Annotated in this window: 55 protein-coding genes; 24 read left to right on the top strand and 31 right to left on the bottom strand. The window is 57.2% G+C overall.

Features of this window, described 5'->3' with window-relative positions:
* Positions 1-76 precede the first annotated feature (76 nt).
* Complete coding sequence (locus tag ACZCED_RS10160) at positions 77-1201, top strand: GGDEF domain-containing protein (protein WP_464860736.1); 1125 nt, start codon at positions 77-79, stop codon at positions 1199-1201.
* Positions 1202-1569: 368 nt separating this feature from the next.
* Here the strand turns inward: ACZCED_RS10160 and ACZCED_RS10165 are convergent, their stop codons facing one another.
* The 8 genes from ACZCED_RS10165 to ACZCED_RS10200 form a co-directional block, all read right to left on the bottom strand.
* On the bottom strand, positions 1570-2226 hold the full coding sequence (locus ACZCED_RS10165) for a hypothetical protein (protein ID WP_462971825.1): 657 nt from the start codon (positions 2224-2226) through the stop codon (positions 1570-1572).
* 733 nt (positions 2227-2959) lie between these two features.
* Entirely contained in the window at positions 2960-3682 is a 723-nt protein-coding gene (locus tag ACZCED_RS10170; RefSeq protein ID WP_462971824.1) for a protein-L-isoaspartate(D-aspartate) O-methyltransferase, read from the bottom strand.
* A gap of 25 nt (positions 3683-3707) precedes the next feature.
* On the bottom strand, positions 3708-4022 hold the full coding sequence (locus ACZCED_RS10175) for an NIPSNAP family protein (protein ID WP_464860737.1): 315 nt from the start codon (positions 4020-4022) through the stop codon (positions 3708-3710).
* A 98-nt stretch (positions 4023-4120) separates the two neighbouring features.
* A complete protein-coding gene (locus ACZCED_RS10180; protein ID WP_464860738.1) occupies positions 4121-4789 on the bottom strand; it encodes a lactate utilization protein in 669 nt (222 codons plus the stop codon).
* A 113-nt stretch (positions 4790-4902) separates the two neighbouring features.
* The gene (locus ACZCED_RS10185; RefSeq protein WP_462971821.1) at positions 4903-5304 is read right to left on the bottom strand and encodes a RidA family protein; all 402 of its coding nucleotides are present in this window, start codon (positions 5302-5304) and stop codon (positions 4903-4905) included.
* Positions 5305-5345: 41 nt separating this feature from the next.
* A complete protein-coding gene (gene truD, locus ACZCED_RS10190) occupies positions 5346-6419 on the bottom strand; it encodes a tRNA pseudouridine(13) synthase TruD (RefSeq protein ID WP_462971820.1) in 1074 nt (357 codons plus the stop codon).
* A gap of 58 nt (positions 6420-6477) precedes the next feature.
* Positions 6478-7239: a zinc ribbon domain-containing protein gene (locus ACZCED_RS10195; protein ID WP_464860739.1), complete on the bottom strand. Its 762-nt coding sequence runs from the start codon at positions 7237-7239 to the stop codon at positions 6478-6480.
* An 86-nt stretch (positions 7240-7325) separates the two neighbouring features.
* Positions 7326-8672, bottom strand: a complete 1347-nt coding sequence (locus tag ACZCED_RS10200) for a PhoH family protein (protein ID WP_464860740.1) — start codon at positions 8670-8672, stop codon at positions 7326-7328.
* 667 nt (positions 8673-9339) lie between these two features.
* Between ACZCED_RS10200 and ACZCED_RS10205 the strand changes: the two genes are divergently transcribed.
* Positions 9340-9726: a NifB/NifX family molybdenum-iron cluster-binding protein gene (locus ACZCED_RS10205; protein ID WP_462971817.1), complete on the top strand. Its 387-nt coding sequence runs from the start codon at positions 9340-9342 to the stop codon at positions 9724-9726.
* A gap of 41 nt (positions 9727-9767) precedes the next feature.
* The gene (locus ACZCED_RS10210) at positions 9768-10016 is read left to right on the top strand and encodes an FmdB family zinc ribbon protein (protein ID WP_462971816.1); all 249 of its coding nucleotides are present in this window, start codon (positions 9768-9770) and stop codon (positions 10014-10016) included.
* A 369-nt stretch (positions 10017-10385) separates the two neighbouring features.
* Here the strand turns inward: ACZCED_RS10210 and ACZCED_RS10215 are convergent, their stop codons facing one another.
* The 4 genes from ACZCED_RS10215 to ACZCED_RS10230 all read right to left on the bottom strand — a co-directional run bounded on the left by ACZCED_RS10215 (position 10386) and on the right by ACZCED_RS10230 (position 14381).
* A complete protein-coding gene (locus tag ACZCED_RS10215; RefSeq protein WP_464860741.1) occupies positions 10386-11114 on the bottom strand; it encodes a hypothetical protein in 729 nt (242 codons plus the stop codon).
* 598 nt (positions 11115-11712) lie between these two features.
* On the bottom strand, positions 11713-13446 hold the full coding sequence (locus ACZCED_RS10220) for a B12-binding domain-containing radical SAM protein (protein WP_464860742.1): 1734 nt from the start codon (positions 13444-13446) through the stop codon (positions 11713-11715).
* Between the two features lie 13 nt (positions 13447-13459).
* Entirely contained in the window at positions 13460-13906 is a 447-nt protein-coding gene (locus tag ACZCED_RS10225) for a universal stress protein (protein WP_462971813.1), read from the bottom strand.
* 16 nt (positions 13907-13922) lie between these two features.
* Positions 13923-14381: a CBS domain-containing protein gene (locus tag ACZCED_RS10230; protein WP_462971812.1), complete on the bottom strand. Its 459-nt coding sequence runs from the start codon at positions 14379-14381 to the stop codon at positions 13923-13925.
* A 408-nt stretch (positions 14382-14789) separates the two neighbouring features.
* Here ACZCED_RS10230 and ACZCED_RS10235 point away from each other — a divergent pair, with 408 nt between their 5' ends.
* Both ACZCED_RS10235 and ACZCED_RS10240 read left to right on the top strand, forming a co-directional pair.
* The gene (locus ACZCED_RS10235; RefSeq protein ID WP_464860743.1) at positions 14790-15746 is read left to right on the top strand and encodes a hypothetical protein; all 957 of its coding nucleotides are present in this window, start codon (positions 14790-14792) and stop codon (positions 15744-15746) included.
* 26 nt (positions 15747-15772) lie between these two features.
* Positions 15773-16495 carry an aspartate/glutamate racemase family protein gene (locus ACZCED_RS10240; RefSeq protein ID WP_464860744.1) on the top strand — a complete coding sequence of 241 codons (723 nt, stop codon included), beginning with the start codon at positions 15773-15775 and terminating at the stop codon, positions 16493-16495.
* A gap of 176 nt (positions 16496-16671) precedes the next feature.
* On the opposite strand, the gene ACZCED_RS10245 is transcribed toward ACZCED_RS10240, so the two are convergent.
* Positions 16672-17955 (bottom strand): citrate synthase, encoded by a 1284-nt coding sequence (locus ACZCED_RS10245; protein ID WP_462971809.1) that lies wholly within the window; start codon positions 17953-17955, stop codon positions 16672-16674.
* A gap of 387 nt (positions 17956-18342) precedes the next feature.
* Between ACZCED_RS10245 and ACZCED_RS10250 the strand changes: the two genes are divergently transcribed.
* Positions 18343-19131, top strand: coding sequence for a hypothetical protein (locus tag ACZCED_RS10250; protein WP_464860745.1), 789 nt, complete (start codon positions 18343-18345; stop codon positions 19129-19131).
* Positions 19132-19240: 109 nt separating this feature from the next.
* Here the strand turns inward: ACZCED_RS10250 and ACZCED_RS10255 are convergent, their stop codons facing one another.
* The 6 genes from ACZCED_RS10255 to ACZCED_RS10280 are packed head-to-tail and all read right to left on the bottom strand — an operon-like array spanning position 19241 to position 26197.
* The gene (locus tag ACZCED_RS10255; protein ID WP_462971807.1) at positions 19241-19669 is read right to left on the bottom strand and encodes a response regulator; all 429 of its coding nucleotides are present in this window, start codon (positions 19667-19669) and stop codon (positions 19241-19243) included.
* A gap of 38 nt (positions 19670-19707) precedes the next feature.
* Complete coding sequence (locus ACZCED_RS10260) at positions 19708-20358, bottom strand: histidine kinase dimerization/phospho-acceptor domain-containing protein (RefSeq protein WP_462971806.1); 651 nt, start codon at positions 20356-20358, stop codon at positions 19708-19710.
* On the bottom strand, positions 20355-22157 hold the full coding sequence (locus tag ACZCED_RS10265) for a sensor histidine kinase (RefSeq protein WP_462971805.1): 1803 nt from the start codon (positions 22155-22157) through the stop codon (positions 20355-20357). The genes ACZCED_RS10260 and ACZCED_RS10265 overlap by 4 nt, the downstream gene beginning before the upstream one ends.
* 42 nt (positions 22158-22199) lie before the next feature.
* Positions 22200-23417 carry a cytidylate kinase-like family protein gene (locus ACZCED_RS10270; RefSeq protein ID WP_464860746.1) on the bottom strand — a complete coding sequence of 406 codons (1218 nt, stop codon included), beginning with the start codon at positions 23415-23417 and terminating at the stop codon, positions 22200-22202.
* Between the two features lie 2 nt (positions 23418-23419).
* The gene (locus ACZCED_RS10275) at positions 23420-25606 is read right to left on the bottom strand and encodes a SulP family inorganic anion transporter (protein WP_462970872.1); all 2187 of its coding nucleotides are present in this window, start codon (positions 25604-25606) and stop codon (positions 23420-23422) included.
* Between the two features lie 6 nt (positions 25607-25612).
* Positions 25613-26197 (bottom strand): TetR/AcrR family transcriptional regulator, encoded by a 585-nt coding sequence (locus ACZCED_RS10280; RefSeq protein WP_462970871.1) that lies wholly within the window; start codon positions 26195-26197, stop codon positions 25613-25615.
* An 88-nt stretch (positions 26198-26285) separates the two neighbouring features.
* On the opposite strand from ACZCED_RS10280, the gene ACZCED_RS10285 reads away from it, so the two are divergent.
* Positions 26286-27527: a hypothetical protein gene (locus ACZCED_RS10285; RefSeq protein WP_462970870.1), complete on the top strand. Its 1242-nt coding sequence runs from the start codon at positions 26286-26288 to the stop codon at positions 27525-27527.
* Between the two features lie 3 nt (positions 27528-27530).
* Here ACZCED_RS10285 and ACZCED_RS10290 read toward each other — a convergent pair whose 3' ends face one another.
* Together ACZCED_RS10290 and ACZCED_RS10295 are read right to left on the bottom strand one after the other, a co-directional pair.
* Positions 27531-28403, bottom strand: coding sequence for a PAC2 family protein (locus tag ACZCED_RS10290; RefSeq protein ID WP_464860747.1), 873 nt, complete (start codon positions 28401-28403; stop codon positions 27531-27533).
* Between the two features lie 104 nt (positions 28404-28507).
* Positions 28508-29119 carry a response regulator gene (locus ACZCED_RS10295; protein ID WP_462970868.1) on the bottom strand — a complete coding sequence of 204 codons (612 nt, stop codon included), beginning with the start codon at positions 29117-29119 and terminating at the stop codon, positions 28508-28510.
* 546 nt (positions 29120-29665) lie between these two features.
* Here ACZCED_RS10295 and ACZCED_RS10300 point away from each other — a divergent pair.
* From ACZCED_RS10300 to nfo, 7 genes are read left to right on the top strand one after another with little or no spacing between them, the layout of a single operon-like run.
* Positions 29666-31180 (top strand): anthranilate synthase component I family protein, encoded by a 1515-nt coding sequence (locus ACZCED_RS10300; protein WP_462970867.1) that lies wholly within the window; start codon positions 29666-29668, stop codon positions 31178-31180.
* The gene (locus ACZCED_RS10305; RefSeq protein WP_462970866.1) at positions 31177-31767 is read left to right on the top strand and encodes an anthranilate synthase component II; all 591 of its coding nucleotides are present in this window, start codon (positions 31177-31179) and stop codon (positions 31765-31767) included. The genes ACZCED_RS10300 and ACZCED_RS10305 overlap by 4 nt, the downstream gene beginning before the upstream one ends.
* A 42-nt stretch (positions 31768-31809) precedes the next feature.
* On the top strand, positions 31810-32826 hold the full coding sequence (trpD, locus tag ACZCED_RS10310) for an anthranilate phosphoribosyltransferase (protein ID WP_462970865.1): 1017 nt from the start codon (positions 31810-31812) through the stop codon (positions 32824-32826).
* A gap of 11 nt (positions 32827-32837) precedes the next feature.
* Positions 32838-33665 carry an indole-3-glycerol phosphate synthase TrpC gene (trpC, locus tag ACZCED_RS10315; protein WP_462970864.1) on the top strand — a complete coding sequence of 276 codons (828 nt, stop codon included), beginning with the start codon at positions 32838-32840 and terminating at the stop codon, positions 33663-33665.
* A complete protein-coding gene (locus ACZCED_RS10320) occupies positions 33662-34378 on the top strand; it encodes a phosphoribosylanthranilate isomerase (protein ID WP_462970863.1) in 717 nt (238 codons plus the stop codon). Before trpC ends, ACZCED_RS10320 begins: the two co-directional genes overlap by 4 nt.
* Positions 34371-34625 carry a YheU family protein gene (locus ACZCED_RS10325; RefSeq protein ID WP_462970862.1) on the top strand — a complete coding sequence of 85 codons (255 nt, stop codon included), beginning with the start codon at positions 34371-34373 and terminating at the stop codon, positions 34623-34625. Before ACZCED_RS10320 ends, ACZCED_RS10325 begins: the two co-directional genes overlap by 8 nt.
* 29 nt (positions 34626-34654) lie before the next feature.
* Positions 34655-35497: a deoxyribonuclease IV gene (gene nfo / locus ACZCED_RS10330; RefSeq protein WP_462970861.1), complete on the top strand. Its 843-nt coding sequence runs from the start codon at positions 34655-34657 to the stop codon at positions 35495-35497.
* A 216-nt stretch (positions 35498-35713) separates the two neighbouring features.
* Here the strand turns inward: nfo and ACZCED_RS10335 are convergent, their stop codons facing one another.
* Complete coding sequence (locus ACZCED_RS10335) at positions 35714-35983, bottom strand: hypothetical protein (RefSeq protein ID WP_464860748.1); 270 nt, start codon at positions 35981-35983, stop codon at positions 35714-35716.
* Between the two features lie 98 nt (positions 35984-36081).
* Between ACZCED_RS10335 and ACZCED_RS10340 the strand changes: the two genes are divergently transcribed.
* The 6 genes from ACZCED_RS10340 to ACZCED_RS10365 all read left to right on the top strand — a co-directional run bounded on the left by ACZCED_RS10340 (position 36082) and on the right by ACZCED_RS10365 (position 41544).
* On the top strand, positions 36082-36432 hold the full coding sequence (locus tag ACZCED_RS10340; protein ID WP_464860760.1) for a helix-turn-helix domain-containing protein: 351 nt from the start codon (positions 36082-36084) through the stop codon (positions 36430-36432).
* A gap of 105 nt (positions 36433-36537) precedes the next feature.
* Positions 36538-36966, top strand: a complete 429-nt coding sequence (parS, locus tag ACZCED_RS10345) for a type II RES/Xre toxin-antitoxin system antitoxin (protein ID WP_462970858.1) — start codon at positions 36538-36540, stop codon at positions 36964-36966.
* Positions 36963-37427, top strand: a complete 465-nt coding sequence (locus tag ACZCED_RS10350) for an RES family NAD+ phosphorylase (RefSeq protein WP_464860749.1) — start codon at positions 36963-36965, stop codon at positions 37425-37427. The genes parS and ACZCED_RS10350 overlap by 4 nt, the downstream gene beginning before the upstream one ends.
* A gap of 236 nt (positions 37428-37663) precedes the next feature.
* Entirely contained in the window at positions 37664-38623 is a 960-nt protein-coding gene (locus ACZCED_RS10355) for an AAA family ATPase (protein ID WP_464860750.1), read from the top strand.
* The gene (locus tag ACZCED_RS10360) at positions 38620-39564 is read left to right on the top strand and encodes a DUF58 domain-containing protein (RefSeq protein ID WP_464860751.1); all 945 of its coding nucleotides are present in this window, start codon (positions 38620-38622) and stop codon (positions 39562-39564) included. The genes ACZCED_RS10355 and ACZCED_RS10360 overlap by 4 nt, the downstream gene beginning before the upstream one ends.
* A 3-nt stretch (positions 39565-39567) precedes the next feature.
* A complete protein-coding gene (locus ACZCED_RS10365) occupies positions 39568-41544 on the top strand; it encodes a transglutaminase TgpA family protein (RefSeq protein WP_462970854.1) in 1977 nt (658 codons plus the stop codon).
* 52 nt (positions 41545-41596) lie between these two features.
* Here the strand turns inward: ACZCED_RS10365 and dinB are convergent, their stop codons facing one another.
* Positions 41597-42772, bottom strand: coding sequence for a DNA polymerase IV (dinB, locus tag ACZCED_RS10370; RefSeq protein ID WP_462970853.1), 1176 nt, complete (start codon positions 42770-42772; stop codon positions 41597-41599).
* A 197-nt stretch (positions 42773-42969) separates the two neighbouring features.
* Here dinB and nifA point away from each other — a divergent pair, with 197 nt between their 5' ends.
* Positions 42970-44493 carry a nif-specific transcriptional activator NifA gene (nifA, locus tag ACZCED_RS10375; RefSeq protein ID WP_464860752.1) on the top strand — a complete coding sequence of 508 codons (1524 nt, stop codon included), beginning with the start codon at positions 42970-42972 and terminating at the stop codon, positions 44491-44493.
* 8 nt (positions 44494-44501) lie between these two features.
* On the opposite strand, the gene ACZCED_RS10380 is transcribed toward nifA, so the two are convergent.
* On the bottom strand, positions 44502-45062 hold the full coding sequence (locus ACZCED_RS10380) for a hypothetical protein (RefSeq protein ID WP_462970080.1): 561 nt from the start codon (positions 45060-45062) through the stop codon (positions 44502-44504).
* Between the two features lie 293 nt (positions 45063-45355).
* Between ACZCED_RS10380 and thiD the strand changes: the two genes are divergently transcribed.
* The gene (thiD, locus tag ACZCED_RS10385; RefSeq protein ID WP_462970081.1) at positions 45356-46168 is read left to right on the top strand and encodes a bifunctional hydroxymethylpyrimidine kinase/phosphomethylpyrimidine kinase; all 813 of its coding nucleotides are present in this window, start codon (positions 45356-45358) and stop codon (positions 46166-46168) included.
* 56 nt (positions 46169-46224) lie between these two features.
* Here thiD and ACZCED_RS10390 read toward each other — a convergent pair whose 3' ends face one another.
* From ACZCED_RS10390 to ACZCED_RS10405, 4 genes are all read right to left on the bottom strand, one after another.
* Complete coding sequence (locus tag ACZCED_RS10390; RefSeq protein WP_462970082.1) at positions 46225-46419, bottom strand: hypothetical protein; 195 nt, start codon at positions 46417-46419, stop codon at positions 46225-46227.
* A 369-nt stretch (positions 46420-46788) separates the two neighbouring features.
* Positions 46789-48255 carry a fibronectin type III domain-containing protein gene (locus ACZCED_RS10395; protein ID WP_462970083.1) on the bottom strand — a complete coding sequence of 489 codons (1467 nt, stop codon included), beginning with the start codon at positions 48253-48255 and terminating at the stop codon, positions 46789-46791.
* A 288-nt stretch (positions 48256-48543) separates the two neighbouring features.
* Positions 48544-49239 (bottom strand): anaerobic ribonucleoside-triphosphate reductase activating protein, encoded by a 696-nt coding sequence (locus tag ACZCED_RS10400; protein WP_462970084.1) that lies wholly within the window; start codon positions 49237-49239, stop codon positions 48544-48546.
* Between the two features lie 7 nt (positions 49240-49246).
* Positions 49247-51469, bottom strand: a complete 2223-nt coding sequence (locus ACZCED_RS10405) for a ribonucleoside triphosphate reductase (protein ID WP_462970085.1) — start codon at positions 51467-51469, stop codon at positions 49247-49249.
* A 679-nt stretch (positions 51470-52148) separates the two neighbouring features.
* Between ACZCED_RS10405 and ACZCED_RS10410 the strand changes: the two genes are divergently transcribed.
* Complete coding sequence (locus ACZCED_RS10410; RefSeq protein WP_462970086.1) at positions 52149-54629, top strand: vitamin B12-dependent ribonucleotide reductase; 2481 nt, start codon at positions 52149-52151, stop codon at positions 54627-54629.
* 274 nt (positions 54630-54903) lie between these two features.
* Here the strand turns inward: ACZCED_RS10410 and ACZCED_RS10415 are convergent, their stop codons facing one another.
* Positions 54904-55761, bottom strand: coding sequence for a ChaN family lipoprotein (locus tag ACZCED_RS10415; RefSeq protein ID WP_462970087.1), 858 nt, complete (start codon positions 55759-55761; stop codon positions 54904-54906).
* A 136-nt stretch (positions 55762-55897) separates the two neighbouring features.
* Between ACZCED_RS10415 and ACZCED_RS10420 the strand changes: the two genes are divergently transcribed.
* Complete coding sequence (locus ACZCED_RS10420; RefSeq protein WP_462970088.1) at positions 55898-56143, top strand: hypothetical protein; 246 nt, start codon at positions 55898-55900, stop codon at positions 56141-56143.
* Positions 56144-56193: 50 nt separating this feature from the next.
* Here the strand turns inward: ACZCED_RS10420 and ACZCED_RS10425 are convergent, their stop codons facing one another.
* The gene (locus ACZCED_RS10425) at positions 56194-56673 is read right to left on the bottom strand and encodes a thioredoxin family protein (protein ID WP_464860753.1); all 480 of its coding nucleotides are present in this window, start codon (positions 56671-56673) and stop codon (positions 56194-56196) included.
* Between the two features lie 13 nt (positions 56674-56686).
* A complete protein-coding gene (locus tag ACZCED_RS10430) occupies positions 56687-57385 on the bottom strand; it encodes a cytochrome c biogenesis CcdA family protein (RefSeq protein WP_462970090.1) in 699 nt (232 codons plus the stop codon).
* Between the last annotated feature and the right edge of the window lie 95 nt (positions 57386-57480).

The raw sequence follows: 57480 nt of genomic DNA on the forward strand, positions 1-57480 counted from the left end.
TAAATGGTATGCGTCGAGGCTGGAATTCGAATAGGGACAGAAGAAACTATGGCACAGTTCATTTGGAGAAATACTTTTGCCTGTCAAGTTGATTCAAAAAGATGACGTGAAACAAAAGATCCGCATTAAACGAGCGCTCCAGGCCATGGGAGGGGGGGCGAGTCAGTCGCTGGTATCTTTTATTTTATTTTATTCGGGTGGATTCAGGCTTGAACTCCAAGGCTTCATCCTCTTGATGATTTTTCTTTGGACTGGCCACTTATCGCTTACATTGGTGATTCGCCTTGGGATAAACCACCATTTCTCTGATCCTAGCATGACCCGAGAGATGGTGATTTGGTCAATTCTTACGCTGTTGATAACTGTTTTCTTTATGGATCAGTTCCGTCCCCTTATGATGATGTATTTTCCAATCATCCTTTTATACGGCGCCTTCAGCATGACTCCCAACCAGTACAGAGCTACAGCAGCGCTGATGATATTTGGATATATCGCCGTCGTTTTAACACTTTTTAAACTATATCCAAGTAGGTTGAAGATCGAATATGAATTCATTGTGGCTCTCGTTTTTGCATTGGTCATAGTTGCCTTCTCTTTTGTATGTAATCAGATAAGTCTGCTTAGAAAACGATTGCATCTACGCAATGCAGAGCTTGCAACTGCACTAGATAAAATAGAACACATGGCGATAACTGATGAGCTTACCGGTTTAATCAACAGACGGCATATGATGTATTTGCTTGAACAACATAAGGCAATTGCCGATCGTGGGGGTATCGGTTTTTGTGTTTGTTTTTTCGATATAGACCGTTTCAAAAGCATAAATGACAATATGGGGCACCACGTAGGTGATATCGTACTGAAACGTTTTTCCTCCGTGATTCAGTCACAACTCAGAGCTTCAGATCTGTTTGCTCGTTTTGGAGGAGAGGAATTTGTTTTTGTGTCAGTTGGTGTAGACCTTAAAGGCGCAAACATAGCAGCCAATCGAATACGCAAGGCCATTGAAGTACTTAGCTTCAAGGATTTGGCGCAAAACTTGACTGTAACTGTATCCGGTGGTTTGGCACAATTCCGGTGTAATGAAAAAATAGAATCTGTACTATCTCGTGCTGACCAAGCTTTGTATTTAGCTAAAAATAGAGGACGAAATTGTATTAAAATTGAAACCGACATCAAATCGACTTTAGCGTTAAATTGATTTCAATGGATGATTTGAAGCCACATGTATGTGCTGTCTACAACAGGCTTGAATAAATTTTTGCCTATACATTTACCTCCAACGAATCACCAGTCAGCCCCAATTACAGATAGCCCCAATTCGTTTGTCTGAAATCGTTTCAGCCCCCGTTACAGACACCAATACCTTATCGCAACTTGGGCCTGACTACAGATAGATTGAGATCATCTTCGCCGCGTGGACCTCGCCATATCCGGTGATTCGTTGGAGACATCAGCAGGTTTTAGATGAACATTTTACCCATGATATTTTGATGTAGATTAAGGAATGATTCTCAAAAATATGGGCACATTATCTTATGAAGTGGTGCTATTTTTTGGTATAGTTGATCATAGTTTCATAACCGCGCCCGTATAGTTGTTAACCCAAGTACGATCAGTCCAATTATCCATGTAAAGTTTATACCCAGAAGACTTGGCCTCCCTCACCATTTTTTCGGTTAGCACATTTCTATAATTTTCCTTATCGGAAGCAGAAAGTTTTATCGAGGCTGAATAACCTAATGTGATTCCTATATTGTAAGCTTTTTCAGCGACTCCTCTCATGTAGAATGGGGCAAAACCACCCTTGACTGTTCGTTTGAAAAAATCATGGAACATGGGTTTCCCGTAATTTAAAACACCGATCGCCACCCCTGTCGCGAATCCGTGCTTAATATTCCGCTCTCCTACTATTTGCTTTGCTTCCACTACCGGGAGTGCTAACGCAACTATAGCGTAAATTGCGGTTCCAATAGTGCAGAAAATTGACAATAGAAACATTCCGGAAGTGCCTAATGCAGTTGTAACGTTCGTGTAAATAAGTCCCATCTCGGTTCCCATAGCTCCCCCCGTAAGAGCAACGGTTTTAACACCTCGAATGACGTAATATGTCCGCAGTGTAGTTGCTGCGAGTAAAATGACGCGGCCGGTCTTGGCTACGTCCAACCCAGATATCCCAGTGTATTTTTCTATCTCTTTGTGTGTCAATGCCACTTGATTTGCCATGGGCTCTCCTCTCATTCAAGGTAGCGAAAATATTTTTCCAAAAGTAATAATATACTGCACCCCTTTTTATCGCAGATAGACCCATCATAGGATTGATGTTCGATGTCACGAAATATTGGGCTTGCAGTTAATTTGGGGTATATAGGGTTCAAAATCAGAAGAAGACTTGAAAGTGTGCGTGGTGGGTAAGACCCCAACAATAGAATGCTACAAAGTGGCAGTTTGTCAAGGCTCAAGAGGCGAAAGCATCCCCGTTTGTGGGATCCTAACGAATGTCATTGTTCAAAACCTATAATCTACAATGTACAGATATATTGAGATTATCCCAAGAAATTCATGGCTGTCAAATCGTGTGATTACATACCAGTATCCCAGAACGAGTCAGAGTGCAGATGCATTGAGATCTAATCGGATTGATCAGCTATCAGGCAGATTATCGTTTGTTGCCGACTTCAATATATTTTGGCCGCACTTGCTGGTGCCATTGATATTGGTCGGGGCAGATTGACAAGCAAACGCAATGATCCCTTGAGATAATGGTGTTTTCGACCCAATTAGCTTGTGCACGTCTTTCTTGGCTGCCTGGCCAGGATAATCTATCTATAGAATATTGTCAGGAGACCCCAGTCTACTGAAAGCACGATACTCGCCCTCGCTGTAAATAGTCGTTCCATGTTTCGTTCGAATGCGCTTATGCACGGTGGCATACAATCGAATGATTGCAGAGCAATGCTCAATAGGTTTTTCCGCGTTCGTCCACCATCGGCACGAAGCGGACATCCACGATTTTCTCCTGCTTGATTTTACCTTTCTGCTTGGTCAGTAAAAATAACTGCTGGTCGTATTTTTCACCTGAAGGGATCACCATGCGTCCCCCTTCGGCGAGCTGTTCCGTCAGCGGCTTTGGGATGCGGGTTGGCGCACAGGTGACGATGATGGCGTCAAAGGGGGCATGTTCGGGCCATCCTTTGTAGCCGTCGCCGATTTTCACCCGGACATTGTCGTAACCCAGTGCATCCAGTACGCCGACGGCCTGGCGTCCCAGTTCGGGAACGATCTCGATGGTGAAGACCAAAACACCCATTTCGGCCAGCACCGCGGCCTGATACCCGGAACCGGTGCCGATTTCCAGCACCCGTTGGCCGGGCTGCACGGCGAGCAGTTGCGACATCAGGGCCACGATATACGGCTGTGAAATGGTCTGGCCGTGGCCGATGGGCAAGGGGGAGTCGCGGTAGGCCAGGTGTTCCATATCCTCGGGTACGAACCGGTGGCGGGGCACGGTTGCCATGGCCTTCAACACGGACGCGTCTGAAATGCCGCGAGCGCCGATCTGCCAGGCCACCATTTTTTGGCGCTGGTCGGCAAAATCGTCGGCCGATGATCCTGCTGGGGCCATGCAAAGGCTGGCAGCAACCGTCAGGAGCACCAGACCGGCTGTATGCAGGTTTGTCATGGTGCCAGTCTCCTCCCGGGTCCCATCAATGGCGGCTTTGCGCGAATAACGGGACCGGATCGATGAAATAATTTTCCATGCGGGCGATGTGCCGGGCCGGGTTGGGATTCATGGCCCTTCGCTCCGGGTGCTGGTGAAAGGCCTGGTCGAGCGATTCCCACGAATCGGGGCCGCTGTAATGCATCAGCCAGATGAACTGGTTGGTTTCGGCCACCGTCCAGGCGGCGGGGATGTCGAAGCCGATTTTCTCACGCAGCGGTTTGATCGTCCGGCCCCATTCCTTCGCAAAATCATGAAGTGCGCCGCGGTTGATGGTGTAGATGCGCATTTGAAGGGGCATGAGGCCTCCTTTTTGAATACGGGGTTGCCACTGAAGAATGACAATGAAAAGATCTGACGAAGGGTTGCAGGTGCAGTTTAACAGAACCCGGGCCTGTTTTACAATCCCAGGTCCTGATTGATCAGGATGATCTTGATGCGTCCCTTGGGAAAGGATTTTTCCGTGATGCACCAGGTGTTGCAGATCCGGTCCGGGCTGCTGCAGTCTGCGCAGACGGCGGTTTTCATGCAGGGGGTTTTCAGGCCGGGGTGCCGGATGGCATTGGCCGGCGCGGCGTAGCGCCTGACGCGCTGCATGGCGTCGTCCAGGGTGGGAACCATCTTGTTGCGGCCAATGAACAGCACCACGTGCCGGGGGCCGAAGGTGATGCCGGCCACCCGGTTGCCCACCATGTCCAGGTTGACCAGTACACCGGTTTCCGTGACGGCGTTGGATCCGCTGAAAAACAGATCGGCCAGCAGGGCCTGCCGGCGGCGCTCCAAGCGTTCCTGCTGGGATATTTGCGGGTCAAAGGCCTCGACTACCCGAATGCCGGGATCGGCCCTGATGGTGTCCAGCACACCGGTGGCCAGCATGGTCATGGAGTCGCCCCAGGATGCGACGTTCACTTTCAGCGAGGGAAGGATTCGATTTAAGAAAACAGCGCCGGCGGATTGGATGTCGGCGGCCACAAACACCTCGAACCGGTTTTTTTCCAGGGCCTTTTTGCACTGCTCGAGGCGCAATTGCCAGTAGGTGTCGACGGGGTCGGTCATGATGGGTTTCATGTCCCAGGCTTCCAAGGTTATTGGGCTCAGCTTTGAGCCATCAGCTTATCAGCTTACCAGATATTTTTCCGGGTTCGGGTGAGTCCTTTTGGCTTTCCCCGATTCACTGAACGCTACGCAATCGTTCCTTGATCCACCACACAATCGGCTTCGATCTCCACCAGCCAGTCCTCATCGATGAACCGGCTCACCTCCACGAAGGTGCTGGCCGGCCGGATGTCGGCGAAGAATTTGCCATGGGCGCTGGCCGCCTCCTGCCAGCGGCTGATGTCGACCAGCATGATGCGGGTGCGGATGACATCCTCCAGGCGGCCGCCGGCATTTTCGACGGCCGCTTTGATGATCTCGAGGCAGGTTCGGGTCTGGCGGTAGAGATCTCCCGGATAGGCAGTCCCGCCGCCGGGGGCGATGGGGGCGGTCCCCGAGACGGCAATGATATTTCCCACTCTTACGGCACGGGAAAAACCGATGGGTTTTTCAAATGGCGACCCTGAACTGACCAGCTGTCTTTCCATGGCGTCCTCCTGCGGGCGTTGCGATGGTCGTTCGCCGGCCGTCAAGACGGTCGGGTGAATTCGCGCAGAACGGTCGTAGCATAAGCGCCTGACGGCAGCGTAAACGTGAGGCGCAGCCCGTCGTCCACCTCCGCGAGAGCCAGATCCGTAAGGCTCAAGATGGCTTCCCGCCGCGACCCCGGCGAACGGAACCGCCGGAAATCTTCCGGTGCGAGGGTGAACTGCCTGAACAGCGCCGCTTCCTTTTCCCCGGCCGCATGCATGGCCGGTTTCATCTTGAACCCGCAAATGGGGCCGGTGTAGACAATTTCTCCGGCAGCGAAACGCGGGCCGTCGACGGCCAGGTCGTCGACGGTGAACATGCCGCCGGTATCCGTCTTTTTTACCACGTCGCCGGACAGCAGCCGGCGGTAGTCGCCGGCCTGCATGCGCTGCTTGAGCCATATGTTGAACAGGGCCGATTGGACCACCGAGACCATGAAGGCGTCCTTGCGACCCTTTTTCCCCGCCGAGAAAAGGGCGAATCCCCGGTGGATGTTCTGCAGCCCGTAGCCGAATCGCTGGGGGCCGTAAAAGTTGGGCACGCCGGTATGTTTGAGCCGGTCGGCGATGGCAAGCCCCCGGGGCAGTGCATCGGGTCCCGGATCGCTGACGATGACGGTGAACCGGTTGGCGGCCACGTGGCCGGTTTTGATCTTGTTGCGATGGCGGTCGATGGCCAGTATCTCGATAGGCAGATCGGCCAATCGCCTCTCCACATCGGCCAGCGGATGATTGACGCCACAGCGAAAAGACAGGGTCTGCACGACCACCGCCGTTTTGTCCTTGCGACCGCCCCAGCCCACATCCGACGGGGCCAGGCCCAAGTGCTTCTGCATGATCCGGGCGACGTCGGCGGTGTTCCATCCGGCGCGCCGGAAAGTGACATAGGCGTGCTCTCCTTCGCCGCAGGCGGCATAGGGAAGGATCTCTTCGACCACAAAATGCCCCGGAGTGGCCTTGATGGCGCCGCCGATGCCGGGCAGCGGGTCGGCAACAAAAGGCAGGGGGGACAGCATGGCGATGGCGGTTTCCGCCCGATCGGCGGATTCGACCGGGCTGACATCCACATTCATTGGCCCTCTCATGATTTTATCGATGGTTTACAGGTATTGCCATGGCTCATGGCGCGCGTCAACCTGTTGATTGGTTTCGCATCAGCCGATACTGCTTGACCAACAAAAAACCGCCCCAGACCACGGCCGCTGCGATCAAACAGATGCCCGCACCGTGGGAAAGCCGGGCGATGGTCTGGTCGAAGCGGATCAGGCCGGTCTCCTTTAGGATAAATTCCCAATCGTGAAACCCATATGGGGAGCTTCTGCCGACATTTCCCCCCAAAAGGGGCATGCTCAGTGAGCGGGCATCGTTGATATACGGTGCCAGGTCGATGAAGTTCTGGCCCATCCACCATAATGAGAAGGATCCGGCAAAGGGGTCGCGGGTTTTCAGCAGGAAAACCACCAGGCAGATAGCGGGCATCAGCATCTGCATCAGGCTGCCGCCAAGTGACGTCATCAACCGCCCGAAGGGGCGGAAGAAGAGGTGACCGGCCTCGTGAAAGGGGAGATTTACCAAGTGCCAGAAACTGCTTAAGGTGGCGTCGGAAGAAATGGGGGTGAAGATGAACTTGACCCCCCATAGCGTGAGAATTGCCAGCAGCAGTGAGCGGGCGCCCCACGAGATGGGATTCACCTCGGCAGGCATATGGAAAAGCAGGGCGCTCAGGATGCCGGGTTCCGTCTCTTCCGTTTCTTTGAGATCCTCTGCCGGTGCAGCGGATTGCCCCGGCCCCGGTACCGTCTTGCGTTGGCGCCACTTGGCAAAGACGATGCCGCAACTCAGGCACTCACCGTTTTCGTCCGTCTGTTCGTAGCCGCATTGTGGGCATTGCATATGGCGTTAATCGTGTGTGTTGGTTAACGATCGACGACGTTCGCTCTTCCCTGAGACCCTTCGGCTTCAGCCTGAAAACCCTTTTTTCAGAGCAGGCTGATGGCCAGGTCCGAAAGTTCGCTGCGCTCTCCCTTTTCCAGGTTGATGTGGGTATAGAGGCTCTGGCCCTTCATTTTTTCGATGAGGTAGCTCAACCCATTGCTCTGGCTGTCCAGGTAAGGGTGATCGATCTGGTAGATGTCTCCGGTGAAAACGATTTTGGTGCCCTCGCCGGCCCGGGTGATAATGGTCTTTACTTCGTGGGGGGTGAGATTCTGGGCCTCGTCCACGATGAAAAAGACTTTTACGATGCTTCTGCCGCGAATATAGGACAAGGGGGTGATGACGATCTTCTCCTCATCCAGCAGTTCCTTCACCCGGCGTCCCTGCCGGCTGCCGTTTTTTCCGTTCTGGTTGCTTTCGATGACCGACAGGTTGTCGTAAAGAGGCTGCATGTAGGGGTCCAGCTTGGACTGGATGTCTCCGGGCAGAAAGCCGATGTCCTTGTTGCTCAGCGGAACCGATGGCCGGGAGATGAAAATCTGCCGGTAATAGCGCCGCTTCTCCAGGGCGGCGGCCAGAGCGAGAAGCGTCTTGCCGGTGCCGGCTTTGCCGGTGATCGTTACCAGGGGCACGTCCGCGTTCATCAGGGCGTCCATGGCAAAGCACTGCTCGGCATTGCGGGGCCGGATGCCGTAACAGACCTGGGTGTCGATGCGGCGGATGGAGCGGGTCTGGGGAAGAAAAACGCCCAGCGCGGACTTGCTGCCGTTTTTCATGATCAGGTATTCGTTGGCGAGCAGGGGGGCGGTCACCTCCAGGGCGGCGGCGTCCATTTCGAATGGCTTGGCGTAGAGCTGGTCGATCACGGCGGCAGGAATGTCTTCCACCACGCGGGTGCCCTTATAGATGTCCGCCGGGGCCTGGACCCGGTCGGTGCTGTAGTCCTGGGCCATCAGACCGATGGACTTGGCTTTCATGCGCAGGTTGACATCCTTGGTGACCAGAAAAACCCGATCAAAGGCCTGTTCACAGGCGATGTGGTAGGCGGCGTTGAGAATATGGTGATCCGGCTTGTCAGGGGAGAAGTTCGCCTTGAGCTTGTCGTGGAACTCCCGGTCCAGGCAGACGGTGATTTTTCCTTTTCCGGGACCAATGGTGACCCCGCCGTTGAATATGCGGTCCCCGGTCAATGCGTCCAGGGCCCTGGCGAATTCCCGGGCGTTGCAGTTTAAAATCTCCTTGCCCTTTTTAAACCGGTCCAGTTCCTCGATAACGGCAATGGGGATGACAACGTCATGTTCGTCGAACTGGTTGATGCAGGAGCTGTCATGAAGGATAATGTTGGTGTCGAGCACAAAGGTCTTCCGTTTGCTTGTGGAAAACGAAATCATCGCACCTCCTGAAGATCATGGATTGTTCCCGGCGACCGGCCTGCCCGCTGGATGGACAAATGCGCATCCGCAGCGGACAGGTCACCGTGTCTCAGGGCCGTTGCATCGCGCCCGTCCGCAAATGGGCATTGCGTTTCGAGATCAAGGCCTGCGTAAAGCGATACCACCGGTGTCCTGAAGGCAGTGCCCTCGGGGTGCAGATCGTTCGTCTTGCGGGGATCATCGGTTGGGCATATCCCAGATATCGGGGGGGAAAATCCTGTCCGGGCGGGCGCCAAACAGCGTGACGGGGGTGAAACCGCGAGTGGGAAAAATAAGTTGGCGGATAACAAGGATAGAGGCATTCGGTCTTGTTCAACTTTAGTTTCCAGCATCATCAACGTGCTCTACATATAGCATAGGGCAGGTGCCGAGGCAACAATATCTTCGATATTGACCCTGCCTTGTCAGCGGGCTGCATTGAATTCAGACCAAACTCGTCATCCCTGGACAGGGACGATATAAACCTTGAAACGGCAGCTGTTTTGAGCTATATGCCAAAATACGTCGACAATGGGGTGGCGGCCGGCAGATCGATGGTCGATCCGACCCGCACCCTGTTCTTTATCCATGAGCCTTACCCGTATGCCGGGCAATGGTCAGCATTGTGTGAGGGAGATCCATAAATATGAAAATTGCTTTTCCGGTGGTTGAAAATAAAGGAACAGACAGCATCGTTCACGGCCATTTCGGGTCCGCGCCTTTCTTTGTCTTCGTGGAACTGGATACGGATTCGGTGGAGACATTCGAAAACCCGGACCAGGATCATCAGCACGGGGCCTGCAACCCCATGGATGCCTTGGGTGGCCGTAAGGTGGATGGCGTCGTGGTGGGCGGCATCGGCGGCGGCGCCTTGAAAAAACTCAATAACGACGGCATCACCGTATACCGGGCCGTTGAAGGAACCGTTGGGGAGAATGCCCGCCTGGTCAAGGCCGGCAACCTGCCGGTATTCGATCCGGGACAGACCTGCGGCCACCATCACGGCGTTCAGATCGGTGATTGCGCCCACTGACGGGCAGTCATTTGGAACATTGATGGAAAAAGGAGGGAGGTATGCCGCTATTCGACTTTTTATGTGCCGACTGCGGCCAAGTGGCTGAGATTCTCGTTTCTACTGAGAAAATGACTGTCTGTTGCCCGAGCTGCGGCAGCGGCAATCTCAAAAAGCTCATGTCCGCCCATTCATCCCTGTCCGGCACCGCTTCATCGGCCATGCCCGGCCCCGGGGATACGGCCTGCTGCGGATCGTCGCCGGGCCATGCCGGTTGTGCCGGACCGGGCAGCTGCTGCGGCAAAGCCTGACGCCGGAGGTCGGAGGGCGAAAAAGGCTACCGGTTCATCTGTCCTGGCTTATGATTGGTCCACGATAGAGAGTTCATTACCTGTCGCTTGTGACGGGTGTCAGCAAGCGAACTGAAGATCGACTTTCATCCCTGCGATGCTGCGAAGCACTGCGGTCACGGGCAGGACTTTTCCCGTAGTTTGCCTCAGGATGGATTCAATTGCCGGAATCGAAAGGTAAGGTATTCTATCAGTTGGCAATAAGGTATCATCGGTCTTTGGAAGCCACTTTAAGTCTGACTATGTTGGAGGCATCACCGGTTTGCTAACGCCTCGCATCAGGGGCAAAGTGCGCGCGTAGCGGGTCCTTTATCCGAATGCATGCGTTTGTTATGTGCCATAGGTAATTTTCGCCCACATGTATCCACTTGATAACCATTCTTCAACTTTTAATATTTTAGCTTTGCTGCCTGGATTTAGTGCTCCAATAATAGATTTAAAGCTACCCGTGAAAGTGGGCATTCCCTCACGTACATTTAGGGCCCCGGTTTCTTCACGAACACTTAATATTTCCCCCTCAAGCGATTCAGGTTTCGCATCTAGAGCGATATCAAAATATCTAGTTTTCCACTTGGAATTAACATAGTGGCCAACATAAGCCCAACCTTCCTTTTCTGTATTTGCAACTGATGTTACCGGAGGAGGAATCTGCTTCTGCTCCAAAGCGACAGCCGTTCGCATTATGGTATCGGCTGCTGCATCACTACCGGCAGATGGTGATAATTGCGAAAACTTTGTTGCAAATTCAGAGCTTCCTAACGTAGTGAGTGCAAGTAGCGCAATTTCCTTTGTTTTTTCGTCACTAGTAAGATGCGGAATAAACTTTTCAACAGTCTGCATCTCTAAAATCTTTGTTTGATGCACTTGGTTTTGATGTTCAAGAGATCCCTGTTGTTTGTTGTAAGAGTATGTGAAATAAGAACCAAGAGCTGCGATAACAACGGTTGATAAAAAGACTGAAATTGTTGAAAACCTATCCCAGAAATCCTTTTTCCGACCGCGTTGGGATTTTATTTCTTGTAGAATTTCTATCAGTATCTTTTGGTCATTATCGTCCATACTGTTCCCTCCGTTACTGATATCTTTATAGTTGCACATAACGCCGGAGTAACCGGCGATTCTGCTAGATAACGGATGCTGCACATTGGGTTATTGGGTAGAATCGCGGGGCGACTCCTTAGTTGTCAGGCGTGAGCCTGATGGCCAAAGTGCCGGCCAGGTACCGGTAACCCCGGTGTTGGTCAGGCGGAGTGCAGCGTAGGGCCTGATCAACCACTGTTTATCAGGCAAATTTACCTAATGAGTGTATATCAAGGGCATAGACAGCTAATTTGCCTGTTTATAATATTCAATATTTATATCGCATCTTTGTATAAATGAGGTCATGTTAAAAACACTGACCAGTGATTAATTGAGATAAGACCCAGGTTGACCAAATTTCAGATACCATCATTCATGAATGGCAGGTCAATTGCAACCGGTTGGTACAATATCATCGTTTTATCTCAATGGCTCCTCATCAATCAGATAGTTTTGTTTTTTAATCTCCGGATTCGGGCTTCTGGCCTCCGTTTGCAGTATTCGGCCTAACCGCCTTCATCATTAGCCGCATCGCAACAGCGGCGCATAGCCGTATCCGTTTCTTCCATCCACGGATTCAAGCTTGTTGGAGGCGATTCAGTTGGCCGATCCAGTACTGCTCGCTTTCCCGGTCCCCCATGAACCGGCAGCAGCGGATGAGCTGCTCGACGGCCCGGGGATGATCCGGAATGGCCTCCAGGCACTGGCGGGCCTCGGGGTAGCGGTTCAGCCGCATCAGGCTGTTGGCTAATGCCATGTGCAGATCGATGCTGGTGTGGTGGTGTTGGATGCCGCGCTGCAGGATGGCCAGCGATTCGTCAAACCGTCGCAGATGCTGGTAAACGAGGCCCAGTCCCCAGAAGGCGCGGTGATCCGGATGGTAGCTCAGGGATCGCTCGAAGAGCATGACAGCAGTCGCCAGGTTGTCTTTTATCAGCGGGTTGACGGCATAGTCGCCGTGGCTGAATGTCAGGGCCAAGCGGGAGAGAAAATCGGCATGCAGCGGGTACAGCTGCGGATCGTCAATCAAGTCAATCTGGGCGGCAAATTCCGGAAGCAGGGAGAGGTAGCCTTCCCTGAGCCGCCGTCCGAAAGCCAGCACGGCTGCTTTGCTCAGGGTCGCATCCGTTTCGAAATAGAGCAGGTCTTCGATCCGCTCCAGCCAGATGTCGTCGGTGGCGCCGGTGCGCTGTTTGTAATCCTCGTAGAGCGCCGTGCCGGGAAACAGGTCCAGGACATAAAAAATGGCCGACAAGGGGCGAATGCGGCGCAGCATTGCCAGGCTTTCATCGATGGTTTGATCGGATTCGCCCGGGGCGCCGTAAATAAAGTAGGCCCTGGCCATGATGCCATGGCGAACGGTCAGGTCAAAGGCTCGACAGATGGCGGCTTCGCTGAAGCGCTTGCGATACCGGTCACGAAGCTCCCGGCTGCCGCTTTCTACACCGTAGCTGATTTGGGTGCATCCGGCCCGGCGCATCCAGCCCAGCATCTCTTCATCCACACAATCCACCCGGGAGATCGCCGCCCATACGATATCCAGCCGGCGCTCGAGGATCCGGCGGCAGATGTCGATCACCAGTTCCCGCTTGAGGGTAAAGGTGTCGTCGGATACAAAAAAGAAGTTGACCCCCTTTTCCCGGAGCATTTCCATCTGGGTCACGAAGTACTCGGCGCTGTGAAAGCGCACCCGGCGTTTCCAGAATGCCGGGGATCCGCAGAAGGTGCATCCTTCCGGACAGCCCCGCGTGAGGGAAATGTGTTGAAAGGCGAAATGGTCGGCGGGCATGGGCAGGCTGTCCAGGTCAGTCAGCTGCTCACGATCTCTGGTTTTGACGGGCTTGCCTTTTTTTCGAAATGCCAGGCCGTCAATGTGCGCGGGCATCCGGCCTCTCTTCTTCTCCAGAAAACGGATCAATTCCAGAAAGCTGTGCTCGCCTTCGCCCCGAACCACATAATCGATCTCCGGAAAATGGGTGAGAAAATGTTCCCACAGGAAGGTCGCCCCCACGCCGCCAAACACCACGGCGGTTTTTGGATTGACTTTCTTGACCATGCGGGCGATGTCGATGCCGCCCCAGCGGTTGGCGTGCAGGATCGAAAAGCCCACCACATCCGGCTGCTTGTCTCCCAGCACCTGGTAGATGCGGTGGGGGGCCCTGCCCAGGTTGTGACCGTTGAGAATATCAACCGTATAGCCATTGGCCCGGAGCATAGATCCCACATAGTAAAGGCCCATGGGGATGACGCTGACATCCTCTTCGTTGATTCGCTTGTCGAGAAAATAGGGGTAGACGAGCAGTATTTTCATGAGATCGGATGAATCAAGCCTTCTTGTCCCGGACGATCATCACCGAGCAGGGTGCCTTGTGCGAAATTCGCTTGGCGACGCTGCCAAACAATACCAGCCCCATGCCGCTGAGGCCGAAGGCGCCCACCACCGCCAGATCGGCATCGGTCTCTTCGATGAAGCGGATGATCTCCGTAGAGACATGGCCATCGCGGACCACCAGCTCAACGTCGACCGTTTCGGGGATGCGTTTGCCGTAGACTTCCTGCATCCGTTCGTTCAGGCTCACCACCAGGTTCTCGTCGGGATGTTCGGGCAGCATCAGGTCCGCCTCGGTGAGCATCGGGTTGATCACCGGCGGCAGCACATGGACCACGTAAAGTTTGGCGTTGTAGCGCTGCGCCAGGTCGAGGGCGGTTTTGAAAGCGGCTTCCGCATGATCCGAAAAATCGCTGCAACAGACTATCTGGTTCACGCCCATGGGGGGCCTCCTTTCGCTATGAATGATCAGCGGGCATCAGTGTCCGCAGGATATCCTCTTTGCCGACCACGCCCACCAGTTCGCCTTTTTCCAACACCGGCAGGGTATGGAGATTGTGGTCTACCATCAGGGCCGCCACGGTTTCGATGGTCGACTCCGGTCCGACCGTCACCGGGTTGGGGGTCATGGCATCCGAGACGGACGTGGCGGCAATCTTGCGGACCGCTTTTTCGAAGCTTTTCATGGAACCGAGAGCGATATAGCCGTCGAGAAATGAGAACAGCGAGGGGACGGGAAGCTTTTTCTGCTGGGCGATAATGTCGCTCTGGCACAGCAGGCCGACCAGCTTGCCGGCGTCGTCCACCACCGGCACACCGTTGATGCGGCGTTCCAACAGGATCCTGGCCGCATTGATAATTTCCGAGTTGGCGGTGACGGTAATGGGGTTTTCGGTCATGATTTCTTTTACCAGCATGTCGGCACCTCCGGTGTGTTGCGTGCATAGCCGCAAAAGGAATTTTTTGCGGTTGATTATTAGGCCCGCAGGGATATAAATGGATCTACAACCGGCCGCTACCTGTCAGTGTAGGTGAAGGTCGGCCGGCCTGTCAAAACAAATCCGATGCCGGTTGGTGAACCGCGACAGCGAACTGGGAATCGATTTTCATCCTTACGGTGAACCCTCCCTGGGGCTTGCCGCGGGGAGGGTTCAATGATCGGGAGCGCCTGTATTGCCTGACCCGAATCCATACCAGCGCTATGTCCGGCCCCGCTGCCCGGGGAACGACGTCATGCCTGCACCTTGCCGGACGTCCCGGATGAAGACGGCGCGGGCATATCCCGATGGATCCCGAAACCGCTAAGCCTGCAAGGGGATGCGGCCATGACGTTCAGGATAAAGATGGCACTGGTAATGGTGATCGCCATCGCCGGTATGACGCTTGCGGCCACCGGCCTGATGGACAGGGCCCTGGCGCGAGTCGGTCTTGGAGAACTGCACCGTGCCAATCATCGTTACCTGGATGAATCCTATGACAGCGCACTGGAGGGTTTCCTGGTGCTGTCGGCCGTCAAGAGCGGTCTGGCCGTGATCGAAGGATCCGAGGTGGGAATCGGCTTCAACCTGCAGGTCGGGGACCTGGTTCAATCGGTATACGATTATGTGGACATCGCCTGGAAGACGGTGCTGGCCGGGGGAACCATCCTGTTCATGGCACGGTTGGCATTGGATGGGGTGGCCATGACGGACCACTTCGTCATGGCGCTGGCCTTCTTCGGCCTGTTGATGCTGGCTTCGGGGCGCTGTTTTTTCCCGAACCGGACAGGGATGATCCGGTTCCTGCGATCGGTTACCGCCACCTTCACCGTTTTGACGCTGACGCTCTACCTGGTTCTTCCGCTGGCCGTATACGGCGTCTCGCGTCTGTCCGAGCGGATCACCCGCCCGCTGATCCGGCAGTCCTACGATGCGTTCGACCAGGTCAGCCGGACGTTTTCTCAAGATGCCGCTGAAGGCCGCCTTGACGGTGACGGAAAGGGGGCGTCGGCCATGCAGACGGCCAGGGGGGTGGCTGACCGATACGAGCGTTTGAAAAAGCGGCTCGGGGAACTGGAAGCCTACCTCAGCGAGCAGGGCAGGAACCTTGCGGGAACCACTTTTCAACTGATCGCCGCGTATCTGTTGGACTGCGTGATCTTTCCGCTTGCCTTTGCGGTGGTGCTGGTCCTTTTTCTGAAGGGTGTGTCGGCTTACCTGACCCAGGCCCAGCGTGACCGCCGGCTGGCGGAGACGATCCGGGAGACGGCAAGGCCGGTTTCCACGTCACCGCCCAACGCTTAAGCCGACCCACCATGCAGCGCAAACGCATGGCAGTAAGAAAGGAACGCCAACGGATGAAAACCATCGGCATGATTGGCGGGATGAGTTGGGAATCGACCCTGGTCTATTACCGGATCATCAATGAAACCGTGAGGGCGCGTCTGGGTGGTCTCCACTCGGCAAGGAGCGTTCTTTACTCCGTTGACTTTGCCGAAATCGAAGCCCTGCAGCACGCGGGGCGGTGGGATGAGGCGCAGTCGATCCTGGTTCAAGCGGCACAGGCGCTGGTGCGCGCAGGGGCCGACCTGGTGATTATCTGCACCAACACCATGCACAAACTGGCCGATGGGGTGGCGGCAGGCATGACCGTCCCGTTGCTTCACATCGCCGACCCGACGGCCGAGGCGGTTCTCGCAGCCGGTATGGATACCGTGGCCCTGCTGGGAACCCGGTTTACCATGGAGGAGGATTTCTACCGCAGGCGGCTCGAAGACCGTTTCGGGTTGCGGGTGCTGATTCCCGATGCGGCCCAGCGCCGGACGGTGCATGACATCATCTATACGGAACTTTGTCTGGGGCGGATCCGGGAACCTTCACGCCAGGCTTATGCCCGGATCATCGACGACCTGGTGGATCGCGGTGCCCGGGGGGTCATTCTCGGCTGCACGGAGATCGGACTTCTTGTTCGCGCCGACGGCTGCCCGGTGCCGGTTTTCGATACGGCGCGCATCCACGCCGAAGCGGCGGTGGCTGCGGCGCTGACCGACTGAGTGATGAAGGCCGCGGTCGGCCCGGGATCTGCTATCAGGGTGTTGAAAAACGATTGCGCTGGGCAATACGGCGTTAACATTCGACTCAACATGCGCATTTATCAATCATAAACTGCGCTTTTTCGCCGGATTTTGCCTTGTCTTGCCTGCGCTCATGACGTTTTTCAACACCCTTTTCAAGGACGCGCATGAATGGGAACGAAGTCGTATTGCGTGGCGCCGGTGTAAATCTGTCGGGGCCGGCAGATCTTCCAATTGGGATCGTCCATGCTCTCCTTCCACTGGGCGATCCATCCAGGCAGCCGCCCGATGGCGAACATCACCGTGAACATGTTGGTGGGAATGCCGATGGCTCGCAGGACGATCCCGCTGTAGAAGTCGATGTTGGGGTACAGGTTGTGGTCGACGAAGTAGGCGTCCTTCCGGACCAGCTCCTCCAACTCCTTGGCGATATCCAGCAGCGGATCACTGATCTGCAGGGACTCCAGCAGTTCATCGCACATCTTTTTCATGATTTTTGCCCGTGGATCATAGGTCTTGTAGACCCGGTGGCCGAATCCCATGAGCCTGAACGGGTCGTTCTTGTCCTTGGCCCGTTCGATGGCCTTGCGGTAATTCCCGCCGTCGTCCTGAATGGCGGTGAGCATCTCGACGACCGCCTGGTTGGCGCCTCCGTGCAGCGGTCCCCACAGTGCGGCGATGCCCGATGAAATGGCTGCGTAGAGATTGACTCGGGCGCTGCCCACCACGCGCACGGCCGAGGTGGAGCAGTTCTGCTCATGGTCGGCGTGAAGAATCCAGAATACCCGCAGGGCATTGACGGCTGCCCGGTTGAGTTCATAGGGCCTCACCGGGGTGTGGAACATCATGTTGAGGAAGTTTTCGCAGTAGGTCAGGTCCGGCCTGGGATAGACCACCTTGTGGCCCCGGGAGATCTTGTACGACATGGCAGCCATGGTGCGTACCTTGGCCAGCAGACGGGTCATGGTGATGGTGATCTGTTCCTCGAGGGTGCCCAGTTCCGGGTAAAAGCTCCGCATGGCATTGACCATGGAGGAGAGAATCCCCATGGGATGGGAGGCCCTGGGAAAGTTCTGGTAGAAGGCCTTGAGGTCTTCATGGACCAGGCTGTTGTCGTTGAGCATCACCGAAAAACGGGTCAGCTGCTCACGGTTGGGAAGCTTGCCGTTGATCAGCAGATAAGCGGTCTCTTTGAACGTGCCGTGTTCGGCCAGCTGCTCCACGGGGATGCCGCGGTAGCGCAGAATGCCTTTTTCGCCGTCCATGTAGGTGATGGCGCTCAGGCAGCTGCCGGTGTTGGCGTAGCCGGGGTCCAGAGTGATAAAGCCGGTGCTGGCACGCAAGGTGGAAATGTCGATGGCCTTTTCCCCTTCGGTGCCGGTGACGACCGGTAGCTGTATTTGCTGCCCGTTATAGGTGAGGGTAACAAATTCTTCCATGGTGACTCCTTTCTCTCCGGAAAGACCCGGTATCCTCCTGATGTGGTTGAACGGCGATTCAGATCGGATGTCCCGTCGGTGACTGCGCACCGGCACAATTGTCTTGCCTGTCGGCCGGTTTCAACGTAATAAAAAAACGGCTGGCGCACATGCCTTGCACCGGCCCGGGAATCCGTTGTGGTCTTTATCTCACGATCAAGGAAAACAGCCCTTTACTCCCCTTGCCGCTTCAGTGCAGGGCCGGCTTCATATAAAACCGGCATGGAGGCTTTCCATTCGGGTATTCAAATCGAAAAAAGGGCAGGGCCGTTCGGGTGACAGCCGATATTCATATGAATATCCGCCCCAGATGTCAAATGCCAAATCAGGCTTCCAAGGAGAAATGCGATGTCATACAAGGACAACCTGTTAAAGAAGATAGAGATCGATCGCCTGGTGCGGACCATCGCCGATGCCATCGGGCCGGTTGAGAGCGGCAAACGCATCGACAAGTCGGTGTTGGCCCGATTGATGACCTTTTTTCCCTGGGGCCGCCGCGAGGAGCGGGATCTGGTGTTGTTCCTGGAAACCGACGGCCCCGGGAAAACGCGTATCCTGGTGATGGACAATGACCTGACCCTTTACCACACCAGCGTGGAAGATGTGGTGCTGAGAAAAAGTCCCACCGTGAAAGAGATGGTGAACATTCGCAATGCCGTAAAAATTCTCAACGACAAGGATGTGGTGATCAGCAAGAAGGCGGCATCCCTGGAGACCATTCGGGGAATCTGCATCGGTGAACTGGACCTTCGCTTCACCCAGGCGGATATCGATGGCATTGCCCGGGATGGGGTGGCGTCCCTGGAGAACGGTTACGTCCAGGGCGTTCAGGAGGGCCTGATGCTGTTCGCCGAACTGCTTGGGCTGACACCGGCGCCCAAGGCCTTTGCGTTGAACCACCACGACATTTACGGCCGGGTGGCTGAAAAGCCCGGTGGCGAGACCACATTCGGCCCGCTGGTGATGTTCAGCCTGGTCCACAACACCTTGACCTACCTGCAGACCCCTTTGAGCAGCCGCGACAAAGGGCGCTTCGATACGCTCACGTCCATGGCCTCGGGGGAAGCTGAGGCGTCGGCTTCGGGGCCGGCGGTGTTCGATCTGATGGCATCCAAGGCGATGGCTGCTGCGCATTAGCGGCCCGTGATGCAACAACGCCGGTCAAACCTGTGCTTTTGCCCGGGGACCGTCCGAAGGGAGGGGATCGCCGACCCCGCCTTGAGACCACCTTGACCGCAAGGCGAACTTACATGCCGAATTTTCGCAGCATTTCGATGACTTTATCCTGGCTCTGTTTCTGGACGATGACGGCTTTTTGGTGGTGGGCTTTTTTTATTTTTTTCGCCAGCGCATCCAGGTCAGCCGGTTTTTCCACAAAATCCATAGCCCCCGCCTTCATGGCCTCCACGCCTTTCTGAACCGTGGCATGGCCGGTGAGCAGAATGATCTGCATTTCCGGTCGTTTTTCCTTGATGGCCTTCAGGGCCTGGATGCCATCCATTTCCGGCATCATGAAGTCCATGATCACCGCATCGTAGGATTCGGCGGCGATCAGCGACAGCGCCTCGGTTGCCGATGTGGAGGTGGTCACTTCCATATCGCGGGCGCGCATGCGTTCGGCCATGATTTCCAGAAACTCGACCTCGTCGTCAACCAGCAATACTCTTTCCTTCATTGTGCACTCCTTTCCAGTTACCCGTGAAATAACACTGACTATGATAAAATAATTACGATTTCTCCCTTTTCCTTGTCCGCCTTCAAGTGGACACCGAGGAGCCCGGACACCATCGTCTCCCTGGGCGAAGGAAAAACCTCTCCACCGGCCGGGAAATCTTCTGCCAACCCGCAAAAACGAATCCGGGGGGTATCTCCGGCTTTCTCGGCAACGATGCTCACCGTCCGGCCCGGAGCGCGGGCATCCATGGCCCGGCACAGGCAGGTCCACACCAGGTCTTCCAGGAAAAATCGGTTGCTGACAATGGTCATCGGTGCGGCCGGTACGTCGATCTCGGGCGGGTTTCCCTTCATGGCGATCAGACGCGCTGCCACAACGGACACAAAATGAATGACCTCCCCAATGTTTACGGTCTCTAAGGGGTGGTCGGCGCTGTGGGCAAACCGGTTCATGTCCCTGACGATACGGTCGCCCCGGTTCACCTGGCGGACGATGGATTGGGCCAGTCCCGACAGCCGTTCCGGGGAAAGCGGCATCCCCTTTTCGATCATCATGACCATGTCCTGGAGCAACCCGGCGTTTTCATTGATGATGGCCAGCACGTTTTTGATTTCGTGGGAAATGGATGCCGATATCTCTCCGAAGAAGCGGGCGCCCTCGATGGCCATGGCCGGGGAATCGTCTCTCATGTTGTCTTCTCTTCCGTGATTGGGCTGTCGGCGGCAGCGTTGTTTGCCGGAGGTATGGCACAGGCGGCGGCGGACGATAACCGCGGCAGCTTGATGGGCAGGGTGACCACAAATTGCGTTCCCCGGTTGGGCTGGCTGCTCACCGTGACCTCGCCGCCCATTTCCGAGACCATGCCATAGGTGACGGACAGTCCCAAGCCGGTGCCCCCGTGACCCTGGCGGGTAGAGAAAAAGGGCTCGAAGACGCGCTTTAGGTCTGATTCAGGGATGCCGTGCCCGGTGTCGGCCACGGTCACCGTGACATGCGTGCTTCCTTTGCGCTCGATCGTGACGTCAAGCCGCCCGCCGTCCGCCATGGCGGCAAACGCATTGTTGATCAGGTTCAGGAAAATCTGCTGGACATTGCCCCGGTCGCTTTCGAAGATCGGGATGCTGTCCTGCACCCTTACCGAAACGGCGATGCAGCGCCGTTCGGCTTCTTTTTCCATGAAACCGAGCACCTGCCGGATGATGGCCTCGATGTCCACCGCTTCGACGGACGATTCCATGTGCCGGGCAAAATCCAGCAGCCGCCGGGTGATGGTGCCGCAGCGACGCACCGATCCCAGCACGTCGTCCACCAGCCTGATGAGCTTCTCGTTGCCGCTGTAATTGCTGTTGATGGTGAACAGGTCCTTGATCAGTCCGGCCTTCTGGTTGATGATGGCCAGCGGGTTGTTGATTTCGTGGGCCACCCCCGAGGCCAGACGGCCGATGGACGACAGCTTGTTGGCATACTCCACCTGATGCAGCGCCTGTACCCGGCGCTGGTCGGCGGCATGGATGCGGTTGACCAGGTAAGTGGCCACCCCCAGGATGGAGACCAGGATCATGGCGATACTGAAGAGCAGAAATCCGATAAGGCGCATGCGCGGCTTAAGCCACAGGTCCATGATCCCCGATTCCTGCCGGACCATTACAAACAAAAAGGGGCTGTCGGGAATCGCGGCAATGCCAAGCAGAATGGAACGGCCGACCTGATCCACCGTTCTCAGCGTCCGGGTGCCGTCGACACTTTCGGGGATGGCCAGCAGCGCTTTTTCGAAGCGCTTTCCATATTGCCGGGCATGTGTCTGGAGAATCCCCTGGCTGTTGACGATGAAGGCGTCGTCGCCCTCGTCCAGGGTCAGCTGCAGCACGGGGGCGTCCAACAATCCGGCATCCAGCGTCGACCGCAACACGAAGAAGCCGCCGGTCTCCAGGTCATGCCGGATGGCGACGACCAACCCATGGTTTTGTCCCTGGTCTACGGTCACGTCGCTGATGAAAAATCCATTGGCGACGGCGCGATCGAAGCAAACGGTCGGTTTTGCCCGGTTTTTCTTCAGTGCGGCCGGCCCGGCATGCGCCTGTATGGTGCAGTCGGCGTCCACCACGGCGAGGTCCACGAACCCTCCCATGCCGCCCTGCAGGTTGGCCAAGATGGTGTCGAGTCTCCCCGGTGCGAGCAGGTCCGACAGGCTGTTGTCCCGGGCGACGAATTCAAGGGCTGCCCGTCGCTGGGAAAGCAGGAACGAGATGCTCCGCCAGGTGTTGGAAACTATGCGGACAGTGCCCATCTCCGCTTCGGATTCAAAGGCCTGACGGGTGAGCCGGTAGTCGACCAGAGTCATGACCAGCAGGGGGGTAAGCGTCACCACGGTGGTGAAGACCACGATCATCAGCCATTTGCGCCTGAAGCTGAAGTGGCTGCTGCCAGGTCCTGAAGCCGCATCCCGATGGTCCCAGAAACGGGGTTTGAATCGGGCCAGATTCAGCATGGACGACACCCATTTGCAGGCGGGAAAGCCGGCATGCCCGTCTCAGGATTTGAATTGCTGGATTTTTTCATGGGCTTTTTTCAGGGTCTCGCTCAACTCGTCGATGTCCACCGGTTTTTGCATATAGGCGAAGGCGCCCAGCTGCATGCACTGCTTGCGGTCTGCCTCGCTGCCGTGGCCGGTGAGAACGATCACCTCGATTTCCGGCCGGGTGGTTTTGACCTGCTTCAGGATTTCCATACCGTCGATACCCGGCATTTTCAGATCGATGATCATCACTTCCGGATCGTCCTCAGCCACCAGGGTCAGGGCCGATTCGCCGTCATAGGCCACGGCGGATCCCATTTCGCGCAGTTCCAGGCGCTCGGACAGGGTCTGAACGAACTCGCGTTCATCGTCCACCAGCAGCACGCGGGAGGGTACCTCGAAGCTGTGTTTGCGGTAGATGTGGGCCTGGTGGAAATTTTTGCCGACGATCGTTTTTACCGACCGGACACCGGCAACCGCGCCGGCAATGGATTTGAGCTCCTCTTCCAGCCGCGTCAGCATCAGCACGTGTTTGTTGATGGTCAAAACCACCGCCCCGTTTTCGGCCGTCACCGAGACATCGTGTCCGGCACGGCAGAGCGCCATCTCAACGGTGGCGGCCAGCAAGAAATTTTTTTCGGCCTGAATGGAGGCGTTGGTGCGTCGAACGGCATCCTTGATGAGATTTTCCTCGATCAGTGCGCCGGCCTTGGCCACATTCATCCGGTTCATGGGGAGCACCATGTCGTAGAGGCTGATGTCCCAGGGATCCTTGGCGGAAAACACGGTTTCGACCCAGGCGGCATTGTCCGCATCCCGGGTCCGGATCTGTTTCAGGGCATCCTTTTCAGTCAACCCCTGGACGACTTCGGCCTGTTCGACACGATAGGGTGTTTCGGCGATAATACAGACCCTGAGCATGTGGCTGACCGACTGGGGGATCAGCAGGCTGGAAAACCCGTGGACCACGGCAGGGCCCTTCACCAGTTCGGTTGCCAACGCCAGGCGAAGGCAGGCGATCGAGCACTCCTTTTCATGGGTGAACTTGTTGAACACCGAGGTTTTGGCCGAAAAGGCCCGCCGAACCTTGTTTTCCGGCATGCCTGATGTCTCGGCGGCCCTGGCGACCACCTGGTCGTCGGTGATCAGTCGGTACCCGGTGCTGTCCATCACGTCCCGGACCACCGCGTCCGCACTGCAGAAAATGCCGCTGAAGATGGCAATCACAGACATCGTTACCCTCCTTTGGGTTCGCTGTGGGTCGATAGGGTTCGAACCGAGGTCAACGGGCAGTCTTTTTCGCTGCCCCCCCTATGGGTTTTTTCATGAATGGATCGAATGGCCTGCTTCATGGTCGGATAGATGTGATCTTCACCGATCTTATAAAGCAGGTGCGTACGTCGCAGCACTTGCATCACGGGTTCATGAACGCTGCTCAAGGAAATGTCGATGCCCGCGCTTCTGACCCGGTCCACGATCAGCGACAATGACTCCTGGCCCGACGCGTCCATGTCGTTGATGGATTCGGCGGCGATGATGATGTGTTTGAGCGATTTTTTAATTTTGCGGCGGTGGCGGATCTGATCCTCCAGATAGCTGGCGTTGGCAAAAAAAAGCGGCCCGTCGAAACGCACCACGTCGATGTAGCGGCACTCTTTTAGCCCGTGGGTCACCACGTCGTGGAGTGCCTTGTCCAGTCCCATGGACAGGTCCACCACCGGGGGCCGCATGCTCCGGTATAGAAATACGCAAAGCGACAGCCCCACCCCCACGAAGATGCCCCGGTCCAGGTGGGGGGCGAAGACCAGGGTGCACAGGAAGGTGATCACCGAGATGGCCCCGTCGTACCATTGGGCCCGCCAGGCGTCAATGAATCCCCGGGCGTTGATCAAACCGGCCACCGCCATCATGATGATAGCCGCCAATACGCTCTGGGGCAGGTGGTAGAGCAGGGGCGTGAAGAAAAACAGGGTTGCCACCACCGCCAGACTGGCAATCACGCTGGACAGACCGGAAACGGCGCCGGCCTGGAGATTGACCGCCGAGCGTGAAAAGGATCCGGCCACGGGATAGCTTTGGGCCACCGAACCGATCATGTTGGCCAGCCCCTGCCCCATGAGTTCCTGATTCGGGTCGATGCGCTGCCCGGTTTTGGCGGCCATGGCTTTGGCGATGGAGATGGCCTCCATGAATCCCAGCAGGGCGATGATGACGGCCGGAGGCATCAGTGCCATGGCGCCGTGGCCATCGATTTCGGGAAAAGAGAAATCCGGAAGGCCCTTTGGTATGGCACCCACCACTTCACCCCCGCCGCAGAAGACCAGGGCCGCTGCTTCCAGGGGTGCGCTGCCGATTTTTATCCGCCAGGTGCGGCCCATTTTTACCGTGTCTGCCGGACGGTTGCCTCTGGCGTAAAAGCGAATGGCGCCATCCCGGTCCCGGCCGGCTTCAAAAAGCAGGCGGCGGATCCGGTGCCGGAAGTCTGCCGCTTTATCCGCCTTCAAGTCCATTTGATAATTCAGGATTTCCAGGTCTCTGCGGGAATCGATGACGGTCATGCGGTGGCCGTCGGTTTTTGCCTGCTTGAGGGCCGCGTTGATCCGGGTGCGCTGTGCTGCCATCTGACCGAGTTGCGCCGCCTCTGCGTTATAGTGAAGGACCAATGCCCGGGTCTCTGCATCGACCACTGATTCCAGGGGCATCGTGACCTTGTGTTCGAATCCGGTGGCCCAGCTGATCAAGGTGGTGGCGGCCACCGCCACAAGTACGTTGGGGATCCGCAGGGTGATCTTTTTCAGGCCCATCATGACCGCGAAGGCAAACAGGCCCATCATGAGCGTGGGCCAGTGCGTGTAGTAAAGCGCCGCTTTCACCACCTGGATGACCGTATGGTAATGATAGTCGCTGCTGTCCACTGCCACCCCGAACAATTTGGAGATCTGGCCGGTGGCGATGATGATGGCGGCCGCGTTGGTGAAGCCGTTGACAACCGGATGCGAAAGGAAGTTCACCAGCAGGCCCAGGCGAAACAGGCCCAAGCCGAATTGAAACAGCCCCACCATCAGGGCCAGCAGGACCGCATACCCGATATACGCCTGGCTGCCGGTGGTGGCCAGGGGCTGAAGGGCCACGGCGGCCATCAGGGAGACTACGGCAACCGGCCCGGTGGCCAGTTGGCGGCTGGATCCGAACAGGGCCGCCACCGCCGGCGGCAGAAATGCCGCATACAGGCCGTAATAGGCCGGCAGACCGGCCAACTGAGCATAGGCCATGGACTGGGGAACCAGCACCAGTGCCACGGTCAAGCCGGCAAACAGGTCTCCCCTGAGGTGTCCGGCACGATAACCGGGCAGCCATTCCAGGAAAGGCAGCAGCCGGCTCAATGCGAGGTAGCGCCATGCGGATGGTGAGTGTCGGGCCATGGCGGTCTACCGGCCTCCTGTCAGCAGCCTGCGGCAGGCCACCATCAGGCTATCGTAAAGGGTGCCGGCGTCATACACCCGGTAAGTGTTGAGCCTGACAATGCCATCCACCATGGCAAATAAAACCATGGCCGTCTTTCGCGGGGAGTCGACCGCCACCGATCCGTCATGCACGCCCTTTTGGATTCCCTCCTCGAAGATGTCCAGCAGGCAGGTGTAGATGGATTCGAGGTGGCTGCGGCACACCGGACTGGTTTCGGCCATTTGGTAGGGATCATGGCGGTGCAGTATCAGGAACTGGTCTTCCATGGTGCTGGCCAAGCGCAAATAAAAGGTGATGACCCCTTCGACCCGCTCAATTCCTTTCTGATTCGGGCAGGTCTGCTGATGCCGGTCGAATTGGTCCAGAATTCCCTCTTTGACATCATTGAGCACCTGAAGAAAGAGGTCTTCCTTGTTTTTAAAATGGTGAAAGATGGTTCCGGTTGCCGCACCGGTCATGGTAGACAGTTCAGCCATGGCGGTTCCCTGAAACCCGTTTCGGGAAAACAGCCGGGTGGCCGAAGCAAGGATTGCATTTCGCTTGGACATGTGTTACCTGTTCGAAATTAAGCCAACCGAATGATCGGTCGGTTTTCTTTAACTAAAGACTTTGAATGGAAATGTCAATAGGAGAGATATGATCGACCCTTCTTTACCCGAAAAGGCGGAACTGCTGGAGAAGCTCAAACAAGGCGGCTTTGACGTTCCCGACTTCATCTATGTTCCCCCGCAGCATTTTGAGACCGAAAACTTCGCGGCCCTCGAAGCGTTTCTGGAAAAACATCGGGAAAGCTTCAAGGTGATCGCCCGCAGCGCCCATCCGATGGAACGCCGTTTCAAAGGCGGGACATTCGACTCTTTGGAAACCTATGCCGACGTGGGGGGCATCCGCTATGCCCGCAACAAGATGATCAAGCTTGCCGGAAGCAGCAAGCGTTTGAGCATCGCCCGCCAGCAGCGGTTCAATTGTGCGCCGGAGATGGATCTTGAACAGATGGGGGTGATCGTCATGCCCTTCATCGACGGGTCCAGCGTGATGGCCAAGATCATTGGCGGCAACTGGGAGTTCGGATATTGTCGGGATCGCATCCACAAGGTACAGAGCGAGCCGTACATCACCCGGACCCCCCATGACCGACGCCTGGTTCAGCTGTCAAAGGAGATCCAGAAACATCTGGGATTCCGCTGCGAGATCGAATACATCATTTCGGCCGACGGCGGCATTCACGTGGTGCAGGCCAAAGACATTTCAAGCATCGACATCCTGGAAGAAAAGGAGAGTCAGCGGTCCATCACCCTTGACGGTGTCCGGCGGATCCGCAAACGGCGAAGCTACCGGGAGCGTCCGGTGTACGTAATGGATAATAAAGCTTTTTATATCGACATCATCTCCCAGTGTGAGGAGATGGCCAGCGAGTCTGCCACGTCCGGCAAGACCGATATTGACCAGATCATCGATTCCATCAAGGCTTATGAAGCGGATCTTGAGGCGTTTGCCCTGCGCCACCAGCGCTACGCGGTCCTCGGGCTTGCCATTCAGGACCCGGTCGATCTTTACCAGATTGCCAGCCATTACCTGGACGACACCCCGGAATTGCAGGCGAAATTGTCCAAAGCCCTGCACAATAACCTCTACCAGATCGATATCTTCCTGTCCGAAGCCGATACGCTCATCGCCAAGGACAAGTTCCGGATCAATCTGTGCAGCCACGATGCATACGGCATCGACACGGTCCGAAACCCCCTGTGGAGCGTCTACTGGTATGTGGATCGCCACGATGACGTGGTCCGCGAATTCAAGCGGATCGGATTTAAGACCGGAGACACGGTCGGTATCGACATCGATGTCGAAGACAAACCCACCGTTTACCGCCAGTAGCAGTCATGGATCGAGAAAATCCTTGAGATTGATCACCTTTCCCTGTCCATTGCCGTGTTGCCGCAGGTCCTGCATGGCGCCTTCGCGTTGTTTTTTGCGGACCTGGTCCATGATCCCCTCGAGTTTGGGATTGTCGGCCATCAGCTTTTTGATCTGAGTCTCAAGGGCTTGCCAGCCGGCTTCCAATGCGTCCGTCTTTATTGAAAAAGATGCCATTTCGGTAAGTAATCGGACCAGTTGAAGCATCATGCCGTGGTGGGTGATCCCCTGCAGGTAGGCAGGGCAGTGGCTCCACAGGCTGGCGCCGGCTATCGCGCGCTGTCGGCAGGCTTCCAGGATGATCGTATGGATGGCGCTGGGGCCGTGATAATTGATCGGGATCACCCGGTGCCGGCCGAGCACGCCTTGGAAACCGCTGCCGGTGGTCACCGCTGAAAGGATCCGGTCCGTGTGCAATACGTTGTCGAACATACTGCCCAGGGTGATCACCCCCGGGGTTTTGAGCCGGTGGGCCAGATCCACCAGTTCCCGGGAAAACCGGTACCAGTTCAGGCTGGGCTCGTCGGCGATCAATATGACCAGATCATTTTCACCGGGAGGGGTTTCGATGGCGAATAAGCGTCCCCCCGGGGGGGTGATCGATTTTATGACGCCATTTTCGATTTTCACCACCGGCCGGCTTTCGTCATAACGATAGCAGGCGTCGGTTTCCATCTGGGCGAAGGAAACGGCCGGCAAGGTATCCACCAGATAGGCGGCTATGCCGGCCGACACCTCGAGCGCGTTGCCCCATCCCCGGAAACCGACGATAACCACCGGTGTTGCCAGGGCGGGCAGGGCCTCCAATCGGATGGTTTGGTATTCCATGCGCGCCATGTCGACCTGCTTTAGCGGGTGTGATCGTGATTGTCCCATTTTCGGAGGGAATCGGTGTACTGTCAATACCCAAATCCCGATGCGTGTCAAGGGACCTGTCCGGGTCAGCCTCTGTGTCGATAGAGTTCCGGGTATAGCCGGTGGGCGCATTCGGGGCAGATGCCGTGGGTGAAATCGGCGTTGGAGTGGCTGGCGATGTAATCCTCGATCGGCTGCCAGGTGCTGTCGGTTTTGCGGATTTTCTTGCAGGAGGCGCAGATGGGCAGCAGACCGCTAAGGGTTTTAACCTCCTGGAGGGCTTTTTGCAGGCGGGCGATCAGTGTCTCCCGCTCTTTGTCCGCTTTGTGCTTGACCACCGCAATTTCAATGGCGGAGCGCAGTTCATTGATGTCGTAGGGTTTGATGATATAGCCGTAAGGATGCGTTTTGATGGCCCGCTCGAATATACGCTGGTCGGAAAGACAGGTCATGAAAATGACGGGCACATCCGAACCGTCGGCAATTTTTGCGGCGGCCTCGATCCCGTTCATCTCACCTTTGAGCAGGATATCCATGGTGACTAGGTCCGGGTGATAGCGGTAAACGGCGCTGATCGCCTCGAGTCCGGTTTCGGCGGTGCCGCACACCTGGTAGTTCAGATTCTCCAAGCGGGCGGTCAGCACGGTGGATACGTTGGGGTCATCTTCCACGACCAGGATGCGGATCTGTTGGTGCATGGCTCGCCTCGCATTGGCTGCGGGCATCCCCTGTTTCAATTCTTGCGCAGGGGATGCCCTTTTGTGTACAGGTATGTCCGGTTTCAACCGCGCTTGTTTCTCAACAAGCTGGCTGAGGTCGCAACGGTGCAGCGATTTCCGGCCAGGCAAGATGAATCCGTTGCATCACCAATTCAGAACCGAGTGTCGATAATCGATTACATACAGCAATTTTCCTGCCACTGTGGTGAGATGATGATGTCATGACGACTTTGTTACTATAGATAAGAACAAATAATCCTTGACACGCCATCCAAAAGCCCCTAAACATATCCGCAAAAACCGCGAAAGAGAGTTTTTCCATGGTTCATGATCCGCTGTCGTATGCATTTATCGTATGGCCGCCTGTATGGCGGAGGTGGCTCGATTTTCCTGCCTGTCGGCTCTGAGCGGTTTGAACCCAGTCAAACGAATAGGATCGCGGGCGGCCCCATCCATGCCCGCCAAGGAGTCTTCAGGGTCGTGGACGCAAACACGGCCTTTTTTATTTGGAATAGGGGATGACAGATGAAATTGAAGGAATTTCCAAGCCGGGAACGGTTCAATGCCCTGGCCCGGACCAGCAACGTGATTCCTGTGTGCCGCGAGATTCTGGCTGACATGGAAACGCCGGTCTCGCTGTTGAAAAAATGCTACGACGACGGTGGCAAGGGGCCGCGGACACCGCTTTTTCTGCTGGAGAGTGTTGAGGGCGGTGAAAAATGGGGGCGGTACAGCTTTCTGGGAACCTCGGCCCGGACCCACGTCAAGGTTTTTGCGGACCAGGTGACCGTAGCCGAAAACGGCCGGGAAGAGAACATCCGCCACGGCGGCGACCCCCTGGCCACCCTGAAAGCTTTCATGAGCCGTTTTCAGCCGGCCGAAATGGCCGAGCTTCCCCGGTTCTGGGGCGGTCTGGTCGGCTATCTCACCTATGAAATGGTTTCATTTTTCGAGCGTATACCCAACCGGCTGCCGGCGGATACCCCCATGGCCCATTTCATAATCGGGGATGAACTGCTGATTTTCGACAACATCCGCAACACGATGATCTGTGTGGCCATCGCCTTTACCGAAGGGAATCCGGATGCCACAGCCGCCTATGAGGACGCCATGACGCGTCTGGACGCCATGGAGCGGCGCATGGCCACGGGTGTCGGCGATGCGATTCCCAAGGGCGCCGGTGACAGCCCGACCATGGTTCCGCTGCTGGCCGCGCAGACGTTCAGGGAGCGGGTGGCCCGCGTAAAGGATCACATCCGGCAAGGGGACGTGATCCAGGCCGTCATTTCGCAGCCCTTTCAATGTCGCGCACCCGGGGATATCATTGCGGTCTATCGGGCTCAGCGTTATGTGAACCCGTCTCCCTACCTTTACTTCTTTCATTTCGACGAGATGGCCCTGGTGGGGTCCTCACCGGAGACCATGGTGCGTCTGGAAAACGGCGTGGCCACCCTGCGGCCCATTGCCGGCACCCGTCCCCGGGGAGCCAGCGAACAGGCGGACCGGGCGCTGGCCGCGGAACTGCTGGCCGACGAGAAGGAGCGGGCCGAGCACCTGATGCTCGTTGACCTGGGGCGAAACGATCTGGGCCGGGTCGCCCGGACCGGCACGGTCCAGGTGACGGACCTGATGGTGGTGGAGCGATACTCCCACGTCATGCACCTGGTGTCCAACATCAACTGTGATATCCAAGATGGCTACGACGCCTGGGACTTGCTGCGGGCATCCTTTCCTGCCGGCACCCTTTCCGGTGCACCCAAGGTGCGGGCCATGGAGATTATCGATGAATTGGAACAAAGTCCCCGGGGGCCGTATGGCGGTGCGGTCGGTTATGTCTCTTTTAGCGGCAACATGGACCTGGCCATTACCATCCGGACCGCTTGCATCGAAAACGGGACGCTTACCGTTCGGGCCGGGGCGGGTATCGTGGCCGATTCGGATCCGGAAACCGAGAGGCTGGAGACCGTCAACAAGGCCATGGCCATTCAACGGGCCCTCGAACTGACCCGCCAGGGGCAGGGGGCGGAGACGACGCCATGATACTGATGATCGACAATTACGACTCCTTCACTTATAATCTGGTCCAGTATCTCAAGCAGATCGGCGAAGGCGTCGAGGTGAAAAGAAACGATGCCGTCACCGTGGATGAAATCGCGGCGATGGCTCCGCAAGCCATCGTGATATCTCCGGGGCCGGGGCGTCCGGAGTCCGCCGGTGTTTCCGTGGATACGATCAGGCGGTTTTCGGGCCAGATACCGATCCTCGGCGTTTGCCTGGGCCACCAGTCCATCGCCCAGGTCTTCGGCGGCCGGGTGGTTGGCGCCAAGCGGCTCATGCACGGCAAAACCTCGGCCATCACCGCTGACGGCAAGGGACTCTTTGCCGGTATCAAGCAGCAATTTCAGGCCATGCGCTACCACAGCCTGGCGGTGGAAAAGGAAAGCCTGCCAGACTGTCTGGCGGTGACCGCCACCGCAGAGGACGGCGAGATCATGGGCCTTCGGCACCGGTCCCATGTTACCGAGGGGATCCAGTTTCACCCCGAATCCATCATGACCCCGCTGGGAAAACGACTGCTGCGCAATTTCCTAAAAATGATTCCCGACGGGGCGCCGGTGTCCGATTGACCGGCGGCACCTTCAGGAGAGATAGGAAGGAGAATCCCAACCATGTTCAAGGATCATCTGGCAACCATTATCGGCCGAACCGATTTGAACCAGTCCCAGATGGCGGAGATGATGTCCGAAATTTTTGACGGCAAGACCACAGACGCCCAGGTGGGCGCCATGATGGCGGCTCTGGCCACCAAAGGGGAAACCTTTGAGGAACTGGCCGGCGCGGCCCGGGCCATGCGCAAAAAGGCCCACCGCATCCAGGCCGCCGCCATGCCGGTGGTGGACACCTGCGGCACCGGTGGCGACGGGCTCAAAACCTTCAACATCTCCACCACCACGGCATTTGTCGTGGCCGGTTGCGGGGTGACCGTGGCCAAACACGGCAACCGCAGCGTCTCGTCCAGGTGCGGCAGCGCCGATGTGCTGGAGACCCTGGGCATCAAGCTGGATACCGACCCGGAAGTGGTCGAAGAGGCGGTCCAGGAGATCGGCATCGGTTTTCTCTTCGCCCCGCTGTACCACAGCGCCATGCGATTTGCCGCCAAGGCGCGCATGGAGGTGGGCCTTCGAAGCATCTTCAACATGCTGGGGCCGCTGACCAATCCAGCCGGCGCCAACTGCCAGCTGCTGGGCGTGTTCGCTCCCCAGCTCACCGAGATGTTCGCCGAGGCGCTTCGCCTGCTGGGCACCAGGAGTGCATTCGTGGTCCACGGGCACGACGGGCTTGACGAGATTTCGGTGTGTGCCCCCACGCGCGTCTCCCAGCTGGAGAACGACATGATTCGCACCTATGACATTTACCCGGAGCAGTATTTCGGCCGTCTGGCCGAGCCGGACCAGATGACCGGCGGCGACCCAGCGGAAAATGCGGCGATTACGCGCAAGATTTTGGCAGGTGAAAAGGGCCCCAAGCGTGACGTGGTGCTGCTCAATACCGCCGCCGCACTGGTGGCCTGCCAGAAGGCCGCGGATCTGACCGCGGGCATCGCCCTTGCCGAACAGGCCATCGACAGCGGGGCCGCCATGGACAAGCTGGAGGCATTGGTTGCCTACACCCGCGACAACGGATAGGGTAATTTCGTATGCCAACCGACTTTCTAAAGCAGATCGTCAAACACAAAGGGCGCGAGATTTCGCAGGCCAGAAAAGGTATCGGCGAAGGCCGGCTGGCGGAACTGGCCCGCCAGCGCTCGGATTTCAGGCCCTTTTTTGAAACGCTGGCGCGGCCGGGTGGCACCGGGGTGAACATCATCGCCGAAATCAAGCGGGCCTCACCATCCAAAGGCGACATTTCTCCTGATCTGGATGCCTCCCTGACCGCTGCCCGGTATGAGGACGGCGGGGCTGCGGCCGTCTCGGTGCTCACCGATCCCGCCTACTTCAAGGGCCGTCTCGAAGATCTGACGGCGGCGCGGTCCGCCTGCTCCCTTCCGGTGCTCAGAAAAGAATTCATCATCAGCAGTTATCAGGTATACGAATCGGCGGCGGCCGGCGCGGATGCCATTCTGCTGATCGCCAGGATCCTCACCGCGGAAAAATTGGGGCGGCTGTACGCCCTGTGTCGCGATCTGGGCATGGATGCCCTGGTGGAAATCCACACGCCGGAGGATGCCCAAACCGTTGCCGCCTGCGGCGCCCGTCTGGTGGGCATTAACAATCGCAACCTGAGCACCTTTGAAACGGACATCGCCACTGCCCTGGACCTGGTCGCCCGCCTGGCCCCCGGCCAGGTGCCGGTGGCGGCCTCCGGTATATCGAGCCCGGCGGACATTCAGCGAAATCTGAAAGCCGGGATCTTCAATTTCCTGGTAGGGGAAAGCATCGTCCGTTCCGACGACCCGGTCCGTTTTATCCGCGGGTTGATGGGGGTGAATGCCGGGGTGCCTTCCCCGGGTAGCGGTGCCGCATGACCGATTCACCTGCGATGCACCGGTCTTTTCCCCAGGTGAAGATCTGCGGGTTGACCGATCCCCAAGAGGCCGCCCATTGTGTGCGCCTGGGCGCGGATGCCGTCGGTGTGGTCTTTTTTCCAAAAAGCCCGCGCCATGTCACCGCGGACCAGGCCAGGGACGTGGTTGAGGCGCTGCCGGAAACGGCGGCTGCCGTGGGCGTCTTCGTCGACGCCGGCTTTTCATATATCATGGCGCGGGTCGAACGCTGCGGCCTTTCCACGGCCCAGCTTCACGGCCGGGAATCGGCACGTCTGGCGGCGCGGCTGAAGGCTGAAGGCGTCGGTGTGATAAAAGCGCTTTTCGTCGACGGCCGGCCGGGTTTTGACAATGCGCCGGATTTTGACGCCGACGGCTATCTGGTAGAGTGCGCCAAAGGCCCGCTCCCCGGCGGCAATGCCATCACCTGGGACTGGGGCGCGGCCAAGGACTTCGGATGCCGGCATCCACTGGTGCTCGCCGGGGGCCTCTCCCCGGACAATGTCGCCGATGCCATCCGTGCAGCCCTGCCGGCGGCCATCGACGTCAGCTCAGGCGTGGAGATGTCGCCGGGGCGAAAGGATCCGGATAAGGTCGCCCGCCTGGTAGCGGCTGTACAAGGCGCCGCGGATCGGTATGCGGGCAAGATGATCAAAACGGTGTTTCGCCCTAAAGGAGAGCGACCCGATGACTGACCGTGAAGCGATGCTGGTGATTCCTCACCGGCAATTGAGCCCGGAGGCACTCGCCGGTCTTATCGAGGAGTTCGTGACCCGCGACGGCACCGATTCGGGCTACACCCGGGGCTCGCTGGCGGAAAACGTGGCCATGGTGCGCCGCCAGTTGGATGCGGGGCAGGCGGTGATCGTCTTCGACAACAGGACCCAAACATGCAACATCAAGCCGGCGGATACGGTATCCGGGCATGACCGCCGACAATAGCGTTCAAGACCATCTGGGAAAGAGGAATCATGAAATATATCGGCGCCCACGTCAGTGCCGCCGGCGGTGTGGAGAATGCACCGCTGAACGCTAAAGCGATCGATGCCACAGCCTTTGCGCTGTTTACCAAAAACCAGCGGCAGTGGAAGGTCAAACCGTTGACGGATGAATCGATCCGCCGCTTCAAGGAGAACTGCACGGCTGCCGGGTACACCGCCGAACAGATCCTGCCCCACGACAGCTACCTGATCAACCTGGGCCATCCCGAACCGGCGGGACTGCAAAAATCGAGGACGGCCTTCATCGATGAAATGAACCGCTGCGAGCAGCTGGGGTTGAAATACCTGAACTTTCATCCGGGCAGCCACCTGAACAAGATCGACGAGGATGTCTGCCTGGCCCGGATTGCCGAATCCATCAACCTGGCCCTGGAAAAGACGCGCGGCGTAACGGCAGTTGTCGAGAACACCGCCGGTCAGGGGACCAACATGGGGCACCGGTTCGAACACCTGGCCGCTATTATCGATGGGGTTGAAGACAAGGCACGCGTGGGGGTCTGTTTAGACACCTGTCACACCTTTTCAGCCGGGTATGACCTGGTCACGCCACGGGGGTACGAAAAGACCCTGGCGAACTTCGACGCCGTGGTGGGCTTCTCTTTTTTAAAAGGTCTTCATCTCAACGACGGCAAGAAAATCATGGGCAGTCGTGTGGACCGCCATGAAAGCCTGGGCCAGGGCACTTTGGGGCTGGAGGTCTTCCGGATGATTGTTAACGACCCTCGCTTCGACGGCATCCCCATGATCCTGGAAACTCCGGATGACAGCCGCTGGGCCGAAGAGATCCGCATGCTGATGGCCATGGTCGAGTAGGTTGAGGAAATGGGGGATGGCGAGTCGATGATTATGGGCCGAATTGCGTGTGCGTGGAGAGTCTGATTCTCCCGTTTTGAAGTGTGGTGAAATCATAAAATTCAACGTCGAACATACGCTACAGTGCCCGGCGCTACAGAAAGTGTCGGCGTTTCCGCCGGCCATTCGATGCGATACGAAAACCAGCATTTCCACCAAACCTGTCATCCGCCCGTTTCAGGGATACCTGGGACGAACCTTGGCTTTTGTATGGAATGCGTCCAAGCCTATTTCTCCTATCTTCCTGTTGATCATCACCCACGGGTAGTTTTTGAAAACCGGATCGTCCAATGGTGTTTCAAACCGTTCGGCATAAATGCGGAAGTTGCCTAATTTCTCCTTCGGTTTCAAGCTGTACCGGCGAATATCTCCGTCCACATGGGCAAAACAGGTCTCGCAGCACAAATCACACGGGGCCAGGAAGCCCTTTATCTTTTCACCGGTCATTCATCCCTCCTTTTGTTATTTGATCCTGTTTAGACACTACCTGTTGTCCCGATAAAAGAAAAGTGGCATAAACGACATAAATGAAGCTGATAACGACAATGACCCATCGGTGGACGGAAAACAATGAAAAGCGTTACCATTCTTGGGCTTCACAACACCACGGCGACCCCCTGGTCATTAGCGCGCAAGCGTCCATCGAGCAGCATCAAACCGAAGCATTCGATTACGACCGATTGGCCGAAACACTCAACATCAGCCGCCGTTCGCTGGTACGGCAATTTAAGCTTCGTACGGGTTTCAAGCCTTTAGGGTGTTTGCAGCAACTGAGGGTGGAGCGGGCCAAGCGGATGCTGGCCAAGGGAATACCAACAGAAGTTTGGCGGATTCATGCAAGGCGAAGGCAGAAAAACCGCACGTCCGGGTCTGTGAGGCGGTGTCGGGCGGTTTGAATTTCTGCCATAACCGGGGCGCTTGGCCATGATAGGCAAGGCAACAGCGTTACCCTTTAAATTGGCTCTTTACAATATACCATTTGGGAACTATTATTTTACCAAATGGTAATTAAAATTGGCGAGGTGGTCATGTACGGCGTATCCATCGGCATCAAACCCCAGAACACGACCCAGTTGATCGCCCGGATCAAAAAAGGGCTGCCGCTGAAGACATTCGGGCAGTTGTGCAAGAACCTGGCGGTCCCGGAAAAAGAGCTGTGCAGGATTTTGAAAATCCCGCTGAGCACCCTGGCCCGGCGTAAAAAGAGCGGGCAGCTCTCCTTTGAAGAGTCCGAACGGGTATTCCGCATCGCCCGGCTCTATGACAAGGCGGTGGAAGTGTTCAGCCAACCCGAATTCGGACGCAAGTGGCTCAAGGAGCCGGCTTGGGCCTTAGGGGATGTGGCTCCCCTGGATTATGCCGACACCGAACTGGGTGCCAAGGAGGTGGAGGATCTGCTGGGACGCATCGAACATGGGGTGTTTACGTGACCCTGACGGCCTGGCGGATTGTCGAATCCAGGTATAAAAACAAAGCCTTCAGCGGCGATGGCGCCAGGCTTTTCGGCGGGCGCTGGAACAGCAAGGGATTGGCCGTGATCTACACGGCCGGCAGCCTGGCGCTGGCCTCCATCGAAATGGTCGTCAACCTGCCTTCTCCCAAGCTGCTGGAAGTATTCGTCCGTATCCCCGTATATTTCGATGCCGTGCTGGTGGAAAGCCTGCCGCCGGCAAAATATCCCCGGAACTGGCAGCACCGCCCCATCTCACCTGAAACCAAGGCCATCGGTGACCGTTGGATCAAGCAGCAGCGCTCGCCTGTACTGAAGGTGCCCAGCGTTGTGGTCCCCGAAGAGTTCAACTACCTGATCAACCCGGCCCACCCTGATTTTGCCAAGATCGAAATCGGGCGCCCGCTGGTGTATCACTTCGACCCACGTTTAGCCAAATAGCATCGACTCGTCATTATTGAGCCAATCGCTGCCCAGGTAAACCTGCAGATCCCAAACATACCCCAACAAGATCACGGATATTCCAGGCAATAGCAAAAAATTTCCGCCTGCCAGGCGGATGGGTACCCGCGTGCTACAGGATTCGTCCAAAAGGCCGATATAGGGGTTGGATTTTACCGTTTGGCGCTTATCTTGACCACAAAGCGATTTTTAAATCGAATGGGGACAGGGGCGCCGTGCCTGATCCTTCAATCTTCACCGGTGACACGCTTATGGGCATGCAATCGCAGTTTGAAACTATCGTTGATCAGGTCGGCCAGGTGGTGCTGGGCAAGGAGGTGCAGATCCGCATGGCCCTGACCTGCCTGTTTGCCGGCGGGCACCTGCTCATCGAGGACATCCCCGGCATCGGCAAGACCACGCTGGCCAAGGTGCTCTCCCGCTGCATGGGCTTGAAGTTCAGGCGGGTTCAGTTCACCAGCGACATGCTGCCCGGTGACATCCTGGGCAGTTCCATTTTTGACCAGAACACCGGTGCATTTGTCTTTCATCCGGGGCCGGTTTTCACCCAGGTGCTGCTGGCTGACGAGATCAATCGGGCCACCCCCAAAACCCAGAGCGCCCTGTTGGAGGCCATGGAGGAAGGGCAGGTCACCAGCGACGGCAAGACCCGTGAGTTGTCCGCCCCTTTTTTTGTCATCGCCACCCAGAACCCCATGGAATTGTCCGGTACCTTTCCGCTTCCCGAGTCGCAGTTGGACCGGTTTTTGATGCGCATCGAACTGGGCTACCCGGATCGTGAGGCGGAGCGGCGACTGCTGGGCGGGGACCGGACGCAGGGTCCGGCGTTGAAGGACATGAAACGGTGTCTGTCTCCCGAAGATGTGCTGGCGCTCCAGAAACAGGTAGACCAGGTGCACGTGGCCGACGCCTTTTTGAACTACCTCCAGGACCTGCTGGATTTTTCCCGTAACGGCAGGCACTTTCACATGGGCCTGTCACCGCGCGCAGGTCTGGCGCTGGTGCATGCCGCCCGCTCCTGGGCCTTTATCAGCGGCCGGGATTACGCCCTGCCCGAAGACATCCAGGCCGTATTGATCAGCGTGGTCGGCCACCGCCTCAGGTCCCGCGATGACTTGGCGGAGATCCCGGCACAGCGGCTGGAAATTCTGTTCCAGGAGGTGGCTATACCGTGACGTCGGCCATTGCACGCACCTTTTATCGCCTTGCGGGCGGCAACAAGACCGTTCCGGTGGTCCTGGGTTTACGCAACATCTATATTCTACCCACGGGTTACGGCGTGCTTTACCTGGCGGTCCTGGGGGCCATGCTGATCGGGTCGATCAACTACAACAACAACCTCGGTTTTTTACTGACTTTTCTACTGGGCAGCCTCGGGCTGACGGCCATGATGCACACCTACAGCATGCTCTATGGCCTGCGACTGGTGTCGGTGACGGCAACGCCGGTATTTGCCGGTGAACCCGTGGAGGTGGACCTGCGGCTTGCCGATGTGGACCGCCCGCGAACCGGCCTTTGCTGGTATTTCAAAACGACGCATCGTATCCGGGCGGATTTCAGGCCCCGGCAACCGGCCCGGGTCCTGGTTGGCGCAAGGGCCGGCCGCCGGGGGCTTTTTGATCCGGGATGGCTGCGCATCGAGTCCGACTATCCCCTGGGATTGTTCCGGGCCTGGGCGCGGATCGACACGGGGCTTAAGTGCCTGGTCTACCCCCGGCCCGTCTCTGCGCCGGTGCCCGGAAACACGACCGTGTCGGCCAACCAAAAAGGCGACATCGGGCAAACCGAGGGCGTCGAGGATTTTGTGGGACTGTCGGCCTACCAACCCGGCGATTCACTACGGCGAATCCACTGGCAGGCCTATTCGAGGGGCCGGGGGCTGCATGTCAAAACCTTTGCCGGCCACGCCGGCGCCGGCCTGATGCTTGATTTTGACGACATCAAGGGCGACGATACGGAGAGAACGCTCTCCATCCTCTGTTTCCATATTCTCCAGGCGCACCATCAGCGACACAGCTACGGCCTGCGGCTGGCCGGACAAACCTTTCCCGCCGCCAACGGCAGGGTCCATCGGGACCGATGCCTCCGGGCGCTGGCCCTTTTCGGAAACGGTTGAGCCATGCAGCGGCAGCCCATTCGCCCGTTGCTGCTTGCCCTTGCGCTGGCCATGGCCCCCTTGGTGCTTCAACTGCCATGGTGGACCGTAGCGTGGTGTTCGGTCTCGTGGGGATACCTGATTTTTCGGGAACGTCGCGGATGGCCCCTGGCGTCGCGAGGCGTCCGGTTGACGATTTTCATGGTCGGCATGGCGGCGGTGCTGATGTTTGCCGGCCTGCGCTTTGACGGCGGGGATTTTATCGCCCTGCTGGCCGTGATGGCCGGAATCAAACCCCTCGAGGTCCGAAGCCGGCGGGACAGTATGGTGACGGTCTTCCTGGCCTATTTTCTGACCATCACCAGCCTGTTCGTTTTCGAAAATCTTTCCATGACGCTCTACCTGTTCGTGTCGGTCTGGACGACCACCGGCGTGCTGATCCATGTGAACGATCCAACGGGATCAATCGGCCGGCAGCTGAAGCTCTCGGCCAGGCTGATCCTTGTGGCGGTTCCTTTGATGGTGCTGCTTTTCCTTCTCTTTCCACGCCTTTCCGGCAGCTTCTGGGTCTCCCCGTGGGCCAAGCAGAGCCGTTCCGGTTTTTCCAGCAGCCTGCGCATCGGCGATGTGTCCCGACTGGTGCTGGTGAACGAACCCGCCTTTGCGGTGACTTTCGACTCGCCTGTCCCTGATGTGGAACGGCTTTATTGGCGCGGAGTCGTCTTCCAGCGCTTTGACGGGGCCGGATGGTATCCCGCCAGCCGCCAGGCAATCCGCCGGGGCAGTATCGGCGGCACGGATCTGTCCCGCTACACGGTGATCCTCGAACCACACGGCCAGCGGAACCTGTTCGTCCTGGATCTGCCGGTGACGGCCAACCCCGCGGCCACCATCATGGACGATCACACCCTGACGGCCCGTCGACCCATCTGGCAGCGCTTTCGATACGGTGCGGCATCATTCCTGGACGGCCTGCAGGATCCTGCCGACGAGCCCGATGGCGCATACCTGCAACTTCCGTTGAACCGGAATCCACAGGCCGTTGCCCTGGCAAACCGGTGGGCCCTGACCCATGGCGGGACCGACGCCCTGGTGGCGGCAGCCATGGCCTTTTTTAAGGAAAATGGGTTCTCCTATACCCTGCAGCCGGACCCGTTGGGGGTTCACGCCGTGGACGATTTTCTTTTTGCCAGCCGCAAGGGATTTTGTGAGCATTTTGCGACCGGCTTTACCGTGCTCATGAGGGCGGCCGGCGTGCCGACGCGGATCGTGGGCGGGTATCAGGGGGGCAGGTGGAACGCCCTGGGCAATTTTCTGACCGTGCGCCATTCCGACGCCCACGTCTGGTGCGAGGTGTGGCAGGAAGGGCAGGGCTGGGTGCGCGTGGATCCGACCTTCGCAGTGGCCCCCGGCCGTATCGACGCCGGCATAGAACGCGCCCTAGCCGAAGAGGAACTGCTCTGGTTTCTAAGCCGTACGCGGGACGATCTGTTGTCCCGTTTGAGCGAAACCGTGCGCCAGACCTGGGAGACCGTGAATACCCGCTGGAACATATGGTTCATGGGCTTTTCCGCCGAAGACCAGATCGCGCTTTTGAAACGGATAGGCATTTCTGCGGGACGGCAAGGCGGCTGGCTGCTGTTTATGGTGCTGCCTGCGCTGTTTGTCGCCGGGGTGATGATGCTGGGCGGCATGCGCAAAAAATCAGACTCTAAACCGCTCGAAGACAACGTGCTGAAGATTTATGGCCGTTTTCTGGACAAGATGGCGACTGCCGGCATTCCCAAAGCATCCCACCAGGGGCCGTTGGACTATGGCCGCATGGTGATGGACCGGCATCCTGCACTCGAGCGCGATGTGGATGCAATTATTGGCAGCTACATCCGTCTGCGATACGGCCGCCAAGGCGATATGGGCGCCTTGCAGGCTTTCCGCCTGCGGGTGCGGCGGTTTAAGCCGCGGCAGCTGATGGCCGCCGCAAGCCGGACGGCGGAGGACTGAGGACGGATATCGGATGTCTGATTTCGGAAACCAGAAACCCGTTTTGTGATCCTCAATCCATTGACCGATCATCCGGCGGCGTCAGCGATCCCCGGTGAATGGCCGAATGGCCGAACCGTTCGGCAATCCGGTCTACAGCCCGGTCAATTCTTTCCCATCCGCTCTCTTTTTTTTCAATGCCCGGAAACAGGCAGGCCTGTTGGGGCGTGGTGTCGGCAATCAATGCCGATGCCCCAACGCCGATCAGCCGGATCGCCTTGTCCAAAGCCTGACCGGCCAGCAGGGACTCGGCCGTGCGGTAGATGGTTTCCGAGGACTGACTGGGGTGGTCCAGGGTGACGCTGCGGGTCGTCTGCTTGAAGTCCCTGTCTTTGAGTTTCAATGTGATGGTCCGGGCCAGAAACCGCTGGCGGCGAAGCTGGCGCCCCACCTCCTGGCTCTGTGCCAGCAGATGCTGCTTCAACCGTTCCCGGTCCCGGGTGTCGGCGGACAGGGTCCGTTCCGTAGAAATGGATTTGGTGGGGGAGTGGGGGGTAACGGCGGCCTCATCCCGGCCGTGGGCAAGGTCCACCAGCCGATGGCCGAATTTGCCCAGCCGCTTCACCAGAACGGTTCGGCCGGATTTTCTTACGTCTCCCAGCGTTGCGATGCCCATCTGCCTCAGCTGCTGATGGGCATGCTTGCCCACACCCGGCACCTTTTCCACGGGCAGGGCGGCGATGACAGCGGAAACGGCTTCCCGGTCGATGACAGTCAAGCCGTCCGGCTTTTGCATGTCCGAGGCAATTTTGGCCAGGAATTTCAATGGGGCAATGCCGATGGAGCAGGTCAGGTTCACCTTGTCCAGGATCTCGGTCTTAATGGCGCGCGCCATGTCAAGGGGTGTGCCGTAAAGCCGACCGCATCCGGCCGCATCCAGGTAGGCTTCATCGATGGAAACCTGCTCGACGACCGGCGAATAGCGCTCCAGGATGGCCATCACCAATCGGGACACCTCGCTGTAGCGGCCCCGGCGAGGGGGTACGATGACCAGCCGGGGGCAGCGCTTTTTGGCCATGAACATGGGCATGGCGCTGTGGATGCCGTATCGGCGGGCCTCATAGCTGGCGGCCGCCACGACTCCCCGGCCCGAGTCGCCGCCCACGACCAGGGCTTGTCCCCTCAGTTCGGGTCGGTCCAGTTGTTCCACCGAGGCAAAAAAGGCGTCCATGTCGATGTGCAGAATCATAGACCCACTTTACCGGTTACCTGTTTTCCTTTCAAGACATGTTAGGCGTCCAGGGTTGCTGGAGATGAAATGGCAGCTGCAGGGAAAGAAAATGACCGGTATCGGATTCCGGGGTTGTCAGAGATTACAAAAATGTTGTAAACAGGAATCCGTCATACATTTTTTGAGTTCCATCATGCGTCAAGAAAAGGAAAAAGATGAAAGCCATTGAACAAGTAACCCTTTTTTATGAGATATCCAATGCACTAAACGAGCATCTGGACCTGAAAAAATCCATGTACAAGGTGCTGGATATCCTCTCCACGTCCATGCAGATGGAGCGGGGTACCATCTCTATTCTCAACCCCTTGAGAAACGAAATTAACATCGAGGTCGCCCACAGCCTTTCCAAAAGCGCCATGGAGCGGGTGAAATACAAGCTGGGCGAGGGCATCATCGGCCGGGTGATCGAAACCGGCGAGGCCGTGGCCATTCCCAAAATCAGTGAGGAACCCCTGTTTCTCAACCGGACCGCATCGCGTAAAATCAAAGGGATGGGTGAAGTCTCGTTCATTTGTGTACCGGTTCAAAAGGGCAAACGGGTGGTGGGTGCCCTGAGCGTGGACCGGGCCTACGATCCTGAATACCCTCTGGAGGAAGGCACGAAACTGCTTTCCGTCGTGGCCACCATGCTGGCCCGCCATGCCATCAACCTGGAAACCATCCACCTGGAAAAAGAGGCCCTGCGGGCGGAAAACAAGCGTCTGCGGGATGAACTGGAAAACAAGTACCGCATCAACAACATCATCGGCAACAGCAACAAAATGCGCGAAGTCTACCAGATGATCAGCCAGGTTTCGCGCAGCAACGCCACGGTCCTGATCCGTGGGGAGAGCGGCACCGGAAAGGAACTGGTGGCCAACTCCATTCACTACAACTCCACGCGGTCGAAAGGGCCGTTCGTCAAGGTCAATTGCGCGGCCATTCCCACCAACCTCATCGAGAGCGAACTGTTCGGCCATGAAAAGGGCGCATTCACGGGGGCGGTCAAACAGAAGCCCGGGCGGTTTGAACTGGCCCACAAGGGCACCATTTTTCTGGACGAAATCGGCAGCATCGAACCCGATGTGCAGGTGAGGCTGCTGCGTGTTCTCCAGGAGCGCGAATTCGAGCGGGTGGGCGGCCACCGGACCCTCAAGGTGGATGTGCGCATCATCGCCGCCACCAACAAGAACCTGGAACAGGCGGTGGAGGAGGACTCCTTCCGCGGAGACCTGTATTACCGTCTCAATGTGTTTCCCATCTATATGCCCCCCTTGCGCGAACGCAAAACGGATATCCTGCTGCTGTCGGACTTCTTTCTGGAGCGGTACGCCGAAGAGAACGGACGGGAAGTCAAGCGGCTCTCCACCCCGGCCATCGACATGCTCATGGCCTACCACTGGCCCGGAAACGTGCGGGAACTGGAAAACTGCATCGAGCGGGCCGTGCTGCTCTGCGAAGAGGGTGCCATCCACAGTTACCACCTGCCGCCCACGCTTCAGACAGGCAAGGAGAGCGGCACCCTTCCGGATCTTTCCCTGGAGGATGCCGTGGGGGCGCTGGAAAGGGAAATGATCATCGACGCCTTGAAAAATACCCGGGGCAACATTACCCTGGCTTCGGAAATCCTCAAGACCACGGTGCGCAAATTTGCCTACAAGGCCAAGAAGTACGGGGTGGATTATCGAACCTACCGATAAATGGCAAGTCAGGAAGCAGCGTCGGGATTGGTACGGATGCGGCCGATCAGTACGGCCTCGCCGCGGATGGCGTCGGCCAGCTGCCGGGTGAGCGTGCCTTTCTGTGACCGGATCTGGCCGGTACCTTCCGAACGATCGACCAGCCAGGTGACGTACATTTTTTCAAGGGTGGCGTTGACATCGATCAGCACCCGGGCCATGCGTTCCCGGGCTTTCTGCATTTCTTCGGTTTGGGAGGCGACGATTCCGCGCTGATTGGGGAATTTCTTGCCGATGCGTTTCAGCCGGTCCAGTTCCGCGTCCATCATCACCAGGATGTCATCCAGCATGATCATGTTGCGGTAAAGGGCGCCGGACACCTGGTCGTGGGTAAAGCGAATCAGTTCCCCTTTGACTTTCAGGGAAGCGAGTTTGGATCGAAGCGGCTCCTTTTTAAAGTACTTGCCGTAGGCCAAAAAACCTCCGCCACCGGCAAGGGCGAGCACGAGCACCAAGGCGATGATGATTCCGGCGGCCCCGCCGCGGGGATTGTTCATCAGGCTGATCGGACGGTGTAAGTTGATGGCCATGCTTTTTTTCAGCGATATCGGTGTTTTTCGTCATTCCGGTGAAAGCCGGCGTGAAGGTATATTATCTAATTCGGCCGACGGTTCAATCATTTGACGGCGTTTTACTACCATTATCGGCAGGCGGCCGAAAACCTGAATTTTTTTTTGGCCATTTTCCCTCCAATGGCCGTTCTCGATGACGGCCTGGCCGGTTTTCCATTGACGATATCCATCTGTTTCAATAAATTAAATGGCTTATCGATTCGATCGCCATTTTTCTTTCTATCACGATAATTACCAGACAGGAGAACGATATGCGTGTGGCATTGAGCATTGCCGGATCGGATTCGTCGGGCGGGGCCGGAATCCAGGCCGACCTGAAAACCTTTCAGGCGTTGGGGGTGTTCGGCATGAGCGCCGTGACCGCGGTGACGGTGCAGAATACCCAGAAGGTATATGCCATTCAGGAGATGCGGCCGGAGATCGTTCACGGCCAGATTGTCTGCCTGTTCGACGATATCCCCGTGCATGCCGTCAAGATCGGTATGGTGGCCAGTATCCCCCTGATAGAAACCATCGCCGATGCCTTGGGCCGCATTGAACGGCTTCCCCCGGTGGTTCTGGATCCGGTGATGATTTCCAAAAGCGGGTATGCCCTGCTTCAGCCCGATGCCCAGGCTGCCCTGGTCCGGCACCTGTTTCCGCTGGCCCGGGTGGTCACCCCCAACCTGCCCGAAGCCGAGGCCCTGCTGGGAAGGAGGATCGCGGATATCGATGCGATGAAAAGCGCCGCGAGGGAAATATCGGCATTGGGGGCGAAAAGGGTCGTAGTCAAGGGGGGGCACCTGGGGCGGGGGAATGCCACGGATGTGCTGTTTGACGGAGAGGACTTCAGGCTGCTGGAGAGCCGGCGGATAGACACGGGCAACACCCACGGCACCGGCTGCACATTTTCGTCGGCCATTGCCGCCCACCTGGCGAAAGGCCAGCCGTTTTTTGACGCCGTCACCCAGGCCAAGGCCTACATTACCGGAGCGATTGCAAATGCCCTGTCGTTAGGGAAGGGATGCGGTCCCACCCACCACTTTTTCGACCTGTACCGTCGGGCGGGAATGGGAGTCGGCTGAAGGGGAGGGCCAAACGCACTCACCCTTCAGCACTGCGCCAAGAGCGCACCCATTCCTCAGCCATATGGCGGCATGTCGCGCCATTCCCCCTGGCAGCTGCCGGCGTATTTCCCGCTCAGCCGCCGGTCCGCTGCGGCCCGGCGTTCGGGAATATGCCAATCATAGGAGAGTCTGCGGCGGTCAATGCCGGTTCGCTGTTCACCGGCGGTCCGACCGCCAACCGGTCTCTGTTTCTTTGCTTTGATTTGCATGGCTTGCCTTCCTGGTTGAAGACCAGCTGAAATCGGTTCGACAGGCCTGTTATTTTGATTTAATCACACTCTATGTTGTTGCCATAGTTTTTTGCTATCACATTATATAGGGGTGGTAAAACAATTTTTATGGGTTGTCGGGTCAATGCACCGGTGTGAACCCTTAGCCTGTCTCCGGTGAGCGAGATCGCTGCTTCGCTGCAAAAATCCGCGGTGGCGGGTCACCGTAAGGATCAGAATCGCTTATCCCGGTTCGCCCGCTATGCTGCAATCACTGCTGCGTCGACTCGACTCGCGTCGGTGGTGTTTCATGATCTTGAACCGACCGCCTTTAAGTCGAGTATTTTCCCTGCCGCGCCACAATCATCTTCAGTGCAACACACTGTGATGGCGGTTTGCCTGCTCGGATTTGTCGATAATGGTCAGCAACTGGCGCATTTTTAGATGAATCCGCTGCAATGGGCCATGCTCCATCTCAGCTGCGTTGTGGATGGATGTCAAGAAGCAGCCGCCCCCGCCCCCGCCGCCGCCACCGCCTCCTGCGGTAGTGGACGCCGTCGCTGATGCGGAAAGCCCCGCCGGATCCAGGACAATTCCGTTGGCGACACCGTCGGCATCGCCGAAACTGCCGTCCTTGACTTCGACGGTCACCGACCGGCGGTCTGCAGATATTGCCGCGTGATGGGAATAATCCTGCCACCCATTGACCGCATCGTACTTGATCCAGGTGGCGCCGGCAGGTGCCGGATCGGAAAGGCCGATCGTCACCAGGGCGCGCTGGCCGGGGCGGCGAAGCACCAGTTTATAGGCCAGCAGGGCTGAAGGCAGTATGGCCGGCGTCGTCTCGTCGATTTCCAGTTCGTTCGGATCGATGAGGGCCACCTGTTCGATCTCTGCGACGGTCTCTTCGGATGCCACGGCGAGGTCCGTCGGTTCGCAGCCGATGGCCGGTGAAGCGAAGGATCGGGTTACCTGGGCCTGGACCTTGCCGCCCTGATGGTCGTCGCGAATGCCGTCCCCATCAAGATCGCCATCTACGGCCTGGGTGGTGAAGTACGCCCTGGCTGACCATGCGGACGCCCGTCCGCCGGAGTCGAAGAAACGGGCTCGCCAGCTATAGGTTCCGTTGCCGTTGAGCAGCAGAAGCGGGACCCGCACCAGGTTGAGCCAGCGGTCGGTCACTACGTCCAGCAGGCATTTTGTCGAACCGCCTTGGTATACCTGCCATTGGGTGGCGATATGGGCATCCCCGTCGGCATCGGAAAAATCACCGGCGTCGAGCAGGGGATTGCGCTCCACCTGCTCATGGGATGTCGGGAATTGCGGCTTGGGTTTCAACGGCGAGGCGCCCACACCCCGGTCATCAGGCTCCAGACCGGCGCGGAATTCATCGCGGTTGCTGATACCGTCACGATCGAGGTCCCTGTCGGCGTCATCGACCCGGGGGTCAAGGCCGAAGCGGACTTCCCAGTCATCGGGCATGCCGTCGTCGTCGTTTTGCGCAACGGGAGGAACGTAATGGACTTCATTGGAATTGGCGCTTTCCAGGCTACCGTTATAGGCCCGGGCCACAAAGTAGTATTCGGTCTGATTTTGCAGATTGTAGATGGTGCACGTGGTGGCAGCGCCTTGCCAACTGGGCTGGCTGTAATTGTAAGCCTGGCCGGCTTTTCGGGCGAAGACCCGGTAACCTTCGTGGGGGGAAACCGTTGGATCCCAACGAAAGGTCACATTGGCCGCCACAGCGGCGGTGGTTGCCATCAATATGAAGAGGAGCGTGAAAAAGGAACTGATGCGGGCAATGGCAAAAAGCGATGGTTTCACGTTTTTCTGCAAGACAATTCTCCTGGTCGGATTCCTGTGCGAATAAAAACCCACTTACGGTCCGGCAATGGATTGACCCGTTCCAAAGCAATTGGTTTGCCAGATTGTCCACAATCGATGCGCTTGGGACATAAAATACGGATCTTGTTTAATATATAATTTAATGAAGGATCGGATCAGGGATTGGGGAAAACCCGGGTTAACCGAAAGATCCATCCCGGTGGGAAAAAGGCGGTAACGCTGCTGCGCAAAAACCGTAATCGTTCGGATGCGTGGAAAGGAAAGTGATTTCAAGGGTGATCAACGGATCACGCAACGCTTTACAAAGGGGGCGGCCCGGGGTTTTAACCGTTGCATCTCGTCCGCAGAGAGGCCTGGGTCTTGCTTTTGGTTGAATTCGGGATCAAGGCAAGCGGCACGACGGTTGAACGGTTGGAGTACATAGCACGCGGCGCCTTCGATCGATTTGGCAATGGCTTCAACCGTGGTTCCGTTGATAAATGGGGCGGCACAGGTTGTGCGGAATTCGTAGGCGGGGGCGGATTCCATGATGGTGCGGATGCTCGCTGTCATCTGCTCATGGATGGTTGGGTTTCGGCTGAAAGGGGAGTAGTCGTGCAAGGGCGCCTTGATGTCCATGGCGATAAAATCAACCAGGTGCTCCGAAATAAGTTGACGGAGCACACCTGGCCGACTGCCGTTGGTATCCAGTTTCACCGGATATCCCAGCGCCTTGACGGCCCGGCAAAGATCGACGATACCCCTGTCCAGCGTGGGTTCTCCACCGGTGATCGCCACGCCTTCCAGCATGCCCCGGCGGGATTTTAAGAAATCGATGATCGCGGTCAACTCAAAGCGCGCCGGGTATTCGCCCCGGGCCAGGTCGGCGTTGTGGCAATAGGGGCAGATGAAATTACAGCCGGTGACGAAAAGGACACAGCTGATCTTGCCGGGAAAGTCGATAAAGGAGTTTTTCTGGAGACCAGCCAGGATCATGTTCGTGCTATACCGACCCCATCTGCCGCAGGGCATCATCGGTGCACACCGGATCGATCGCCTCGGTGGGGTCGTCCATCGGCGGGTTGCACCGGACATCTTCCTTCATGGCGACGGCCGCCTCTACCCCCGGCTCCCCGAGGGCGATCTTGAATGGGCGACGGCGGCAGTATTCAGCCTGTTTGCCGTCGTTCCACTGCTTCACCGGCCGCAGGTACCCCACCACCCGGGAATAGACTTCCGTTTCGCGGTTGCAGTGTGAGCAGCGGGTCTGTTCACCATTGAGGTAGCCGTGGGACGGACAGATCGAAAAGGTGGGGGTCAGGGTGAAATAAGGCAGATGGTAATTGTCCGACACCTTGCGGATCAGCGACTTGACTGTCTCGATGTCGGTGACCTGCTCGCCTAAAAACAGATGCAGTACAGTGCCGCCGGTGTATTTGACCTGCAGGTTGTCCTGGAGCATCAGCGTTTCGAAAATATCATCGGTGTGATTCACCGGCAGTTGCGTGGAATTGGTGTAATAGGGCACGGCTCCTTTTTGAACGTCCTCCTCGTTGGCGCAAAGGATGTCCGAGAAGCGTTTCTTGTCGATCATGGCCAGGCGGTATGAGGTGCCTTCGGCCGGGGTTGCTTCCAGGTTGAAGATATCTCCGGTGCGGTCCTGGATCTCGGTGATCATGGCCCGCAGTTCGTCCATTACCTTCACGGCAAAGGCCTGGCCGCTGGCAGTGGTGATGTCCGTTCCCAGAAAGTTCAGACAGGCTTCGTTCATGCCCACGATGCCGATGGTGGAAAAATGGTTCTTCCAGTAGACGCCGGCGCGGTTCTTGATGGACCTCAAGTAGAACTTGGAATAGGGGTACAGGTTCTTGTCGGTGAACTGCTCCAGGACTTTGCGCTTGATGGTCAGGCTTTCAATGGCCAGGTCCACCTTGGCCTGGAGACTGCCGAAGAATTCGGTTTCATCCTTGGCTTCATGGCCGATCCGCGGGAGGTTGATGGTCACCACGCCGATGGAACCGGTCAAGGGATTGGCGCCGAAAAGACCGCCGCCGCGCTTGAGCAGTTCGCGGTTGTCCAGTCTCAGGCGGCAGCACATGGAACGGGCGTCTTCCGGAGACATGTCCGAATTGACGAAATTGGAGAAGTAGGGGATGCCGTATTTGCCGGTCATCCGCCAAACGGTTTCCAGGTTGGGGTTGTCCCAGTCGAAATCCTTGGTGATGTTATAGGTGGGGATGGGGAAGGTGAAGACGCGTCCCTTGGCGTCGCCTTCGATCATCACTTCGGCAAAGGCCCGGTTGAAGGTGTCCATCTCGGGCTGGAACTCGCCGTAAGTGGTTTTTTTATCCTTGCCGCCAATGATCACCGGGTGGTCCTTCAGTGTGCCCGGCACGCAAAGATCCATGGTGATATTGGTGAAAGGCGTCTGGAATCCCACCCGCGTGGGAATGTTGATGTTGAAGACGAACTCCTGGAGGGCCTGCTTGACCCGGGCATAGTTCAGCTTATCGTAACGGATGAAGGGTGCCAGCAGGGTGTCGAAATTGGACAGGGCCTGGGCGCCGGCCGCCTCCCCTTGAAGGGTGTAGAAAAAATTGACGATCTGGCCGAGGGCTGAGCGCAGGTGCTTGGGCGGCCCGCTTTCGACCTTGCCCTCGACGCCCTTGAACCCGTTGCGCAAAAGGTCGGTGAGATCCCAGCCGACGCAGTAGACCGACAGCAGGCTCAGGTCGTGGATATGAATGTCGCCCTCGGCATGGGCCCGCCGAATTTCCGGCGGATAGATCTTGTTGAGCCAGTATTCGGCGGTGACGTCCGATGAAATGTAGTTGTTGAGCCCCTGGAGGGAGTAGCACATGTTACTGTTCTCTTTGATCTTCCAGTCCAGCTTGCGGATGTAGTGTTCCACCAGGTCCACCTGGGCCTCGGTAGCAATGCGCCGGATCTGGGCATGCTGCTCCCGGTAGATGATGTAGGCCTTGGCTGTCTTATAGTAGGGGGAGTCAAGCAGTACCCGCTCCACGATATCCTGGATCTCCTCCACCTCGGGAGTGGATCCCATGCGAAGCTCATGGGCCAGGGTCAGCACCCGCAGGGTCATCTTCTTGGCGTCCCGTTCCCCGAATTCTCCCGAGGCACGGCCGGCCTTGGCGATGGCCGCGGTAATCTTGGAGGGGGCAAACTCGACAATTCGGCCGTCACGCTTTTTGATCTGCTCAATCACGGGCATCTCCTCGGGTACAGCATTCGCTATTGGTGGTTTGAAACGACGAAAAAAAAGCCGCAGCCGGCCTTTTTTTCAGGGGGTGCAACATATCGGGCAATTTCGGATTTGGTGTAATTCCAGCCCCATGGACAACGAGGCGGTAATGGGCTTCATACAACAAGATGTTGTTGTCTGTCAAGGAGCTTTTTCCATATGTTGTGGCTTCGGCCGGCCTGCGCAGGAGCAGGCAACTTGCTGTGTTTGCTTATAAAACAAACCCGTTTGGGATCACCTGGGGTAACTTTCGGTCAAACAGCGCCGGTTTTTCCTGAACGCCTGCTGTGGGTATATGTTGTGCTAAAAGTTGCTTGACATACAATATGTTGTATGAGAAATTAATTTAAATGCTGGTGCGGCAGGGTTGCGGCATTGACTGTTTCCATCGTGTTGACCCTGAATGGTAGGTCCCCTTTCCCCCCGCGTGTCGTGCCGGCATTACGTCCGATTCGGGCAGGATTCCCACACTAGAGAAACCCCTAAACCGTCACTTGCAGGTGCCTGGGGTTTCTTTTTCCCGTTAAAATCGGAGATGGATGCGAGCCGCCCTAACCCCGACGTCTTGCAAGCGGAACCAGGGTTCTGGATCCGGGCATCAGGTTTATAAACCGCTTACCCTATTTTGGAGTTGTGACCCCCTATGGCACAGAAAGAGAAAATTCTCATCGTAGACGACGGAAACGTGGACCTGAACACCCACGTGTGGGATGACCAGGTTTTCTGCAAGAGCCTTATCGGCGCCAATGCCGTCAACAAGAGTCAGGCCAAAGAGATCGCCCGGTTCATTCGATCCACCATCGATCGCATGGACCTTCGGCACATTTCTTCGCCAATGGTTGATGAGATGGTCAAGGCCAAGCTGGCCGAGTACGGCCTGAATGCCCAAGGGCCGGTGAGATTGACCCGGGACATGTTCATCAGGAACGGCATCGACCTTTCTTCCAACGCCAGGACCGTACTGGAGCGGCGCTATTTGAAGAAGGATACGGAGGGCAGGATCCAGGAGACGCCGGCGCAGATGTTTCACCGGGTGTCCCGGCACATCGCCCAGGCAGAAAAAAAATACGACGAGAACGCCGACATCCAGAAAGTCACCGAGCAGTTCTATGCCCTGATGACCGATTTCAAGTTTCTGCCCAACTCGCCCACCCTGATGAATGCCGGCAGGCGCCTGGGGCAGTTGGCGGCTTGTTTCGTGCTTCCCATCGAAGACAGCATGGAGGGTATTTTCGACTCGCTCAAAAATGCTGCCATTATTCACAAATCGGGCGGCGGCACCGGATTTTCCTTTTCCCGGCTGCGGCCCAAGAACTCCATGGTGGGTACCACCGGCGGCATCGCCTCCGGTCCCATTTCCTTCATGAAGATCTTCAACACCGCCACCGAACAGGTCAAGCAGGGGGGGACCCGCCGCGGCGCCAACATGGCGATCCTGCGGGTGGATCACCCGGACATCGTCGAGTTTATCCACTGCAAATCCACCAATACCGAGCTGAACAATTTCAACATCTCCGTGGGCATTACCGAAGCATTCATGGCGGCGGTCAAAGCCGACGGCGATTACGACCTGGTGGATCCCCGGGATCGTCAGACGGTGGGGACGCTCAATGCCAGGGAGGTCTATTCGGCGTTGATTCAACAGGCATGGAAAAACGGCGATCCGGGGATCGTATTTCTCGACCGCATCAACCGGGACAACCCCACGCCCGCGTTGGGCGAAATCGAGAGTACCAACCCCTGCGGTGAACAGCCATTGCTGCCCATGGAGGCCTGCAACTTAGGATCCATCAACCTTTCCAAGTTCGTCATCGAGGACCAGGGCGAGGCAAGAATCGATTTTGACGCCTTGAAGGAGGCCGTTTGGACATCGGTCCGCTTTCTGGACAACACCATCGACATGTCCCGCTATCCCTTACCGGCCATCGATGCGATGGTGAAGGGGAATCGCAAGATCGGCTTGGGAATTATGGGTTTTGCCGACCTGCTATTCCAGCTGGCCATTCCCTACAACAGCGAAAAGGCCCTGGCCGTGGCGGAGGAGGTCATGGGGTTTATCCAGTCCGAATCCCACCGGGCCTCTCTTGCCCTGGCCGAGCAACGCGGGGTGTTTCCCAATTATGAGCAGAGTCGTTACCGCGGTGACAGCCAGTCGGCCTATCGCAATGCCACCACGACGACTATCGCCCCCACCGGAACACTGAGCATTATCAGCAACTGTTCGTCAGGCATCGAGCCGCTTTTTGCATTGAGTTTCGTACGCACCGTCATGGACAACGACAAACTCACGGAGGTCAATCCCCACTTCGAGGCTGCGGCCCGGCGGCAGGGTTTCTACTCCGAGGCGCTCATGGAGGCCGTTGCCGGTGCCGGAACCATCGCCCACATGGACGATATCCCGGATGCGGTGAAGCAGGTCTTCGTCACCGCCCACGACATCTCGCCGGAGTGGCACCTGCGCATGCAGGCGGCCTTTCAAAAGCACACGGACAACGCCGTATCCAAGACGGTCAACCTGGCCCGGGACGCCACGGTGGCGGATGTGCAGAAGATTTACGACCTGGCCTGGGAACTGGGCTGCAAGGGCGTTACCATCTACCGGGATGGCAGCAAGGAAAACCAGGTGCTCTCGTTTTCGGCGGCCGAAAAGACGGAGGATGCCTTCATGACCGCTGTGCGCAAGCGGCCCGATACCCTGAACGGATTTACCACCCGCGTAAAGACCGGACTTGGGCAACTCTACGTGACGGTGACCGATTACCACGGCAAACCTTTCGAAGTCTTCGCCACTATCGGCAAATCGGGCCGGTCCACCACCGCCAAGACCGAGGCCATCGGGCGACTGGTCTCCCTGGCCTTTCGATCGGGTGTTACCGTGGATAAGGTGGTGGAACAGCTCAAGGGGATCGGCGGCGAGCACCCCGTTTTCCAAAATGGGGGTCTGGTGCTCTCCATCCCAGATGCGATCGCCCGGGTACTGGAACAGCATTATTTAAAAGGTGAGAAAACGAAACGCACGGGGGGCAGCCTGATGGGCGAGGTCTGCCCCGAGTGCAGCCAGACCATCAGCTTCGAAGAAGGGTGCATGACCTGTCACTTCTGCGGATTTACCAAGTGCGGCTAAGCGGCGGACATCCAGCAGCGGCGCCTTTTGACCCATGCCGGCGTTCTCGCTCTGGCTACTCCTCGACGTCGCGCTGCCACACCTGCGGGTTGCCATCGCTGCGGCCTTGGCCTGAACCACCATCCACCACTTCTGGACGTACGTCCATGTCGGGGATCGAGAATGCAGAAGGCAGACGCTCAACGGTCAATTCAAGGATGGCCGCCCATTTTGTATTTGGTTTTGACCGTTGACATTTACGCCTAACTACAAGAGGAACAGCACGGGATTGCCATCATTTTTTAGTAGTACTGCCCATCATCCGTCTATGGGGCATGGGCGTCTCCGGGGTTACCCACAGGTAATCGGCCCAGGATAGTTCGGCCTCGTCGCCTACCGGCGCGAGGTAGATGGTCTGGAAAGGGGCCGGGGATCGGGCAAAGGCCCGATTGGGAACACCGAATTTGCGGATGATATGCCCGTTTCCCGCGATAACCACCATCTTTCCCGACCCCAGGTTGTCGGCGACAGCGTCGGCCATGGCATCTTCCCAGGTGCACTGGGCTTCATAGAAGTACGAGAAGTTTTCCCGACCCGGGATGGTGTGCAGATTGAAAATCTCCTCCACGTATTGCCGATGGGCGGCTACTGAGGTGTCCACCTTTTCGGGCAGGTGCCGGCGATCATCTTCGGACAGGCTGGCGATGCCACCCACGCTGATCTTGCCGGGGATGTGAAAAGGTACATTCAGGGCGATGATCCGAAGTCCTTTTTCCTTTGCATATTCCAGGATATCGCGGTAAAGATTGAAATCGAAGCGCCAGTTGGCATACCAGTGGGTTTTTTCAATAAATTCGGTCTGGTCAAGCTCCCCGGCCGTCCACTTATCCAGCACCGGCTGGTAGGTGCGATCGAACATCTCCATGCCGATGGCCAACTGCGTGGTGGTCGGCGCAAGCGCTTTGATGACTTCCAGTTGAATGGCGTGGTGGTAAGGGTTCGTATGGCTTTCTCCCACATAGACCACCCGGGTATCGGCCAGATCGGCGATCAGTCGTTCCCGGGACACCACCGACACCGTGGCTGTTTTCAGGATGGTATTTTCCATCAGGCGGGTCGGATTGTCCTTGATGGAGAGCGTCTTCGGAGTCACGGCACATCCACCGATAGCAGCCATCCCCAGCGCGGCAACTGTCAAAAGAAGCCGCCGATTAAAGAGCCGCCTGTTCAGGTGCCCTCGTTCTTTATTGCTTGATAGGATCATTTGCTGACAAGCTCCGGAGGTATGCGTGAAAGTGAAATTTAAAAGCGAACTCCTTTTCCGCAAGGCCTTTATCCCATGGTACGACACGGGGCCCGCCATGGTGCTGACCCTGGCTTTTGCCTTGGCGGTTCTGCTGTTCAGCATCACCGGCGTTGCCGCAGCGCTGGATACGACCAGTTATCAAGATTACATCTGGGTCCCCTGTCTCTTGGGAATCCTGTCACTGGCGATCACCATCTCCACTCTCATTCGACTGATCAGAAGAGGTTAGCCCAGATCGATCCGATCGCTGATTGATATCGCCCTTTCGGTTTGATCGCCCTACTTCCCCTTGTCCACGAAAGCCTGGAAACTCATGGTCAGGTAGCTGTCGGAACCAATATACTTAAGGATCTTCAGCATCTCATCCGCAGCAATATACCCGGGACGATTCCCAATCCTGTCTCCGTTTTCCGAAATGAACCACGTGCTGGGAAGCCCCCTGACATTGTACTTGGCGGCAATGTCCTGCTCCCGGTCCGAGTTGACGCTGATCGGTACAAAGTTGCGGTTGACGTAGGCAATGACCGTGGGGTTTTGAAACGTCTCCTTTTCCATTTGAAGACAATAGCGGCACCAGTCTGCATTAAAGACCAGAAACACTTTCTTGTTTTCGGCCTCTCCCCGTTGCCTGCCCTCGGCGTAGGAAAGCCACTGGATGCCGGCGTCTCCGGTCTGGGTTCCAGATGCACCAACCGCACCGGTGAGCAGGGTCAGCACTATCGTCAGGGCAATTGTCGCCAGGTTGCATCTGTTTTTCATAACACCACGTATCCTATGCGCTGATCAGATTCAGTTTATCAGTAACCAGCAGCAGGCCGAGGATCAGCAGCAGCAGGCCTGCGGTCAAGTTAATATACTTTATCGACCAGGATACCTTTTTAATGAAGGATAATAGTGAATCGACAAATACGGCAAGCACCAAAAAAGGTATTGCCAGCCCGGCGGCATAAACGGACAGCAACCCGATGCCATCGGCCACTGTTTCCTGGTTGCCCGCCACAATGAGGATGGATCCCAGCAGCGGGCCGATGCATGGGCTCCACCCGGCCCCGAAGGCCATTCCCACGAAAAAGGTCCCCATAACATGCAGGGGCTTCTTCTGTACCTGAAGCCGCCGTTCGAATTCCAGAGACCCGAACCGGATCAATCCGGTCATATGAATGCCTAAAAGGATGATCAGAATGCCTCCGACGATCCGTATCCAGTCCCGGTAGTGGAAGATGGTCCCACCGATGAATGAGGCGGAAGCGCCCATAAGGACGAAAACCAATGAAAAACCGAGGACATAGCTCAAGGTTGCCCGGATGACCTGACCCCGGACGCCCATGGTCCGGGCGCCGGTTAATTCATCCAATGAAAGTCCGGTGATAAAGGTAAAATAGGCCGGTATCAGCGGCAGGATGCACGGGGAGAAAAACGAAAGCAGGCCTGCGAACAGGGCTGCGGGATAGGAAATCGATTCTGTAAACATGCCTGCGGTCAATCCTCCGGTGCTGCTGGCAATCTCGAATGATAGCTGTCTCTGCTGGTGAGCCGCCTAACCCTTGTCCGGTTACAATAAAAGCA

It is taken from the genome of Desulfosarcina sp., from assembly GCF_055467485.1.

Coding starts and splice junctions, on each gene's coding strand:
- ACZCED_RS10205 (WP_462971817.1), top strand. CDS start 9,340: ATGAAAATTGCTTTTCCGGTGGTTGAAAATAAAGGAACAGACAGCATC.
- ACZCED_RS10215 (WP_464860741.1), bottom strand. CDS start 11,114: ATGGACGATAATGACCAAAAGATACTGATAGAAATTCTACAAGAAATA.
- truD (WP_462971820.1), bottom strand. CDS start 6,419: ATGAATGTGGATGTCAGCCCGGTCGAATCCGCCGATCGGGCGGAAACC.
- ACZCED_RS10285 (WP_462970870.1), top strand. CDS start 26,286: ATGATCGACCCTTCTTTACCCGAAAAGGCGGAACTGCTGGAGAAGCTC.
- nifA (WP_464860752.1), top strand. CDS start 42,970: ATGAAAGCCATTGAACAAGTAACCCTTTTTTATGAGATATCCAATGCA.
- ACZCED_RS10270 (WP_464860746.1), bottom strand. CDS start 23,417: ATGTCTGTGATTGCCATCTTCAGCGGCATTTTCTGCAGTGCGGACGCG.
- trpC (WP_462970864.1), top strand. CDS start 32,838: ATGCCAACCGACTTTCTAAAGCAGATCGTCAAACACAAAGGGCGCGAG.
- ACZCED_RS10365 (WP_462970854.1), top strand. CDS start 39,568: ATGCAGCGGCAGCCCATTCGCCCGTTGCTGCTTGCCCTTGCGCTGGCC.
- ACZCED_RS10255 (WP_462971807.1), bottom strand. CDS start 19,669: ATGAAGGAAAGAGTATTGCTGGTTGACGACGAGGTCGAGTTTCTGGAA.
- ACZCED_RS10195 (WP_464860739.1), bottom strand. CDS start 7,239: ATGCAATGCCCACAATGCGGCTACGAACAGACGGACGAAAACGGTGAG.
- ACZCED_RS10165 (WP_462971825.1), bottom strand. CDS start 2,226: ATGGCAAATCAAGTGGCATTGACACACAAAGAGATAGAAAAATACACT.
- ACZCED_RS10245 (WP_462971809.1), bottom strand. CDS start 17,955: ATGGAAGAATTTGTTACCCTCACCTATAACGGGCAGCAAATACAGCTA.
- ACZCED_RS10340 (WP_464860760.1), top strand. CDS start 36,082: ATGACCCATCGGTGGACGGAAAACAATGAAAAGCGTTACCATTCTTGG.
- ACZCED_RS10380 (WP_462970080.1), bottom strand. CDS start 45,062: ATGGCCATCAACTTACACCGTCCGATCAGCCTGATGAACAATCCCCGC.
- parS (WP_462970858.1), top strand. CDS start 36,538: ATGGTAATTAAAATTGGCGAGGTGGTCATGTACGGCGTATCCATCGGC.
- ACZCED_RS10335 (WP_464860748.1), bottom strand. CDS start 35,983: ATGACCGGTGAAAAGATAAAGGGCTTCCTGGCCCCGTGTGATTTGTGC.
- ACZCED_RS10235 (WP_464860743.1), top strand. CDS start 14,790: ATGACGTTCAGGATAAAGATGGCACTGGTAATGGTGATCGCCATCGCC.
- ACZCED_RS10250 (WP_464860745.1), top strand. CDS start 18,343: ATGTCATACAAGGACAACCTGTTAAAGAAGATAGAGATCGATCGCCTG.
- ACZCED_RS10185 (WP_462971821.1), bottom strand. CDS start 5,304: ATGGAAAGACAGCTGGTCAGTTCAGGGTCGCCATTTGAAAAACCCATC.
- trpD (WP_462970865.1), top strand. CDS start 31,810: ATGTTCAAGGATCATCTGGCAACCATTATCGGCCGAACCGATTTGAAC.
- ACZCED_RS10180 (WP_464860738.1), bottom strand. CDS start 4,789: ATGAAACCCATCATGACCGACCCCGTCGACACCTACTGGCAATTGCGC.
- ACZCED_RS10225 (WP_462971813.1), bottom strand. CDS start 13,906: ATGGGCGTGAACCAGATAGTCTGTTGCAGCGATTTTTCGGATCATGCG.
- ACZCED_RS10410 (WP_462970086.1), top strand. CDS start 52,149: ATGGCACAGAAAGAGAAAATTCTCATCGTAGACGACGGAAACGTGGAC.
- nfo (WP_462970861.1), top strand. CDS start 34,655: ATGAAATATATCGGCGCCCACGTCAGTGCCGCCGGCGGTGTGGAGAAT.
- ACZCED_RS10265 (WP_462971805.1), bottom strand. CDS start 22,157: ATGCTGAATCTGGCCCGATTCAAACCCCGTTTCTGGGACCATCGGGAT.
- ACZCED_RS10210 (WP_462971816.1), top strand. CDS start 9,768: ATGCCGCTATTCGACTTTTTATGTGCCGACTGCGGCCAAGTGGCTGAG.
- ACZCED_RS10260 (WP_462971806.1), bottom strand. CDS start 20,358: ATGAGAGACGATTCCCCGGCCATGGCCATCGAGGGCGCCCGCTTCTTC.
- ACZCED_RS10220 (WP_464860742.1), bottom strand. CDS start 13,446: ATGAAAATACTGCTCGTCTACCCCTATTTTCTCGACAAGCGAATCAAC.
- ACZCED_RS10295 (WP_462970868.1), bottom strand. CDS start 29,119: ATGCACCAACAGATCCGCATCCTGGTCGTGGAAGATGACCCCAACGTA.
- ACZCED_RS10390 (WP_462970082.1), bottom strand. CDS start 46,419: ATGCAAATCAAAGCAAAGAAACAGAGACCGGTTGGCGGTCGGACCGCC.
- ACZCED_RS10230 (WP_462971812.1), bottom strand. CDS start 14,381: ATGCTGGTAAAAGAAATCATGACCGAAAACCCCATTACCGTCACCGCC.
- ACZCED_RS10170 (WP_462971824.1), bottom strand. CDS start 3,682: ATGACAAACCTGCATACAGCCGGTCTGGTGCTCCTGACGGTTGCTGCC.
- ACZCED_RS10240 (WP_464860744.1), top strand. CDS start 15,773: ATGGCAGTAAGAAAGGAACGCCAACGGATGAAAACCATCGGCATGATT.
- ACZCED_RS10320 (WP_462970863.1), top strand. CDS start 33,662: ATGACCGATTCACCTGCGATGCACCGGTCTTTTCCCCAGGTGAAGATC.
- thiD (WP_462970081.1), top strand. CDS start 45,356: ATGCGTGTGGCATTGAGCATTGCCGGATCGGATTCGTCGGGCGGGGCC.
- ACZCED_RS10275 (WP_462970872.1), bottom strand. CDS start 25,606: ATGGCCCGACACTCACCATCCGCATGGCGCTACCTCGCATTGAGCCGG.
- ACZCED_RS10305 (WP_462970866.1), top strand. CDS start 31,177: ATGATACTGATGATCGACAATTACGACTCCTTCACTTATAATCTGGTC.
- dinB (WP_462970853.1), bottom strand. CDS start 42,772: ATGATTCTGCACATCGACATGGACGCCTTTTTTGCCTCGGTGGAACAA.
- ACZCED_RS10200 (WP_464860740.1), bottom strand. CDS start 8,672: ATGATTTCGTTTTCCACAAGCAAACGGAAGACCTTTGTGCTCGACACC.
- ACZCED_RS10430 (WP_462970090.1), bottom strand. CDS start 57,385: ATGTTTACAGAATCGATTTCCTATCCCGCAGCCCTGTTCGCAGGCCTG.
- ACZCED_RS10325 (WP_462970862.1), top strand. CDS start 34,371: ATGACTGACCGTGAAGCGATGCTGGTGATTCCTCACCGGCAATTGAGC.
- ACZCED_RS10175 (WP_464860737.1), bottom strand. CDS start 4,022: ATGCCCCTTCAAATGCGCATCTACACCATCAACCGCGGCGCACTTCAT.
- ACZCED_RS10300 (WP_462970867.1), top strand. CDS start 29,666: ATGAAATTGAAGGAATTTCCAAGCCGGGAACGGTTCAATGCCCTGGCC.
- ACZCED_RS10290 (WP_464860747.1), bottom strand. CDS start 28,403: ATGGCGCGCATGGAATACCAAACCATCCGATTGGAGGCCCTGCCCGCC.
- ACZCED_RS10425 (WP_464860753.1), bottom strand. CDS start 56,673: ATGAAAAACAGATGCAACCTGGCGACAATTGCCCTGACGATAGTGCTG.
- ACZCED_RS10400 (WP_462970084.1), bottom strand. CDS start 49,239: ATGATCCTGGCTGGTCTCCAGAAAAACTCCTTTATCGACTTTCCCGGC.
- ACZCED_RS10280 (WP_462970871.1), bottom strand. CDS start 26,197: ATGTCCAAGCGAAATGCAATCCTTGCTTCGGCCACCCGGCTGTTTTCC.